The organism is Arthrobacter sp. TJ-178, from assembly GCF_058269275.1.
Genome location: NZ_JBZCNK010000004.1, coordinates 280,851 through 337,237, shown reverse-complemented (window position 1 = coordinate 337,237; position 56,387 = coordinate 280,851). Strand labels below are relative to the sequence as shown.

General features: G+C 64.9%; 49 protein-coding genes, 5 tRNA genes and 1 other RNA gene (2 of these 55 cut by a window edge). 28 read left to right on the top strand and 27 right to left on the bottom strand.

Going from position 1 to position 56,387, the window contains the following annotated elements:
* Positions 1–407, top strand: partial view of a FadR/GntR family transcriptional regulator gene (locus AC4D2Q_RS13205; RefSeq protein WP_490946901.1) — the 3' portion only. The gene continues 289 nt to the left of window position 1, outside the view; only the last 407 of its 696 coding nucleotides appear in the window; its start codon lies beyond the left edge, outside the window; its stop codon occupies positions 405–407.
* Between the two features lie 104 nt (positions 408–511).
* On the opposite strand, the gene aceE is transcribed toward AC4D2Q_RS13205, so the two are convergent.
* Positions 512–3,250, bottom strand: coding sequence for a pyruvate dehydrogenase (acetyl-transferring), homodimeric type (gene aceE, locus AC4D2Q_RS13200; protein ID WP_490946899.1), 2,739 nt, complete (start codon positions 3,248–3,250; stop codon positions 512–514).
* A gap of 368 nt (positions 3,251–3,618) precedes the next feature.
* Between aceE and AC4D2Q_RS13195 the strand changes: the two genes are divergently transcribed.
* From AC4D2Q_RS13195 to gnd, 6 genes are all read left to right on the top strand, one after another.
* The gene (locus AC4D2Q_RS13195) at positions 3,619–4,038 is read left to right on the top strand and encodes a DUF3052 domain-containing protein (protein ID WP_400927994.1); all 420 of its coding nucleotides are present in this window, start codon (positions 3,619–3,621) and stop codon (positions 4,036–4,038) included.
* Positions 4,039–4,043: 5 nt separating this feature from the next.
* Positions 4,044–4,526: a redoxin domain-containing protein gene (locus AC4D2Q_RS13190; protein ID WP_490946897.1), complete on the top strand. Its 483-nt coding sequence runs from the start codon at positions 4,044–4,046 to the stop codon at positions 4,524–4,526.
* Complete coding sequence (locus AC4D2Q_RS13185; RefSeq protein ID WP_490925901.1) at positions 4,523–5,476, top strand: NAD-dependent protein deacetylase; 954 nt, start codon at positions 4,523–4,525, stop codon at positions 5,474–5,476. The genes AC4D2Q_RS13190 and AC4D2Q_RS13185 overlap by 4 nt, the downstream gene beginning before the upstream one ends.
* 153 nt (positions 5,477–5,629) lie before the next feature.
* A tRNA-Val gene (locus AC4D2Q_RS13180) sits at positions 5,630–5,702 on the top strand.
* 304 nt (positions 5,703–6,006) lie between these two features.
* On the top strand, positions 6,007–6,897 hold the full coding sequence (locus AC4D2Q_RS13175; RefSeq protein WP_490946895.1) for a serine hydrolase: 891 nt from the start codon (positions 6,007–6,009) through the stop codon (positions 6,895–6,897).
* An 85-nt stretch (positions 6,898–6,982) separates the two neighbouring features.
* Entirely contained in the window at positions 6,983–8,419 is a 1,437-nt protein-coding gene (gene gnd, locus AC4D2Q_RS13170; RefSeq protein WP_490946890.1) for an NADP-dependent phosphogluconate dehydrogenase, read from the top strand.
* A 70-nt stretch (positions 8,420–8,489) separates the two neighbouring features.
* On the opposite strand, the gene epsC is transcribed toward gnd, so the two are convergent.
* The 3 genes from epsC to msrA all read right to left on the bottom strand — a co-directional run bounded on the left by epsC (position 8,490) and on the right by msrA (position 10,700).
* On the bottom strand, positions 8,490–9,074 hold the full coding sequence (gene epsC, locus AC4D2Q_RS13165) for a serine O-acetyltransferase EpsC (protein ID WP_490946888.1): 585 nt from the start codon (positions 9,072–9,074) through the stop codon (positions 8,490–8,492).
* A gap of 53 nt (positions 9,075–9,127) precedes the next feature.
* On the bottom strand, positions 9,128–10,063 hold the full coding sequence (gene cysK / locus AC4D2Q_RS13160; protein ID WP_490946886.1) for a cysteine synthase A: 936 nt from the start codon (positions 10,061–10,063) through the stop codon (positions 9,128–9,130).
* 112 nt (positions 10,064–10,175) lie between these two features.
* On the bottom strand, positions 10,176–10,700 hold the full coding sequence (gene msrA / locus AC4D2Q_RS13155) for a peptide-methionine (S)-S-oxide reductase MsrA (protein ID WP_490946883.1): 525 nt from the start codon (positions 10,698–10,700) through the stop codon (positions 10,176–10,178).
* Between the two features lie 133 nt (positions 10,701–10,833).
* Between msrA and AC4D2Q_RS13150 the strand changes: the two genes are divergently transcribed.
* The 3 genes from AC4D2Q_RS13150 (at position 10,834) to AC4D2Q_RS13140 (ending at position 13,559) form a co-directional block, all read left to right on the top strand.
* Positions 10,834–11,748, top strand: coding sequence for a Nif3-like dinuclear metal center hexameric protein (locus AC4D2Q_RS13150; RefSeq protein WP_490946880.1), 915 nt, complete (start codon positions 10,834–10,836; stop codon positions 11,746–11,748).
* A 71-nt stretch (positions 11,749–11,819) separates the two neighbouring features.
* On the top strand, positions 11,820–12,560 hold the full coding sequence (locus AC4D2Q_RS13145; protein ID WP_490946878.1) for a zinc ribbon domain-containing protein: 741 nt from the start codon (positions 11,820–11,822) through the stop codon (positions 12,558–12,560).
* Between the two features lie 3 nt (positions 12,561–12,563).
* Positions 12,564–13,559 (top strand): reverse transcriptase-like protein, encoded by a 996-nt coding sequence (locus tag AC4D2Q_RS13140; RefSeq protein ID WP_490946874.1) that lies wholly within the window; start codon positions 12,564–12,566, stop codon positions 13,557–13,559.
* Positions 13,560–13,589: 30 nt separating this feature from the next.
* Here AC4D2Q_RS13140 and AC4D2Q_RS13135 read toward each other — a convergent pair whose 3' ends face one another.
* Positions 13,590–14,372: a YaaA family protein gene (locus AC4D2Q_RS13135; RefSeq protein ID WP_490946872.1), complete on the bottom strand. Its 783-nt coding sequence runs from the start codon at positions 14,370–14,372 to the stop codon at positions 13,590–13,592.
* Positions 14,373–14,460: 88 nt separating this feature from the next.
* On the opposite strand from AC4D2Q_RS13135, the gene rnpB reads away from it, so the two are divergent.
* The 3 genes from rnpB (at position 14,461) to AC4D2Q_RS13120 (ending at position 17,892) form a co-directional block, all read left to right on the top strand.
* Positions 14,461–14,861, top strand: an RNA gene (gene rnpB, locus AC4D2Q_RS13130) — RNase P RNA component class A.
* Between the two features lie 146 nt (positions 14,862–15,007).
* Positions 15,008–16,291, top strand: a complete 1,284-nt coding sequence (locus AC4D2Q_RS13125) for an MFS transporter (RefSeq protein WP_490946870.1) — start codon at positions 15,008–15,010, stop codon at positions 16,289–16,291.
* Positions 16,292–16,425: 134 nt separating this feature from the next.
* The gene (locus AC4D2Q_RS13120) at positions 16,426–17,892 is read left to right on the top strand and encodes a glyceraldehyde-3-phosphate dehydrogenase (RefSeq protein ID WP_490946868.1); all 1,467 of its coding nucleotides are present in this window, start codon (positions 16,426–16,428) and stop codon (positions 17,890–17,892) included.
* A gap of 81 nt (positions 17,893–17,973) precedes the next feature.
* On the opposite strand, the gene AC4D2Q_RS13115 is transcribed toward AC4D2Q_RS13120, so the two are convergent.
* From AC4D2Q_RS13115 to orn, 4 genes are all read right to left on the bottom strand, one after another.
* Complete coding sequence (locus tag AC4D2Q_RS13115; protein ID WP_490946866.1) at positions 17,974–18,546, bottom strand: peptide deformylase; 573 nt, start codon at positions 18,544–18,546, stop codon at positions 17,974–17,976.
* A gap of 59 nt (positions 18,547–18,605) precedes the next feature.
* On the bottom strand, positions 18,606–19,760 hold the full coding sequence (locus AC4D2Q_RS13110; protein WP_490946863.1) for an acyl-CoA dehydrogenase family protein: 1,155 nt from the start codon (positions 19,758–19,760) through the stop codon (positions 18,606–18,608).
* A gap of 163 nt (positions 19,761–19,923) precedes the next feature.
* Positions 19,924–19,999, bottom strand: a tRNA-His gene (locus AC4D2Q_RS13105).
* A 142-nt stretch (positions 20,000–20,141) separates the two neighbouring features.
* Complete coding sequence (orn, locus tag AC4D2Q_RS13100) at positions 20,142–20,744, bottom strand: oligoribonuclease (RefSeq protein WP_490925886.1); 603 nt, start codon at positions 20,742–20,744, stop codon at positions 20,142–20,144.
* Between the two features lie 329 nt (positions 20,745–21,073).
* On the opposite strand from orn, the gene mptB reads away from it, so the two are divergent.
* Entirely contained in the window at positions 21,074–22,612 is a 1,539-nt protein-coding gene (gene mptB / locus AC4D2Q_RS13095; protein WP_490946861.1) for a polyprenol phosphomannose-dependent alpha 1,6 mannosyltransferase MptB, read from the top strand.
* On the opposite strand, the gene AC4D2Q_RS13090 is transcribed toward mptB, so the two are convergent.
* Positions 22,575–23,846 carry a glycosyltransferase 87 family protein gene (locus AC4D2Q_RS13090; RefSeq protein WP_490925884.1) on the bottom strand — a complete coding sequence of 424 codons (1,272 nt, stop codon included), beginning with the start codon at positions 23,844–23,846 and terminating at the stop codon, positions 22,575–22,577. The two genes, mptB and AC4D2Q_RS13090, sit on opposite strands and share 38 nt — an antisense overlap.
* 117 nt (positions 23,847–23,963) lie before the next feature.
* On the opposite strand from AC4D2Q_RS13090, the gene AC4D2Q_RS13085 reads away from it, so the two are divergent.
* Complete coding sequence (locus AC4D2Q_RS13085) at positions 23,964–24,380, top strand: DUF3224 domain-containing protein (RefSeq protein ID WP_490925883.1); 417 nt, start codon at positions 23,964–23,966, stop codon at positions 24,378–24,380.
* A 14-nt stretch (positions 24,381–24,394) separates the two neighbouring features.
* On the opposite strand, the gene AC4D2Q_RS13080 is transcribed toward AC4D2Q_RS13085, so the two are convergent.
* The 5 genes from AC4D2Q_RS13080 to AC4D2Q_RS13060 form a co-directional block, all read right to left on the bottom strand.
* Positions 24,395–25,144: a M50 family metallopeptidase gene (locus tag AC4D2Q_RS13080; protein WP_490946859.1), complete on the bottom strand. Its 750-nt coding sequence runs from the start codon at positions 25,142–25,144 to the stop codon at positions 24,395–24,397.
* Positions 25,145–25,205: 61 nt separating this feature from the next.
* Complete coding sequence (locus tag AC4D2Q_RS13075) at positions 25,206–25,967, bottom strand: anti-sigma factor (protein ID WP_490946857.1); 762 nt, start codon at positions 25,965–25,967, stop codon at positions 25,206–25,208.
* On the bottom strand, positions 25,948–26,520 hold the full coding sequence (locus AC4D2Q_RS13070) for an RNA polymerase sigma factor (protein ID WP_490925880.1): 573 nt from the start codon (positions 26,518–26,520) through the stop codon (positions 25,948–25,950). The genes AC4D2Q_RS13075 and AC4D2Q_RS13070 overlap by 20 nt, the downstream gene beginning before the upstream one ends.
* Positions 26,521–26,600: 80 nt before the next feature.
* Positions 26,601–27,317, bottom strand: a complete 717-nt coding sequence (locus AC4D2Q_RS13065) for a class F sortase (protein ID WP_490946854.1) — start codon at positions 27,315–27,317, stop codon at positions 26,601–26,603.
* Positions 27,318–27,436: 119 nt separating this feature from the next.
* Positions 27,437–28,258: a DUF4397 domain-containing protein gene (locus tag AC4D2Q_RS13060; RefSeq protein ID WP_490925878.1), complete on the bottom strand. Its 822-nt coding sequence runs from the start codon at positions 28,256–28,258 to the stop codon at positions 27,437–27,439.
* A 247-nt stretch (positions 28,259–28,505) separates the two neighbouring features.
* Here AC4D2Q_RS13060 and AC4D2Q_RS13055 point away from each other — a divergent pair.
* Positions 28,506–28,578 (top strand) — tRNA-Arg (locus tag AC4D2Q_RS13055).
* A gap of 81 nt (positions 28,579–28,659) precedes the next feature.
* Here the strand turns inward: AC4D2Q_RS13055 and yicI are convergent.
* Together yicI and AC4D2Q_RS13045 are read right to left on the bottom strand one after the other, a co-directional pair.
* Positions 28,660–30,837: an alpha-xylosidase gene (gene yicI / locus AC4D2Q_RS13050; protein ID WP_490946852.1), complete on the bottom strand. Its 2,178-nt coding sequence runs from the start codon at positions 30,835–30,837 to the stop codon at positions 28,660–28,662.
* On the bottom strand, positions 30,834–32,876 hold the full coding sequence (locus tag AC4D2Q_RS13045) for a beta-galactosidase (protein WP_490946850.1): 2,043 nt from the start codon (positions 32,874–32,876) through the stop codon (positions 30,834–30,836). The genes yicI and AC4D2Q_RS13045 overlap by 4 nt, the downstream gene beginning before the upstream one ends.
* 159 nt (positions 32,877–33,035) lie before the next feature.
* On the opposite strand from AC4D2Q_RS13045, the gene AC4D2Q_RS13040 reads away from it, so the two are divergent.
* The gene (locus AC4D2Q_RS13040; protein WP_490946848.1) at positions 33,036–34,052 is read left to right on the top strand and encodes a LacI family DNA-binding transcriptional regulator; all 1,017 of its coding nucleotides are present in this window, start codon (positions 33,036–33,038) and stop codon (positions 34,050–34,052) included.
* 47 nt (positions 34,053–34,099) lie between these two features.
* Here AC4D2Q_RS13040 and AC4D2Q_RS13035 read toward each other — a convergent pair whose 3' ends face one another.
* Genes AC4D2Q_RS13035 through AC4D2Q_RS13025 form a run of 3 tightly spaced genes read right to left on the bottom strand, consistent with a single transcriptional unit; the run spans position 34,100 to position 37,769 of the window.
* Positions 34,100–35,017, bottom strand: a complete 918-nt coding sequence (locus tag AC4D2Q_RS13035) for a carbohydrate ABC transporter permease (RefSeq protein ID WP_490925873.1) — start codon at positions 35,015–35,017, stop codon at positions 34,100–34,102.
* On the bottom strand, positions 35,014–36,054 hold the full coding sequence (locus tag AC4D2Q_RS13030; protein ID WP_490946846.1) for an ABC transporter permease: 1,041 nt from the start codon (positions 36,052–36,054) through the stop codon (positions 35,014–35,016). Before AC4D2Q_RS13030 ends, AC4D2Q_RS13035 begins: the two co-directional genes overlap by 4 nt.
* On the bottom strand, positions 36,054–37,769 hold the full coding sequence (locus AC4D2Q_RS13025) for an extracellular solute-binding protein (protein ID WP_490946844.1): 1,716 nt from the start codon (positions 37,767–37,769) through the stop codon (positions 36,054–36,056). Before AC4D2Q_RS13025 ends, AC4D2Q_RS13030 begins: the two co-directional genes overlap by 1 nt.
* Before the next feature lie 255 nt (positions 37,770–38,024).
* Between AC4D2Q_RS13025 and AC4D2Q_RS13020 the strand changes: the two genes are divergently transcribed.
* The 4 genes from AC4D2Q_RS13020 (at position 38,025) to ettA (ending at position 44,140) form a co-directional block, all read left to right on the top strand.
* Positions 38,025–40,904 (top strand): glycoside hydrolase family 3 C-terminal domain-containing protein, encoded by a 2,880-nt coding sequence (locus tag AC4D2Q_RS13020; protein WP_490946840.1) that lies wholly within the window; start codon positions 38,025–38,027, stop codon positions 40,902–40,904.
* 281 nt (positions 40,905–41,185) lie between these two features.
* Complete coding sequence (locus AC4D2Q_RS13015) at positions 41,186–41,863, top strand: single-stranded DNA-binding protein (protein WP_490946838.1); 678 nt, start codon at positions 41,186–41,188, stop codon at positions 41,861–41,863.
* The gene (locus AC4D2Q_RS13010; protein WP_490946836.1) at positions 41,860–42,369 is read left to right on the top strand and encodes a DUF6993 domain-containing protein; all 510 of its coding nucleotides are present in this window, start codon (positions 41,860–41,862) and stop codon (positions 42,367–42,369) included. The genes AC4D2Q_RS13015 and AC4D2Q_RS13010 overlap by 4 nt, the downstream gene beginning before the upstream one ends.
* A gap of 88 nt (positions 42,370–42,457) precedes the next feature.
* Positions 42,458–44,140, top strand: a complete 1,683-nt coding sequence (ettA, locus tag AC4D2Q_RS13005; RefSeq protein ID WP_490946834.1) for an energy-dependent translational throttle protein EttA — start codon at positions 42,458–42,460, stop codon at positions 44,138–44,140.
* A gap of 74 nt (positions 44,141–44,214) precedes the next feature.
* Here ettA and AC4D2Q_RS13000 read toward each other — a convergent pair whose 3' ends face one another.
* The gene (locus tag AC4D2Q_RS13000; RefSeq protein ID WP_490946832.1) at positions 44,215–45,099 is read right to left on the bottom strand and encodes an acyl-CoA thioesterase; all 885 of its coding nucleotides are present in this window, start codon (positions 45,097–45,099) and stop codon (positions 44,215–44,217) included.
* Between the two features lie 148 nt (positions 45,100–45,247).
* On the opposite strand from AC4D2Q_RS13000, the gene AC4D2Q_RS12995 reads away from it, so the two are divergent.
* Positions 45,248–45,727 carry an acyl-CoA thioesterase gene (locus tag AC4D2Q_RS12995; protein ID WP_490946830.1) on the top strand — a complete coding sequence of 160 codons (480 nt, stop codon included), beginning with the start codon at positions 45,248–45,250 and terminating at the stop codon, positions 45,725–45,727.
* Entirely contained in the window at positions 45,724–46,392 is a 669-nt protein-coding gene (locus AC4D2Q_RS12990; RefSeq protein ID WP_490946828.1) for a DUF8185 domain-containing protein, read from the top strand. Before AC4D2Q_RS12995 ends, AC4D2Q_RS12990 begins: the two co-directional genes overlap by 4 nt.
* A 40-nt stretch (positions 46,393–46,432) precedes the next feature.
* Here AC4D2Q_RS12990 and AC4D2Q_RS12985 read toward each other — a convergent pair whose 3' ends face one another.
* Together AC4D2Q_RS12985 and AC4D2Q_RS12980 are read right to left on the bottom strand one after the other, a co-directional pair.
* A complete protein-coding gene (locus tag AC4D2Q_RS12985; protein ID WP_490946827.1) occupies positions 46,433–46,876 on the bottom strand; it encodes a globin in 444 nt (147 codons plus the stop codon).
* A complete protein-coding gene (locus tag AC4D2Q_RS12980) occupies positions 46,876–47,562 on the bottom strand; it encodes a mechanosensitive ion channel family protein (protein ID WP_490946826.1) in 687 nt (228 codons plus the stop codon). Before AC4D2Q_RS12980 ends, AC4D2Q_RS12985 begins: the two co-directional genes overlap by 1 nt.
* 96 nt (positions 47,563–47,658) lie before the next feature.
* On the opposite strand from AC4D2Q_RS12980, the gene AC4D2Q_RS12975 reads away from it, so the two are divergent.
* The gene (locus tag AC4D2Q_RS12975; RefSeq protein ID WP_490946825.1) at positions 47,659–48,678 is read left to right on the top strand and encodes an NAD-dependent epimerase/dehydratase family protein; all 1,020 of its coding nucleotides are present in this window, start codon (positions 47,659–47,661) and stop codon (positions 48,676–48,678) included.
* On the opposite strand, the gene AC4D2Q_RS12970 is transcribed toward AC4D2Q_RS12975, so the two are convergent.
* Positions 48,675–49,151 (bottom strand): OsmC family protein, encoded by a 477-nt coding sequence (locus AC4D2Q_RS12970; RefSeq protein ID WP_490946824.1) that lies wholly within the window; start codon positions 49,149–49,151, stop codon positions 48,675–48,677. The genes AC4D2Q_RS12975 and AC4D2Q_RS12970 overlap by 4 nt on opposite strands.
* A 139-nt stretch (positions 49,152–49,290) precedes the next feature.
* Positions 49,291–51,843, bottom strand: coding sequence for an aminopeptidase N (gene pepN / locus AC4D2Q_RS12965; RefSeq protein ID WP_490946823.1), 2,553 nt, complete (start codon positions 51,841–51,843; stop codon positions 49,291–49,293).
* A 221-nt stretch (positions 51,844–52,064) separates the two neighbouring features.
* Here pepN and AC4D2Q_RS12960 point away from each other — a divergent pair, with 221 nt between their 5' ends.
* Both AC4D2Q_RS12960 and AC4D2Q_RS12955 read left to right on the top strand, forming a co-directional pair.
* Positions 52,065–52,541 carry a ribose-5-phosphate isomerase gene (locus tag AC4D2Q_RS12960; protein ID WP_490946821.1) on the top strand — a complete coding sequence of 159 codons (477 nt, stop codon included), beginning with the start codon at positions 52,065–52,067 and terminating at the stop codon, positions 52,539–52,541.
* Positions 52,541–53,428: an Fpg/Nei family DNA glycosylase gene (locus AC4D2Q_RS12955; protein ID WP_490946820.1), complete on the top strand. Its 888-nt coding sequence runs from the start codon at positions 52,541–52,543 to the stop codon at positions 53,426–53,428. The genes AC4D2Q_RS12960 and AC4D2Q_RS12955 overlap by 1 nt, the downstream gene beginning before the upstream one ends.
* A gap of 24 nt (positions 53,429–53,452) precedes the next feature.
* Here the strand turns inward: AC4D2Q_RS12955 and AC4D2Q_RS12950 are convergent, their stop codons facing one another.
* Both AC4D2Q_RS12950 and AC4D2Q_RS12945 read right to left on the bottom strand, forming a co-directional pair.
* Positions 53,453–55,234, bottom strand: a complete 1,782-nt coding sequence (locus AC4D2Q_RS12950) for an NTF2-like N-terminal transpeptidase domain-containing protein (protein WP_490946819.1) — start codon at positions 55,232–55,234, stop codon at positions 53,453–53,455.
* A 176-nt stretch (positions 55,235–55,410) separates the two neighbouring features.
* Positions 55,411–55,481 (bottom strand) — tRNA-Gly (locus tag AC4D2Q_RS12945).
* Positions 55,482–55,621: 140 nt separating this feature from the next.
* Between AC4D2Q_RS12945 and AC4D2Q_RS12940 the strand changes: the two genes are divergently transcribed.
* Positions 55,622–55,695 (top strand) — tRNA-Pro (locus tag AC4D2Q_RS12940).
* A gap of 55 nt (positions 55,696–55,750) precedes the next feature.
* Positions 55,751–56,387: the beginning of a trigger factor gene (gene tig / locus AC4D2Q_RS12935; RefSeq protein WP_490946817.1), read on the top strand. The gene runs 743 nt beyond the window's last position; 637 of the gene's 1,380 nt are visible here — the first part of the coding sequence; its start codon is at positions 55,751–55,753; the stop codon falls past the right edge of the window.

The following is a 56,387-nucleotide window of genomic DNA, read 5'->3' as shown; positions in this document are numbered from 1 at the left end:
ACCGGGACCGGATGCCGGAAATCGTGGAGGCCCGCAGCACCCTGGAGGTGAAGCTGGCCGCTTTCGCTGCCGAACGCCATACCCGTGCAGACCTGGCGGCCATGGACCTGGCCCTGGAGACGATGGCCGCTGAAATTGCCGGCGGGAGCCGCGGAACCGCCGGTGATGAGCAGTTCCACCGGGCCGTTGCCTCAGCTGCCCACTCCTCCATCCTGGCTTCCATGATGACTTTCATATCCGAGCTGGTGCGCGAGACCCGGCTGGCTTCCCTCGGGCAGCCCGGACGGCCGGAACAGTCGCTGGAATCGCACCGTGCCATAGTCAACGCCATCCGCACCGGCGACCCGCAGGCGGCAGCAGATGCCATGCAGGCACACATAGACCTGGTGGCTGCAACCGAGATCTAGCGGTCCATGGCCGTGGATAAAAGGCCGAAATTGGGTAAAAGAAAAGAACCGCCGCGGATGCGACGGTTCTTTTCTTGTCCTCCGGTGAGGAGGGTCCCGCTACGTTAGGCGTCGCCGCCGGCGTTGCCGGAGGTTCCTGCGTTGACGTTGAGCAGGTCGTACTTCTTGATCGCTTCGGTCGGCGCGCTGGCGTCAACCTCGCCGCGGCGGGCGAGCATTTCCAGGGTGCGGACCACCATGGAGTGCGAATCGATCTTGAAGTAACGCCGTGCTGCGGCACGGGTATCGGCGAAGCCGAAGTCGTCCGCACCCAGGGTGGCGAATTCGTTGGGAACGAACTGCCGGATCTGGTCCGGAACGGCCTTCATGTAATCCGTGGAAGCGATCACCGGACCGGTGGCACCGGCGAGCTGCTTGGTCACGAACGGAACGCGGGGCTCTGCCTCCGGGTGCAGGAAGGATTCTTCCTCGGCGGCCAGGCCGTCGCGGCGGAGTTCATTCCAGGACGTCACGGACCACACGTCGGCGGAAACGCCCCAGTCGTCGGCAAGGATCTGCTGGGCTTCCAGTGCCCACGGCACGGCTACGCCGGAGGCCAGGAGCTGGGCGCGGGGGCCGTCGATCTTGGCCGGAGCCAGCAGGTAGATGCCCTTGAGGATTCCTTCAACATCCAGGTCCTCCGGGGCCTTCGGCTGCCGGATCGGCTCGTTGTACACCATGATGTTGTAGATGACGTTCGGATCCTTGGAGTCCGGACCGTACATCTCTTCCAAGCCGTGGCGGACGATGTGCCCGATCTCGTACCCGTAGGCCGGGTCGTAGGTCTTCACTGCCGGGTTGGTGGAGGCCAGGATCGGGGAGTGGCCGTCAGCGTGCTGCAGGCCCTCACCGGTCAGGGTGGTCCGGCCGGCCGTGGCGGAGATCAGGAAGCCGCGGGCCATCTGGTCAGTGGCTGCCCAGATGTAGTCTGCGGTGCGCTGGAATCCGAACATCGAGTAGAACACGTAGACCGGAATCAGCGGTTCGCCGTGGGTGGCGTAGGAAGTTCCGGCTGCGGTGAAGGCCGCAATGGAGCCGCCCTCGTTGATGCCCACGTGCACAATCTGGCCCTGCGGGGACTCCTTGTAGGCGAGGACCAGGTCCCGGTCCACGGACAGGTAGTTCTGTCCCTTGGGGTTGTAGATCTTCGCCGTGGGGAAGAACGAGTCCATGCCGAAGGTGCGCGCTTCGTCAGGGATGATCGGCACAATGCGCTTGCCGAATTCCTTGTCCCGCATGAGGTCCTTGAGCAGGCGTACGAAGGCCATGGTGGTGGCCGCCATCTGCTTGCCGGAACCGCGGTTGGCTACCTCGTAGGCCTTTTCATCCGGCAGCTTCACGGGTGCGTGCTTGATCCGGCGCTCGGGAACGTTGCCGCCGAGTTCGCGCCGGCGCTCCAGCATGTACTTGATCTCCGGAGCGTCGGTGCCCGGGTGGTAGTACGGCGGCTGGTACGGGTCGGCTTCGAGCTGCTCGTCCGTGATCGGGATCCGCAGGTGGTCGCGGAAGGCCTTCAGGTCATCCAGGGTCAGCTTCTTCATCTGGTGGGTCGCGTTGCGGCCCTCGAAGTGCGTGCCCAGGCCGTAGCCCTTGACCGTGTGGGCCAGGATGACAGTCGGCTTGCCCTTGAACTCCATGGCGGCCTTATACGCTGCGTAGACCTTGCGGTAGTCATGTCCGCCGCGCTTGAGCTGCCAGATTTCCTCGTCGGTGAGGTTCGCGACCAGTTCCTTGGTCTCGGGGCTCTTGCCGAAGAAGTGCTCGCGGACAAAGCCGCCGGACTCGGCCTTGTAGGTCTGGTAGTCGCCGTCCGGGGTGGAGTTCATGATGTCCACCAGTGCGCCGTTCTTGTCCTTCTCCAGCAGCGAGTCCCACTCGCGGCCCCAAAGAACCTTGATGACGTTCCAGCCGGCACCGCGGAAGAAGGCTTCCAGTTCCTGCATGATCTTGCCGTTGCCGCGCACCGGTCCGTCCAGGCGCTGCAGGTTGCAGTTCACCACGAAGGTCAGGTTGTCCAGCTTGTCATTGGCTGCCAGCTGGAGCAGGCCGCGCGATTCGGGCTCGTCCATTTCGCCGTCGCCCAGGAACGCCCAGACATGCTGTTCCGAGGTGTCCTTGATGCCGCGGTTCTGCAGGTAGCGGTTGGACTGCGCCTGGTAGATGGCGTTCATGGGACCGATGCCCATGGACACGGTGGGGAATTCCCAGAAGTCCGGCATGGAGCGCGGGTGCGGGTAGGAGGACAGTGCGTGTCCCTCCCGGGACTTCTCCTGCCGGAAGCCGTCCATGTCCTCTTCGGACAGGCGGCCTTCCAGGAAGGCGCGTGCATACATGCCGGGGGAGGCGTGACCCTGGAAGTAAATCTGGTCTCCGCCGCCCGGATGGTCCTTGCCCCGGAAGAAGTGGTTCATGCCCACTTCGTACAGGGTTGCTGCACCTGCATAGGTGGAAATGTGTCCGCCGACGCCGATGCCCGGGCGCTGGGCGCGGTGCACCATGATGGCGGCGTTCCAGCGCAGCCAGGCGCGGTAGCGGCGTTCAACTTCTTCATCGCCGGGGAACTCGGGTTCCTGGTCCACCGGGATGGTGTTGACATAGTCGGTGGTGGTGACCATGGGCACGCCCACGGACTGCGCACCGGCGCGCTGGAGCAGCGAACGCATAATGTACTGGGCTCTTTCGGTGCCCTGGGAACGGATCAGTTCATCCAGTGACTGCATCCATTCCGCGGTCTCCTCGGGGTCACGGTCCGGGAGCTGGTTGGTCAACCCGCTCAGGATGTCCGTTGTGTCTTCTGCGGCCACGGCAAACCTCTCTCATGTACAGATTGTGTCTGCACCAATTACGTCTGTGGGGATCCGGTTCTTTCGCCGGACGATCACTGTGGCTGTGCGGATGCTGATTGCGTCCGTAGCCTCTCCGGTCCACTCTAGTCCCGACGGCCAACTCTTGCGTAGCCCGTTCGCTTGGGGCTGTGACGGGCAGCCCCCTGTTTCCCGCAACCGGTGTGCGCTCCCACCTGCGGATAGGTTCGCAGGCGCCCGGCGCGCCGGAGTGCGGCCCCGGAGCCTTGAAGGATCCGGGCAAAAGGTGTTGGCTTATGTCCCAGACACCGCATCTCGTCCAAATATGTGATTCCCTTGTATTTATGCAGTCAACCAGGAGGAGTGAAGTGAGCGAGGCCGAAGCCGTCACGGATAAGAACGTGGCGGGAAGATTGGGTTTCAAAGACCAAGACCTGATTCAGGAATTCGGTTACGACGAGGATGTCGATTTTGACCTCCGCGACGGCCTCGAGGATTTGGTGGGGAGCGAGCTTCTCACCGAAGAGGACCATGACGTTGTAGACGGAGTCATCCTCTGGTGGCGCGCCGACGACGGCGATCTGGTGGATGCCCTGGTGGACTCCATCACAACGCTCGACGACGGCGGCGTTGTTTGGGTGCTGACCCCCAAGTCCGGCCGGGAAGGGTACGTTCCCCCCGCCGACATTGAGGAAGCTGCTCCCACTGCGGGGCTGCACGTCACCACATCTCCCGCCGTGAGCAGCGACTGGGCCGCCACGCGCCTGGTTGCCCGCCGCAAGAAGTAGCAGGTTTGGAGCGGGCCACGGTTCCTGCAGTTCACGCACGGTACACCGCTCCGGACTTTGAGCTCCCCAACCAGTTCGGGGAGCCCGTCCGGCTGGCGGACCTGCGCGGAACGCCGGTGCTCCTGGTCTTTTATCCCTTTGCGTTCTCCGGCGTGTGTTCCGGAGAGCTGGATGAGCTTGAGGCTGCCCGGGCAGAGTTTGCCCGGGCAGGCATCCGCATTGTGGCAGTGTCCTGCGACTCCAAGTATTCCCTGCGGGCCTATGCGGAAAACCGCGGGTATTCGTTTGATCTGCTGGCCGACTTTTGGCCCCACGGCCGGGTCGCGGAGGCCTACGGGGCGTTCGACGCCGTGCAGGGCCGCCCGCGGCGCGCCTCCTTTATCATTGACGGGGCCGGGATGGTCCGTGCCGAGGTGCATTCCGATCCGGGATCGCCGCGTCCCCTGCAGGCTTACCGGGACGCCTTTAAGGAGCTGGCTGAACCATGACAAACCCACCTTCTGAATCAACCGATCCCCAGCCGCACCCGGCTCCCCGGCCGGGCCTGGGGTTGACCGGCTTTGTCCGGTCGGACCCGGAACCCTCGGCACCGCGGCCCACGGCGGAGGAGGAGCGGGAGCTCCGCCGCGCCGTCGAGCTGTTGTCCGGAAAACGCATTGCTGTCCTTACCGGTGCCGGCCTGAGCACTGACTCCGGGATTCCCGATTACCGAGGTCCGGAAGCGCCGCCGCGCAACCCGATGACGTATCAGGAGTTCGTGGGAGATCCCGAGCTGCGCCGCCGCTACTGGGCGCGGAACCATGTGGGCTGGCACCATCTGCGGCAGGCAGCGCCCAATGCCGGCCATGCCGCCGTCGCCCGTTTGGAGCGCCGGGGGCTGACCACCGGCCTGATTACGCAGAATGTGGACCGCCTGCACACCGATGCCGGCAGCGCACTGGCCGTGGACCTGCACGGGCGCTTTGACCGGGTGATCTGCCTGGACTGCCGCACCCGGTATTCGCGCCAGACGATTTCCAAGCTGCTGGAAGACCTCAATCCCGGTTTCCTGGAGCGCGCACGGCTCGACGGCGATATTGCCCCGGACGCGGATGCTGACGTGGCCGATACCGAAGATTTTGTTGTGGCGGACTGCCCGGTGTGCGGTGGAATGCTCAAGCCCGATTTTGTCTATTTCGGCGAAAACGTTCCCCGGGACCGCGTGGCGGCTGCCTTTGCCATGCTGAACGCCGCGGACGCGCTTCTGGTGGCGGGGTCCTCCCTGACGGTGATGAGCGGTCTGCGGTTCGTCAAGCATGCCCATAAGACGGGAAAACCGGTGGTTATTATCAATCGCGGGACCACGCGCGGAGATGACCTGGCGGACCTGAAAATTGATGCCGGCGTAGCTACCGCTTTGGAATATCTGGCCGCCGAGCTTCCTGATTTGCCGCGCTGATCCGCCGGGAACTGGCCGGGAAGCGGGATGGCACTGACTGTCCAATAACCGCCCTCTCGAGCCGATTAGGCAAACTCCCCAAACGTCGGGTAGAGTAATTCCTCGTGATGCGGCGCTGATCAGGGAAACCTGAAAGGCATAACGGTCACAAAAGGGTCTTTAGCTCAGCTGGTAGAGCGCCACGTTTACACCGTGGATGTCATCGGTTCGATCCCGGTAGGACCCACCGAAAAGTACAGCGAACCCGCCGTCCGGCACCGGACGGCGGGTTTTGTTTTGTCCGGATCCCACGGGCAGCGGAGCGTGTTTTTGGCCACCCGCCAAAGCGCCGACCGTTGAATTTTCGAGGGTGCACTTCCGCGCTCCCAGCCTTCCAACAGGGTCCACTGCTATCCCTGAAGAGTCAGGGGCACCTGCACTCGGCAGGGTACGGAAAACCTCCCGGGCAGGTGCAATTCGCCAGCAGATTGAAACGAACAGGGGGTGCAGGCATGCACAGTGCAATCAGACGTTCCTTGGCAGCAGCTGCCGTGCTGCTTCTCCCGCTCACCGCGGTTGGCTGTACAGAGGCGGCTGATCCGAATCCGGATCCCGCCCCCGGGGCGACGCAGGAAGCCCCCGACTCTCAGCCCTTCCCGTCCGAGCAGGCCGACCTGCTCTCGTCCGCTCTTGACGACTACGCGGCGGGGACGGACACCGAATTCTCTGCGGCTGTCTACGAATCCTCCACGGGCCAGGCCTGGCACTACAACCCGGATAACAGCTACCTCGAAGCCAGCCTGGTAAAAGTGCCCATCCTGCTCACGCTGCTGCGCCAGGCAACGGACGAGCAGCGGGAGCTGACCCCCGAGGAGGAAGAGCTCGCCGTGATGATGATCGAGTACAGCAACAACGACTCGACCACGGCGCTCTATGAGGCGGTGGGCGGAGCCGAGGAACTGGGCCGGACCTATGACCTGCTCGGCGTGACGCGGACGGAAGCCACTGATATCTGGGGCGCCAACGACACCGGCGTCGAAGACCAGCTCCGGATCGCCCGTGCCGTCCTGGACGGCGTGGACTGGATCAACGGCAGCCTGCACGGCTTCGCCGTGGAACTCATGGAAAACGTGGACGCCGGCCAGAGCTGGGGCATCGGTGCCGGGCTTCCCGCCTTCAGCGCGGAGATTGCCCTCAAGAACGGCTGGCTCCAGGATGACGACAACGTCTGGAACGTAGGCAGCATGGGATTTGTCCGGGCCGGTGACAACAACGACTATGCCGTGGTGGTCCTGACCTCAGGAACCTCCACCATGGAAGACGGGGTGGCCGTGGTGGAGGAGGTGGCCGGTGTGATCAACACGTTTGAATCCACCGGCACCACCGGAACCACCGGCACGGCCGACACGGAAGGCCCCGTGTGGCGGGTGAGCGGCCCGTAAGCATAGGCTGGAGGATAAAGACGGCGGGTGAGCGCCGATCGTTGTGCCCCCATTGCCGGGGCACCCGAAGAATCCTGGAGAGAACTTGAGCGCACAAATTGGCGTCACCGGCCTTGCTGTTATGGGTGCAAACCTGGCCCGCAACCTGGCCCGGAACGGCTACACCGTAGCCCTGCACAACCGGTCCATCGAAAAGACGGATGCACTGTTGTCCGCGCACGGCGATGAAGGCGACTTCATCCGCACGGAGTCCCTGCAGGAACTGGTGGACAACCTTGAAAAGCCCCGGCGGGTCCTGATTATGGTGAAGGCCGGTGCGCCGGTGGATTCCGTGATCAACCAGCTGGTGCCGCTGCTGGAGCCCGGTGACATTGTCATCGACGCCGGCAACTCACACTACGAGGACACCCGCCGCCGCGAGGCTGCTTTGGCCGAGAAGGACCTGCATTTTGTGGGCGTCGGCGTGTCCGGCGGAGAAGAAGGCGCGCTGCTGGGCCCGTCCATCATGCCCGGCGGCTCGCGCGAGTCCTATGACTCCCTCGGTCCCATGCTGGAAAAGATTTCCGCCAAGTATGACGGGCAGCCCTGCTGCAGCTGGATCGGCACCGACGGCGCCGGCCACTTCGTCAAGATGGTTCACAACGGCATTGAGTACGCGGACATGCAGGTTATCGGCGAGGCCTATGACCTGCTCCGTTCGGCAGCAGGCATTGAGCCGGCCGAACAGGCCAAGATCTTCACGGAATGGAACACCGGTCAGCTCAGCTCCTTCCTGATCGAAATCACCGCCGAGGTCCTGGCACACACAGACGCCAAGACCGGGAAGCCGTTCGTGGACGTCGTCGTGGATTCGGCCGGCCAGAAGGGCACCGGCCGCTGGACCGTGGTGTCCGGCCTGGACCTGGGTTCGCCGGTATCCGCCATCGCCGAGTCCGTCTTTGCCCGTGCACTGTCTTCGCAGCGCGGCCAGCGGGAGCAGGCACAGGAAATCCTCGCCGGCGGCGAAGCAGCCGTGGAACTCCCTGACACCTTCGTGGACGACGTCCGCCAGGCACTGTATGCCTCAAAGCTCGTCAGCTACGCACAGGGCATCGACATGCTCAACAGTGCAGCCAAGGAATACGGCTGGGACCTCAAGCTGGACCAGATCGCCTCCCTGTGGCGTGCCGGCTGCATCATCCGGGCCGAGCTGCTCGATGACATCATGAAGGCCTACGCAGGCGACCAGGCTCCGGCCAATCTGCTCCTGGCTCCGGCATTTGCCGAATCCATTGCTGCCGCTCTGCCGGCCTGGCGCCGCGTCGTGTCCGTGGCAGTCCAGCTGGGCATCCCCGTGCCCGTATTCAGCTCTTCCCTGGCTTACTACGACGGCCTGCGCCGCAAGCGCCTGCCCGCCGCACTGACCCAGGGCCTGCGCGATCTCTTCGGCGCGCACACGTACAACCGCGTGGACACGGACGGAACCTTCCACACGCTGTGGAGCGGGGACCATTCCGAGGTTGAGGCAGTGGACACCCACTAGCACCCGCCCGGAGCGCAGAAAGGCCGCCGGCACCAAGAGGTGCCGGCGGCCTTTCTGCGTCTAATCAGCGTTAGATGTAAATCGCGGGATCAATGTATTCGGCCGGATCCACGGCCGCCTGGGTTTCTTTCACCTGACGGTGGCGCCAGCGCGCCGGGATCCCGGTGATGATGGAATCGGCGGGAGCGTCCTTGACCACCACGGCGTTGGCGCCGACTGCACTGTTCTTGCCGATGACCACCGGACCCAGGATCTTGGCCCCCGCACCCACCGTGACGCCGTCGCAGAGGGTTGGGTGGCGCTTGATCCGCGCCAGGGAGCGCCCGCCCAGGGTCACCCCGTGATAAAGCATGACGTCGTTCCCGATTTCGGCGGTTTCACCGATCACCACGCCCATTCCGTGGTCGATGAAGAAACGCCGGCCGATTCTCGCCCCCGGGTGGATCTCGATGCCCGTGGCAAACCGGGTCAGCTGGGAGAGGATCCGGGCGGGGAACCGCAGCCCCGGCCGGGCCCACATCCGGTGGGTCAGCCGGTGCATCCAAATGGCGTGCAGCCCCGAGTAGACCACAAGGTTCTCGAAAGAACCGCGCGCGGCCGGGTCATGGGACGCGGCGGCGTCGAGGTCTTCACGCAGGCGTGCAAGGAAGCTCACAGGGGACTTTCTGGTCAGGCGGATCCGGGCGGGATCCGGAAACGGTGCGGGGATCAGCCCCGGATGTCGTCGTAAAGCACAGTGGAAATGTAACGCTCTCCAAAGTCGCAGACCACGGCGACAATCAGCTTACCGGCGTTTTCCGGGCGCTTGGCGAGTTCCAGTGCTGCCCACACGATGGATCCCGAGGAGATGCCGCCGAGGATTCCTTCCTTGGCGCCCAGGGCGCGGGCGGTGGCTACGGAGTCCTCGATGGACGCATCAATGACTTCGTCATAGATGGTGGTGTCCAGCACCTCGGGAACAAAGTTGGCACCCAGGCCCTGGATCTTGTGCGGGCCCGGGGAGCCGCCGTTGAGGATGGCCGAGTCCTTGGGCTCGACGGCAACAATCTGCACGCCGGGCTTGCGCTTCTTCAGGACCTGTCCGACGCCGGTGACGGTGCCGCCGGTGCCCACGCCGGCAACAAAGATGTCGACCTTGCCGTCGGTGTCTTCCCAGATTTCCTCGGCGGTCGTCCGGCGGTGGATCTCGGGGTTGGCAGCATTGGCAAACTGCTGGGCCCAGATGGCGTTCTCTGTGGTGGCCACGATTTCCTTGGCCTTGTCCACGGCGCCGCGCATGCCTTCGGAGCCGGGAGTCAGGACAATCTCGGCACCGTAGGCGCGGAGCATGACCCGGCGCTCGGTGGACATGGTCTCCGGCATGGTCAGGATGACTTTGTAGCCCCGGGCTGCACCCACCATGGCCAGGGCGATGCCTGTATTGCCGGAGGTGCCTTCGACGATCGTGCCGCCCGGCTTGAGCGCCCCGGCCTTTTCCGCTGCGTCAACAATCGCCACGCCAATGCGGTCCTTCACGCTGTTGGCGGGGTTGTAGAACTCGAGCTTGACCGCGACCTCGGCGTCGAGGCCTTCGGTCAGGCGGTTCAGCCGCACCAGCGGCGTACCGCCGACCAGCTGGGTGACGTCGTCGTAAATCCGTGCCATGGTATGTCCTCTATCCGTCGGAATGTCTGTTCGGAAGTCTGTTGGCTGTGGGGGCGCCGCCGGAAAGCCTGTAACGGGCCCGTTCAAGCCTACCCTCAAGCATGGGGATGGCTCAGTTGTCAAGCCATTCGGCGTAATATTTCCGGGCCTTGGCCAGCTTGGGATTGATGATCACCTGGCAGTACCCCTGTTCGGGGTGCTTGGCATAAAAATCCTGATGGTAGTCCTCCGCCACGTGGAACTGCGGCAGCGGCGAAATTTCCGTCACGATGGGGTTGTCCCAGTGCGACTGGGCCCGGTCCCGCGCCTTCTCGAATTCCTCGCGCTCGGTCTCGTTCGTATAGAACATGGAGGACCGGTACTGGGTTCCGACGTCGTAGCCCTGCCGGTTGAGCGTGGTGGGGTCGTGCGAGATGAAGAACATGTCCAGGATCACTTCGCCCGGAATGATGTCTTCGTCGAAAGTCACCGCCACAACCTCGGCATGCCCGGTGGTGCCGGAGCACACACTGTCATAGTCCGGATGGGCGGTGTGCCCGCCGGTGTAACCGGATACGACTTCGGTCACGCCGCGGGTCTTCTGATAAAGGGCGTCGAGGCACCAGAAGCAGCCTCCGCCAAGTACATAGGTCTTCATACCCTGTATCAATGCATGTGCGGCCGTATTGATTCCCGCTCTTGCGCGCGGCTCCGGGCAGAGCCGCCGGGAAAGCCGCCAGTGCGGCGCGCCCGAATTGAGCGGGGCAAACCCAGCGGGTAGAACTGGACCTATGCATACAGACCAGCCCGAGCACACAGGCCAGCCCAAGCGCACAAGCCAGCCCGAGCACGCAGGGCAGCCCGCCGTTCCCACCCTCGGCGACGTGCTCCGGATCGCAGAGGAACTGTGGCCCGAAGCCCTCGCGGAAGGATGGGACGCCGTTGGCCTCGTGGCCGGACAGCCCTCCCGGGAAGTTCAGCGGATCCTCTTTGCGGTGGACCCCACCTCGGCGGTCATCGATGAGGCCCTTGAATGGGGTGCAGACCTGCTGCTGACCCACCATCCGCTGTTCCTGAAGCCGGTCCATTCAGTGGCCGCCACCAGCTTCAAGGGCAACGCCGTGCACCGCCTGATCGAGGGCGGCTGCGCGCTGCTGGCAGTGCACACCAACGGCGACAGCGCCGTGGGCGGTGTCTCGGATGTGCTGGCTGATGCCTTTGGCCTGAAACATGTGGAGCCCCTGGTTCCGGCAGCGGACGGATTGCCGGAGGAAGGCATCGGGCGGGTGGGTGAACTGCCCGCGGCTGCCACGCTGGCCGATTTCGCGAAGCTGGTCTTCAGCATCCTCCCCGCGGTGGCCGGCGGTGTGCGCGTAGCAGGGGACCCGCACGGGCTGGTGCGCCGCGTAGCTGTCTGCGGGGGTGCCGGAGACAGCCTTTTCGACGCCGTCCGCCGGCACCGGGCTGACGTTTACGTCACAGCTGACCTTCGCCACCACCCGGCCTCCGAAGCCCGTGAGGCGGCGGTGAACGACCGCCCCTATCTGATTGATGTGTCCCATTTCGGCAGTGAATGGTTGTGGTTGACGCCTGCAGCCCGTGCATTGGAGAACGTTCTGAACGATCACGGGTTCAGTACGGAGATCCGGATCAGCACCACCAACACGGATCCGTGGGATTTTGTGCTGACACCCGGGCTGAACTGATCTGCGGCCTTGGCATAGGCTAGGGGGGAAGAACCGGGCCGGGTGGCCCGGTCATAGGTGGAGGTTTTTCGGTGGCAAAAGCATCGTCGGCGGAGCAGCTGCGGCTGCTCGATTTGCAGGCTCTGGACAGTACGGTCCGCAAACTTCGGAACCGGGCACGCAGCGTCAATGACAATTCCGCCATCGCGGACCTCGCCATGGAGCGGGCCGCAGCGCAGAGCCGGCTCGTTGCCGCTGCCACCGAGGCCGCGGACATCACGCGTGAACTGACCCGTGCCGAGGCCGACGTTGCCTCCGTGGCAGCCCGCGTGGAGCGCAACCAGAAGCATCTGGACAGCGGCAGCGGCACGTCCAAGGAGCTCACCTCACTGCAGAGCGAAATGGAGTCGCTGAAGCGGCGCCGTTCCGACCTGGAGGATGTGGAGCTGGAGGTCATGGAACGCCTGGAAGCTGCCAAGGCAGTGGAGGACCAGTCCCGCCGGGAAGCTGCCGACCTGGATGCCCGGATGGCCGCGCTGGAGGAAAAGCGCGACGCCGAGCTGGCCGAGATTGAATCGGAACGCCGCGCCGTCGTTGCTGACCGCGACGAACTCGCCGCTACCTTCGAGCCCGATTTGCTCGCCCTTTACGAAAAGACGCTGGCCAAGCACGGCATCGGTGCTGCGCGGCTGTACAACGGTACGTCGGAAGGCTCCGGCATGCAGCTGAGCCCCGGGGACCTCGCGGACATCCGCCGGGCCGCTGAGGACGACATTGTCTTCTGCCCCGACTCCGGCTGCATCCTGGTGCGCTCCGATGAGTGGAGCAGCTGAGAAGTGACCCTGTTTGACCCGTCTGACACCCCCGCCGAACCGTCCCGGAGTGCGGCCCCCTCCGCGTCCCGGCGCACGCTGATTGTGGAGGCCGACGGCGGGTCCCGCGGCAATCCCGGGCACGCCGGTTACGGTGCCCTGGTGCGGGATCCGGACACCGGGATGATCCTCGCCGAAAAGGCGCAGTACATCGGCAAGGCGTCCAACAACGTTGCCGAATATTCCGGTTTGGTGGCGGCGCTGGAAATGGCGCACGAGATTGATCCGGACTGTTGGATCCTCGCCAAGATGGACTCCAAGCTCGTGGTGGAGCAAATGAGCGGCCGCTGGAAGATCAAGCACGAGGACATGCAGAAACTGGCCGCGAAGGCCCGGGGAATAGTGAACCCGCGGCGCGTGAAGTACCAGTGGATTCCCCGTGAGCTGAATAAGGATGCCGACCGGCTCTCCAACGAAGCCATGGATGCCGGGATGGCCGGAGTTCCGTGGGTGCAGAAGGGCGGCGCCGCAAAAGATCCGATGCCGCAGGACGCACCCGAAGCAGAAGCGGTGCCTGCGGAGTCGGCACAAGCAGAGCCGGCAGCGGCTCCGGCGCCTTCCGGCCGGCTGCACCACACCGAGCTGTGGGTCCGCGACTTCGCCGCAGCGGAAACTTCGCTGGGCTGGCTCCTGGAGCGGCTGGGATACCGGCGTGCCGAGGGCTGGGACACCGGCGCCCGGTGGCAGGGAGCGGACAGTTATATTGTCATCGAGGCCGGGCCGGATGTGCTGGACGCGGACCATGAGCGGCGGCGGCCGGGGTTGAACCATCTGGCCTTTCATGCCGGCTCGCGCGCCGACGTGGACCTGCTCACCCGCCGGGCGGCCAGCCACGGCTGGACGCTGCTCTTCGCCGACCGGCATCCGCATGCAGGCGGGCAGGGCCACTACGCCGCGTATCTGGAAAACAGCGAGGGCTTCGAAGTGGAGCTGGTCGCGGAGGGTTCCCCCTCCGCTTAACTGGGCCCTCCGCTTAACTGGGCTTGCCGGTTAACTGGGTGAGGGGGCCTGACCCGGCAGGATGATGTTGAGCTGATACGGCTTGCGGGCCGTGGCCGGGACCAGTTCCGCTTCCCACTTCTCGGATGCAGCCGCTAGCAGCTGTTCGGGCGTCTGCGGGTCGGTTCCGGTGCGGCTCAGCAGATGCCGGGCGAGCTCTCCGCGGGTGTGCTTGGCAAAGTGGGACACCACTGTGCGCTTGCCGTTGCGTACCTGGAAAACGTTCACGGAGGCGGCTGCGGCCGGTTCCGGCGCCCAGGCGGCGGCGTACGTGCTGGAGCGGCAGTCCACCACCAGCTGCCCCCGGGCATGGTCCGCGAGGACCTCCGCCAGGTGCTTCTTCCAAAACGATGCCAGTTTGCCCGTTTCCGGGAGTTTTACCGCCATGGACAACCGGTAGGCGGGAATGGGGTCACCAAACCCCAGCGCGCCCCACAGTCCCGAGATGACGACGACGGCGTCGTCGGCCTTGCGCTGCTGGGCGGCGGTCAGGGAGGCATAGCCCAGAGCGTCGTAGAGGACACCGGTGTAGATGCGGTGAGCCGGGGCGCACGGTTGCTCAGCCAGCACAGTGTTCCGGCGCACCTCAGCTGCCAGTGATGAACCGACACCGAGGACAGTGTGCGCATCCTCCGCCGTGCTGGCTTCCGCCAGAGCAGCGAGGACCTGTTTGCGGGCATCGTTGAGTTCGGGGAAATGCAGCAGGTTCGGGTCAAAGACCGGACCGGTTGCGGCGGGCGTTTTCCCTTCGGAGGGCGGCAGCAGAATTAACACCAATTAATCGTACGCGAGCCGGATTGCTGGTCCCCGCGGCTGCCCGGGCAGCAGGGGCAGGGCGGAGACGGTAGCATTAGAGGCTGGACGGGTTGGCCAGGCGATCGCGTTGGTTCCTTTTTGCGAAGGACCGCCGAGGAAAGTCCGGGCTCCGCAGAGCAGGGTGGTGGGTAACGCCCACTCGGGGAAACCCGCAGGCCAGTGCCACAGAAAAGAAACCGCCGCGGACGGTGGTCCGTTTGGATCAGCGTCTTCGGTAAGGGTGAAAAGGTGGTGTAAGAGACCACCAGCGTTCCGGGTGACCGGTTCGGCTAGGTAAACCCCACCCGGAGCAAGGCCATACAGGACGCGTTTGAGGGCTGCTCGCCCGATGCGTCCGGGTAGGCCGCTTGAGGGCGCCGGCAACGGCGTTCCTAGATGGATGATTGCCGCCTCCGGTCCGGTAACGGTCCGGGGATACAAAACCCGGCTTATCGGCCAACCCGTCCCTTCACAGCATTCCTCCGCACACCGGACTCTTCTCCGGAACGCTTCGGCAATAGTGTTCCTGTTTTTTGGCACTGTTTTTTCGAAGGATTTGCCCAAGCGTGTTGTCTTAGCGCGTTCGCCGGGTGCCGCGGGGCTATTGTGTGGAAATGTCCAGGACTACTACCAAACCGCGGCCGCTGGTGCTCCGCAATGCCAACTTCCGCGCACTGTGGGTTTCCTCCACCGCAGGCATCTTCGGAACTTCCGTGGCGGCAGTGGCGCTTCCCCTGATTGCGGCCGTGGAACTGGATGCAACAGACTTCGCTGTGGCGGCGCTTTCCGGGGTGGGATTCCTGCCGTGGCTCCTGTTCGGGCTTCCGATCGGAGTCCTGGTGGACCGCTACCGCCGCAAGCCCGTGGTTCTGACGGCACTGGTGATGCGCATTGCGGTACTGATGTCCCTGCCCGTGGCCTTCTGGCTGGACCGCCTCACCGTGGCGCAGCTTTTCGTGGTCTCCTTCCTCTCCGGGCTGGCTGCGGTCTTCTCAATGCTCGCGGAATCCGCGCTGGTGCCCCGCGCCGTGAAACGGGAAGAACTGATTGAAGGCAACGGGCTGATGACCGGGTCGGCAGCCTCTGCGGATGCAGTGGGCAGGGGCCTGGGCGGCTGGCTCACCGGTGTCTGGGGCGCATCGAACTCGCTCCTGCTGCAGGTGGCGGCCTCCGCCGTATCCCTGGCGTCCGTGGCAACCCTCAAAGTGCAGGAATCCGTCAGCGACAACCCGGGATCGGTTCGGATCTTCCGGGAGATGGGCGAGGGGCTCCGGTACAGCTTCAGCACCGCGCCCCTGCGGGCCATCCTGCTGGTGGGAGCCCTGTGGAACCTGGGCGGCGCCATCGTTGTCTCGCTGATGGTCATCCTTGTGGTGCGCACGCTGGGGGAGTCCGGCGCAATGCTCGGATTCCTCACCGCAGCTACGGCACTGGGCGGAACCTTGGGCGGCCTGACGGTGAAACGGGTGACCCAGCGTCTGGGTTCAGGAACCGTGTGGCGTTTTTCCATGGTGCCGGCAGCGGCCGGGTACGGCAGCCTTCTCCTGATGAGCCCGGGGTGGGGAATGGCGCCCGGTTTCGCCGGGTTGTTCGTCGCCGGATACGGCATCTCCATGAACGTGGTGGTCTCCACCAGTTTCCGCCAGCGGGTGTGTCCTCCGCAGATGCTGGGCCGGCTGGGATCCGCCTCCCGGATGGTGACTTGGGGCATGCTGGCCATTGCCGGTGTCATCGGCGGCCTTTTGGTGGACGCCCTCGGCATCCGCGGCGCCATTCTCACCGGTTTGGCTGTCGCCTTCCTCGCGCCGGCCGTGGCAGCGTTCGGTCCGCTGAGGGGTATCCGGCACCTGGAGGACCTGGAACCCGAACGGGACCTGAGCCCTGCGGAAACCCCCTAAACGTCCTGCACGCGCTGCAGCAGATGTGACGGACATCTCGTCAATCCGGCGGAGGGGACCAATGTGTCCTAATACACTGGGGAGGACGACCAACCGGCACAAAGCGGTGCCGGCTGAAAAAAGGATGTGAACTCTTGAGCCAGATCTCCGACGCCTGCCTTGATACCTGGATGGACCGCGAGGCCCTCGCCGAGGCAATGATTCCGCTGATCGGGCGGCTGTACCGCGAAAACAGCGTGGTGACCTCGGTATACGGCCGTCCACTGGTCAACCGCTCCGTTATCGACATACTCAAGGCCCACCGCTTCGCCCGGCAGATCGATGAAGTGGAACTGCCTGTTTCCGACACGTTCCCGCTGTTGCAGGCACTTTCCGAGCTTGAGCTCGGCGCCGCGTCCATCGACCTTGCCCGCCTGAGCCTGAAGTACAAGGCGGAGGGCGCTGACCGGGACCTGGAAGATTTCCTGCGCGAAGAGCTGGCAGACGTAGCGGGCCGGCACGGGGCCGATAACCGCACCAGCACCGACGTCGTGCTCTACGGCTTTGGCCGCATTGGCCGGCTGCTGGCGCGCATCCTCATCGACCACGCCGGCGGCGGCCAGGGACTGCGGCTCCGGGCAATCGTTGTCCGGAAGGGGGCCGAGAACGACCTCGTGAAGCGGGCGTCACTGCTGCGCCGCGACTCGGTGCACGGTGCCTTCGACGGAACCATCACCGTAGACGAGCAGAACAACACCATCCTGGCCAACGGAACCCTGATCCAGGTCATCTACTCGAACGATCCGGCCACCGTGGACTACACGGCCTACGGCATCTCCAACGCAGTGGTGGTGGACAACACGGGCCGCTGGCGCGATGAAGAAGGCCTGTCCCAGCACCTGGCCGCCAAGGGCGTGTCCCGCGTCCTGCTGACCGCCCCGGGCAAGGGCAGCCTCAAAAACATCGTGCACGGCATCAACCACGATTCCATCACCGATGAGGACCGCATCGTCACTGCGGCTTCCTGCACCACCAACGCCATCACTCCGGTCCTGAAGGTGCTCAACGACAAGTTCGGCATTATCCACGGGCATGTGGAGACGGTGCACTCGTTCACCAATGACCAGAATCTGATCGACAACTTCCACAAGGGCGACCGCCGCGGGCGTTCCGCTGCCCTGAACATGGTGATCACCGAAACCGGTGCGGCCAAGGCCGTGGCGAAGGCGCTGCCGGAGCTGGCCGGGAAGCTCAGCGGCAACGCTATCCGGGTTCCCACCCCCGATGTGTCGATGGCGATCCTGAACCTGAACTTCGAGACCTCCACCACCAAGGAAGAGATCAACACCTTCCTGCGGGAGACCTCGCTGAATTCGGACCTGCACAAGCAGATCGACTACATCGATTCACCGGAAGTGGTCTCCACCGACTTTGTGGGTTCCAAGCGGGCCGGCATTGTGGACGGGCTGGCCACCATCTCCAACGGCAAGAACGCCGTCCTCTACGTCTGGTACGACAACGAGTTCGGCTACAGCTGCCAGGTGATCCGCGTGCTGGAGGAAATGGCGCATGTGAATCCGCCGGCTTATCCGCGCGTCGCGGAGCTCGCAGCGTCGATCTAAGCGGTTTCCACCCGCGAAACAGCAGAAGGTGCGCTTCCCAGGGCTGGGAAGCGCACCTTCTGCTGTTTCGGCGGCCGGGTTTTAGTGGCCGAACGGATCCGGATCGACGCCGGGCATCCAGGTCAGGCCAGGAACGTTCCAGCCGTGGGCCTTGATGGTCTTTCGGGCCTTGCGGCTCCACCGGTCGTTGAGCTTGTCCACGTACAGCTTGCCGTCCAAATGGTCGTACTCGTGCTGCAGGACGCGGGCAAACCAGCCGGTGGCTTCAAACTCCACGGCCGCCCCGTTTTCATCGAAGCCGGAAACCTTGGCCCACTCGGCGCGGTTGACCGGGAAGTTCTCTCCCGGCATGGACAGGCAGCCTTCGGCGTCCTCTTCCGGATCCGGTGCCGAGCCCGGGACCTTGGACGTGATCAGCACGGGATTGATGACGACGCCGCGGTCCGGGGCGTCGTCCTCGTTCGCGAAGTCAAAGGTGAACAGGCGCAGGCCCACGCCCACCTGGGTCGCTGCCAGCCCAACACCGTTGGCAACATCCATGGTCTCGTACATGTCCGCCACCAGGGTGCGCAGTTCATCATCGAACTTTTCCACCGGAGCGGCTCGGCGGTGCAGGACGGGTTCGCCGTGGATGACGATGGGACGGACGGTCATTGCTGGTCTTTCTGTTGAACGGATGGTTGTGGAAGGCCTTCGGAGGAGGACAGGTGCGGTTAGGCGGTGATCTTCCGGCCGATGACTTCGCGCATGATCTCGGAGGTGCCGCCGAAAATCGTCAGCAGCCGGGCGGCGAGGAAGGCCTGGGCAACGGGGTATTCCAGGATGTAGCCGTAGCCGCCGTGCAGCTGCAGGCAGCGGTCGGTGATGGACTTGACGCGCTCACTGGCCCAGAGCTTGGCTTTGGCCGCGGAGACGGCGTCCAGCTTCCCCTCGTTGAAGGCGACAATGGCCGCATCCACGTACGCCTCGGTGACCTCCACCTCGGTCTCGATGTCGGCCAGGGCAAACCGGGTGTTCTGGAAGTCGGCAATACGCTCGCCGAAGGCGCTGCGCTCCTTGGTGTACTGCACTGTGGCTTCGAAGATCTGCCGGGCCACGGCGGAGGATGCGACGGCGATGGCGAGCCGGCCCTGGGGGAGCTGGCCGGCGGCGTATTCCAAGCCGCGGCCCACCTCGCCCACCAGGTTGCCTTCGGGGACACGGACGTCGTCGAAGAACAGTTCGGCGGTGTCCGAGGCCTTCAGGCCCATCTTGTCCAGCTGGCCGCCGGTCTTGTAGCCCTCGGTCTTTTCGACCATGAACATGCTGAAGGAATCCCGGGCGCCGCGGCCGGTTCCGCCGTCGGTGCGGGCCAGGACCAGGGAGGCGTCACCGCTGATGCCGTTTCCGATGAACGTCTTCTGTCCGCTCAGGCGCCAGCCGCCGTCGTCGCGCACTGCCTTGGTGCGGATGCCGCGCAGGTCACTGCCGGCACCGGGCTCAGTCCAGGCGACGGAGGTGACGGTTTCGCCGCTGACCATGCCCGGCAGCCAGCGTTCCTTGAGGTCATCGGAGCCGTAGGCCAGCAGATGGGGGAGGACCATGTCATCGTGCAGGTGGAAGGCCAGGCCGACGGCGAGATGATTGGCCCTGGCGAACTCCTCGTCCAGCACGGCGCGGTAGCGGTAATCCGGCATGCCGGCGCCGCCGAATTCCTCCGGCACGGCAAGTCCCAGGAGGCCCTGTTCTCCGGCGGCCGTCCACAGCTTCCGCGGCATGATGTGCTCGGCATCCCACTGGGCGTACCCGGGAGCGACTTCGCGGGAGTTGAACTCCCGGGCGAGGTCGCGGAAAAGCTCATGGTCTTCTTCGAACAATCTGCGCTCCAAGCGGCGCCTCCTCAACGTTTGGCCGCAGTACGGTCCAGCGGCGGTGCTGCCGCGGCGCGGTCCGGGCAGTCTTTCCAATCAAGTCAAACACAAGTGCAAACACAACAAAGGCCGCCCCGATGAACCGGGACGGCCTTTGCGAAACTGGACCTGCCAGCTTCCTTGGGGTGAGTAACGGGGGTTGAACCCGCGACCTCCTGGACCACAACCAGGCGCTCTGCCAACTGAGCTATACCCACCATGTGCCTCGGATAACATATTCGCAAAGTCCAGGCGAGTGGTCTGTGCGAACTCATTTATCTGAGGCAGCGGAATCAAGCTTACACGGTTTTTGGAGTACTCCTGACCAAGTTGCCGCCGGGAGGCCCAAATGTGACCGAGCTAACTTTTGAAGCTCTCCGCAATCTTCTTGGCCGTTGCCGAATCCGGGCCCGGAGCGGGCACAAAAACGGCCTGCCGGTAATAGCGCAGCTCGTTGATCGAATCCACGATGTCCCCCAGTGCGCGGTGGTTGCCGGTCTTGGCCGGAGCCTGGAAGTAGGCACGCGGGTACCAGCGGCGGGCCAGTTCCTTGATCGTGGAGACATCGATGATGCGGTAGTGCAGGTAATCGATGACCGCGGGCATGTCCCGGGCGAGGAAGTTCCTGTCCGTGCCCACCGAGTTTCCGGCAAGCTGGGCCTTCTTCGGTTCCGGAACCCACTTGGTGATGTATTCGATGACCTGGGCTTCGGCCTCGGCCATGGTCATTCCGCCGGGCAGCTCATCCAGGAGCTTGGACGCGGTGTGCATGTTCCGGACAAAATCACCCATCTGGGCCAGCGCGGCGTCATCGGGCCGGATGACCACATCCACCCCGTCTCCCAGAATGTTCAACTCGGAATCGGTCACCAAGACCGCCACTTCAATGAGGGCGTCATTCTTGATGTCCAGGCCGGTCATTTCACAGTCGATCCAGACAATGCGTTCATTAGTAATTGGCACAGGACCAATGTACCGCGCAGCCGCCGGGGATGCGCCGGGCGGAAAGCGGTCAGCAACGTGATGGCTTCCGGCGTATGTGACGCATCCCTCACTCCGGCCGAACCGGTCCGCCGCGTCCGTGCATCCGGGCTTTGCACACTCTGCGGTGCTAATATCTTGGCTACTGACGGTCCTCGCCGCGGTGTGATCGGTGCCTGTCCTTCAGCTTCCGGAAACACCATTTACGCTGCTGAGTTCTTCCCGCGAAAACAGGTTTTGCCGCAGTCCCGGGCTTTGTGCCGGCGGGCCGTTGGGTAACTGTACAAACCCCAAAGATTGGAACCACGTAGATGACCGCCCAGGTCCCCGCGACCGAGCCTTCGTCTCCGGGCCCGGAGATAGCGAAAGCTCTCAACCCCAACGTCGCGATTATCCAGGGCCTCATCGGTTCCCTGCTGATGCTCGCGGGTTCACTCGGCGTCGGATGGCTCTCCCTCGCCTCGTATGACCTGCGCCGGAACCCGGTCATCATGTGGCTCCGCTTTGAGCCCGAGGGGGCAGTGCTCGCGGTGTTCATGCTGGCCGTGGGCGGGATGCTCCTGGTCCGTTCATGGTTGCGGCTGGGCCAGCGCATTACGTCCTGGGGGCCGGAAAGCCGGCCCGTGGTTCTCAAAGCCATAGTCGCTTGGGCGGCGCCCATGTGCGTGGCGCTGCCTCTCTTCAGCCGCGATGTCTTTGCCTACATCACCCAGGGGCTGGTGATGGTCAGCGGGCTGAATCCGTACAAGGACGGCTATTCGCAGATTTCCAACTACGTCCAGATCGGCGCCGACGACCTGTGGGCGCAGAGCCCCACCCCTTACGGCCCCGTCTTCCTGTGGCTGGAGGAAATCGTGGTCCGGGTAACCGGCGGCCAGCCGGAGTACTCCATTCTCCTTTTCCGGCTCATCTCGCTGATCGGCGTGGCCCTGTGCGTGTACTACGTGCCCAAGCTCGCCGAACTGCACAACATCAACCCGAACCGGGCATTGTGGCTTACCGCGGCCAATCCGCTGTTCCTGACCACCTTCATTGCCAGCGTGCACAATGACGCACTGATGATCGGGCTGGCCCTGGCCGGCCTGTACCTGGCTGCCACCAAGCAGGCCATTCCCGGCATTCTGCTGATCACCCTGTCCGTGGGCATCAAGCCGATCACGCTGATCCTGCTGCCCTTCGTGGGCCTGATGTGGGCAGGCAAGGGGGCGTCCTGGCCGCGCAAGTTCCTCTACTGGTTCATGACGGCCGGAATCTCGCTGGGACTGCTCTGGATCCTCGGCATCGTCAACGGCCTGGGGTTCGGCTGGGTGGGCGCCCTGAGCACCCCGGGCAGCGTGTGGATCTGGTACGCACCGGTGGGCTTCCTCGGCATGCTGGTTGCCACGCTGGGCAACGCGCTCGGTCTTCCGGGCTGGACCTTCGCGGACATCGTGCACACCGTTGGCCGGGTTGCTTCACTGCTGATCGTGTTCTGGCAGATGTTCGTGGGCGAGTACAGCCGGCTGGTGCGCCGCCTCACCCTGGCGTTTGCCGCCATCGTTCTGCTCGCGCCCATGATCCAGTCCTGGTACGTGGTGTGGCTGATCCCGCTGTTTGCCGTCACCGGCATCCGCAACGACTGGCAGGTCAAGACGCTGTACCTGGTGGTGTCCTTCTTCATGGTCTACGCGATCAGCGATCAGCTGGACATCTGGCCCTACTTCGACTTCAGCCTCACCGCCGCCCGGCAGATTGCTGCCGTGACGGCGCTGGGCTTCGCGCTCTACCTGATCTTCCTGGATCCCAAGACAAAGTCCCTGTTCCGGAAGAAGCTTACGGAGCCGTCTCCGGGCGAACTTCGGGTGCACTGACCCGGCTGCTGCCGCCGGCCTTCGTCAGCCGGACAATGCGCACCACTGACCAGCCGAACAGCACCAGCAGCAGGACGTTTCGCAGCGTCAGCAGCGCAGCGACCACCACGTTGAGGTCGTTGTACAGGGCGGCATAGAACATCGGATACACGAGCGTGGTCAGCGCCGCGATTGCCGGCATCAGGATCGCGGGCACCCGCCAGCTCCGGCCTTCCCAGGCCACGCCAACGGCAATAACCGCGCCCAGCCACAGCATGAACTGGGGCGAGCCCACCTTGTTGAACACGATGAACGCCGCCACAAGAGCCAGCGACCCGGCGATGAGCAGCTGTCCGGCGTCGGCCCCGCGGCGCAGCGCCCAGATCAGCAGGACGACGACGGCGAGGGCGGCCACCGCCAGGAGCGGCGTCATCAGTGCTGCCACCGGTTCACCCAGCGCGCCGCGCACCTCGCGCGTATTGATGATTTTGTCCTCGAAAATGTACGCCCCGGAACCGTTCCCCAGGATGGCCTGCCACAGGCCCGGCGTGGTGAACGGGGCTTCCATCTGCATGCCGCGGGCGCCCTGGGCTCCGACGAAGGAGAGCAGATGGCGGACACCTCCGCCTGCGATGACAATTCCGGCCATCACCACTGAGACTGCCGCTCCGGTCAGCACCAGGGTCAGGCGGCGGCGGGAGGCCACCAAAACGGCCAGAATGACAGCTGCGGGCCACACCTTCATCCAGGTGGCCACGGACAGCAGGGCGGAGGCAACCACCGGGCGGCTGGCGAGCAGCAGCAAACCGATGATCACCAGCGGGGCCGTGAGCCCGTCCACCCGGCCCACGGCCACCGGGCCCAGCAGTCCGGTGACTGCCAGCCACCAGTAGGAGGCTGCGTACCGGGCGGGGGTTGCCGGTTTGCTGATGACGGCCACGGCTGCAGCGTTCAGCGCCGTGAAAATCGCAAACCACGCCAGCTGGTAACCTCCCCAGCCGAAAACCGCGGCAAGGAGCATCGGCAGCAGCGCCCCGATCGGATAGACCCAATCCGCGCTGATGCCCTGCCAGACGCCGTCGTTAATTCCCTCAAAAGCCCACTGCCGGTACAGGTTGATGTCACTGAGGACTCCGCCGGAGAAGATCAGCGACGACAATGCCGCGAAGAACACCAAATGGACCAGCGTGAAGCAAATCCATAACGATTTGCGGCGCATGAAGCGCTCCTGAACAGAGGACTTATTCAGCGACATTCCGGGTGGTTCTCCTTAGGTGATGCAGGTGCTGTGCACTGTCCAGGCACAGCGATAAGGGTACCGGCGGCCGTGCCGCGGCATGCAATCCGTGCCCGGACACGGGATACTGGAAAGATGACCGACGGAATTGAACAGGTAATTACGGCCGATTTTGATGTCTCGCAGTGGGAGCCCACGCCTTATCAGGTGGAGGGCACCAACAGTGAACTTTCCACCGTTCGCGCGGTGAAGATTTTTGAAGGGGACATTGTCGGCACCAGCGTTGCGGACCTCATCATGGCAGGCAACGCCGTCGGCGCCGGTTATGTGTGTTCCGAGGTCTTCGCCGGATCGATTGCGGGCAGGGAAGGGACCATGGTGATCCAGCACTGGGGCGTGGCGGAGGGAACGGCGACGGCCAGCTCCGGCCACATCATTCCGGGCTCAGGCACTCACGGGCTGGCAGGAATTGCCGGCAAGGCTGTTTTCACCCAGGAACCAGACGGCCAGCACCGGCTGGAACTGCGGATCACGCTGCCCGAGCAGGCCTAAGCCGAATCCCTCCGCTACACGGACACCGGCCAGGCCCACCAGAAGACGGCTGCTGCTGACGCCGCAATGACTGCGGCAAAGGCCGTCAGCCACAGCCCCGACGGCAGCCCGGTGCGCTGGTACAGGATGAAGGCGTCAGAGCTTTGCAGGGACCTCCGGCGCCGGGTGTGGACGCTGAGCAGGTTCAGCCAGTCCCGCACCGCTCCCGCGAGCAGTGCCATGCCGATCCCCAGCGTGATGCACGAGACCGCAAACGGCGAAGAAAACCACACCAGCAGGACGGAAACGCCGGCGCAGCCGAACGCGATGAGCAGCCCCTGGGCATTGCGGATGAACACCAGTGCGGCCAGCAGGATCAATGCCCCCGCGGAGAGGGCAAAGCCCGCCCAGCCGGTGAACGCCGCCCAGATCAGGAGCGCACCCACTACGGCCGGGACGGGATAACCCCAGAACCCGGTCCACGCTGCTGCGAAACGGCTGCGCCCCATGCTGCGCATCTGGCCGGAATGGTCGAAGTGCAGCTGGATTCCCTTGACCACCTGGCCGGTCATCAGCGCGGCGAAGGCATGGCCGAGTTCGTGGACAAACGTGACGAAGAGCCCGAACCAGCGCCAAACACCCCGGGGGAGAGTCAGCAGGCCTGCGCCCGCGGCGATCAGCAGCAGAACCGGCAAGGACACTTCCAGCGGATCGCCGCGGGTAAAGCCTTCCGCGACCTTTGAAAACCACGCACCGATGACGGCCCCGGCAGTTCCGGCATCCACTAATACATTCTTTCCACTTAGAAACGGTTGCTGCAGATTCTTCCGCTGCGGATGACCTGCGCTACAGGTCCAGCTGTCCGCGCAGAATCGAATCGCCGGAGTGGGCGGGATTGCCGTCATCCGGTTCATCGGAGATGTCCACCACGGGATACTGCTTCAGGTCCAGGTCGGCAGGCAGCTCGAAGGTGCCTTCGGTGCCGTCCATGATTCCCACGCTGACCATCGATGACGCGTCCGGGGCCAGCAGCCACACCTCGCGGTAGCCCCGTGCCTCACTGCTGCTGGAGGTCACCACGAGTTCCCGCCTGCCGTCCGGAAGCTGGTCCACGACGGCGCTGCCGGTGTCGGAGTATGCGGCGAGGGGTGTCAGATCCACAGAGGCAACCACTTCCGGGCCCGGCTGGTTGACCTGGCGGACCGCGCCCCAAGTGCCCGCCGCGGCAACGACGACGGCGGCTGCAGCCGCTGCCAGCCAGGTACCCGTGCGGCGCCGCCGCGCGCCGGCAAGCGACGTCACGGGGGCGGTGGAACCGGCCGGCCGCGCTGCCGGCGGGGTCTGCTGGTGCGCCGGTGCCAGCGGATCTTCGCGAAGACTTTCATCGAGGTTCAGTTCACGGTGAATGTTCTCCCAGACGGAGGAATCGGGTGCCGTTTCGCCTTCATCCTGCGCGGTTCCCGCCAGCCGGGCGGCGGTGACCACGCGCTCGAAGGAACCCAGATCAGCCCGGCAGCGCGGGCAGGAGTCCAGATGGGCACGTTCTTCGTCGGTGGCCGGTTCACCCAACGCCAGGAGGGTGAGCGCGTCATCGTGCAGGTGCTGCATCACTGACCTCCAATCGTTGCCTCAGATGGACGAGGCTTCGGCGTATATGGGTTTTAACGGTTCCCAGCGGCATTTTGAGCCGGTCCGCAATTTGCTGGTGGGTCAGGTCTTCGTGGAAGGCCAGCCGAAGGATGGATCCCTGCGGTTCACCGAGCCGGTCCAGCTCCGCTTCGATCACCACCTTGTCCGCGACGCGGTCCGGGTTGCCGACTCCGTCGTCGGCCTCTTCCCGCCTTTGCGATGCCGCCACCTCCCACATGCTCTCTTCGCGGGTCCGTGAGGTTCCCACGCCCACCGCAAAGTTTCGGGTGATTCCCACCAGCCAGGCAAGGAGGGTGGACCGCTCGGGCGAGTAGCTGGCCCGGTATTTCCAAGCCCGGATGAAAACTTCCTGGACCACGTCATCGGCGGCCGCGGCGTCGGCGAGGCGCCGCAGGGCCAGGGACCGGACCAGGGGAGCAAACCGCCGGTACGCCTCGGCGAGGGCAGCCTCGCTGCCGGAAGCGAAGGCACGGTCCAGTGCGGCATCCTGCTCCGGGGAACCGGCTGGCATCGGGTGCGGACTCCTGATCTCGGGAAGCCGCTCCCGTGCTGCGGGGCCTGTTGGCCCGCCAGGGGGGTCGGCAGTTTTCCCTATGATACCGGTGCCGCTGTCAGGACCACGTTATCTTCGTAGTCGTCCTGCGCTTCGAGCCATTTACCGCCGCACGTCACCAGTTTAAGCCGGGGCTCGCCGGTGCGCTCGAAGAGGCGGTGGCCGTCCAGAGTTTTCTTGGCGATGTTCTCCACACCCTCGGTAGCGTACCGCTGGATGGAGCCGTCCTCCCTCGTGACATTGATGATGGTGCCGGGCGCAACGTCCTTGAGTCCGGCAATCGGCAGCTGCTCGGTGCGTGAATCGACGTGCGCTGCGAGAACCGCGGAACCGGCTGCAGCCCCGGGAGCCGGTCCGTACTTGTACCAGCCCGCCTGATAGTGGTTGTCGGGCAGTGTCATCGCTCCGTTGTCCTCGACTCCCACCGGAACCACCTCCAAATCAATCCCCGTCCCGTCCACCGTGACGCGTACCGGCTGCGGCACGCTGGCCTCGGCCTCCGGCACCGCGGGGCGGATGGGGATGGTGGAAGGATCGACGGCGACAGTCTGCGGGGCGGAAGCTCCCGGTGCCGGGGCGGAAGATGCCGGTGCTGAAGGGGCGGGGGACGAGGTTGCGGGGGAAGAGGTTTGGGCAGCGGGGAGCCGCTCAGTCTGCCCGCTGGTATCTCCGGAGCAGGCCGCAGAGCCGCCTGACAACGCAACCACTAGGGCTGCGCCGGCCCAAAATCTGCGCCCGGAGGCGGAATGCGGCATGGGGTGAAACGTCCTTTCCAGGGTGGGATCTGTTAATTCCAGCTCCGGGGAGGGGAGAGGGGGGCGAAACGGCGGCCGGAAGTGTGCTCCGGCCGCCGTTCCGCGGAAATCCCGGGTGCTTAGTTCCGGGCCCCTGCTGCCTTGTTGTTGCGGCGTGCCACTGCGGCTGCGCCGACGAGGAGCATCACTGCCACGGAGGCGCCTGCCGCAAGGGCTGCGCCGTTGCCGTCTTCAGAGGCTTCCAGCGCACTCGGAACGGCGTTCGGAGCCGATTCCATGCCGCCGATTGTCTGGGTGGCAAGGGCGAGGTTCCCGTCGGCCAGCGATCCCCACGCGTAGACGAAGGTGTGGGTTCCTTCGGGCAGCGTCAGATCGGCCGGGCCGATCACCGGAGCAGTGGTTCCTGCTGCGGCTACCGACGCGGAGATTGTTCCGGCGTCCACGGCCAGCGTCTTCTCTCCCGGGTTTTCCAGGTTGGTGATGACCGGGGCTCCGTTGGCCAGGACGTCCACGGCAGGTGCTGCGGCGTCGTGGCGCACCGTCAGGTGTGCCTTGCCCGGAGCCACCGTGGAAAGGTCGTTGGTGTAGAAGTTCGCCGTCGGTGCACCGGAGGCGTCGAGGTTGGCCACGGCGGTGTAGTTTCCGCCGGCAGCCAGGTTGACGTTTACCGGTCCAATGATCGGAGCCGAAGCATCTGCGGCGTCCGGCGCAGTGATGGCCAGCGCGTAGCTGCCGGCGGGCAGGTCAAGCGGTCCGGCAAGTGTCCCCGGGGTGAAGTCGTCCAGGGTGAGTGCACCGTTGACGTACACGTCCACGGTGGTGTCGGGGATCGCATGCAGGACAGAGAGCTCGGCGGTGTCCGCAGCTGCGGCAGGGGTCATAAAGCCCACTGCAGCAGTCAAACCTGCTGCTGCTGCGAGGGCGGTGGCGGTCTTACGCATGGTGTCTCCTTGATGTTGGCTTCTTCGCCGGCAGCGAAGGTGTGGTGATGCTTACACCTGCTTTACCTGCGGGGGGCCGGGTTTGGATTCAACTTCAGGAGAAATCTTTTTGAGGCGGGGAATGAGGCGGAAAAAAGGGGAGGAAAACAGGGGGAGTGAAGGACGGATGCCGCGCGGAGACAGGCGCGGCGTCAGGGCGCGGCGGTCCAAGGGCTCCTCCCCCAGCCGTAGTATCATCGTTTGGTTGCCCCCCGTAGCTCAATGGATAGAGCAACGGCCTTCTAATCCGTAGGTTGCGCGTTCGAGTCGCGCCGGGGGGACTCAAACGAACCGGACTCAAACGAACCGGGCTTCGCCGCCCGCCCGCCGTCGTCCCCCCCCCGCCAGTTCAGACCGCCGGGTCAGACCGCTTCCGCGGACACCGCACCCCCGCTGACCGTCACGGCGAAGCGGACACTGTTTCCGCTGGAACCGGGCAGCACCACGTCAGGGTGTTTTCCGTCCGGAACCTGGAAAGCCCGGAATTCCACCTCTCGGGCCCAGTCATACTCCGGCCGGTCTTCCACGGTTCCCATCGGAAGCACGGTTCCCGGGCGCACAAACAATGCGGCTTCCAGCACGGAGTAGGTCCGGGTGTGCCACCGCCCGCCCTGGAGCTGCTCACCGGATTCCAGATGGGTCCAGGTGCCTTCGGGAAGGTAGAAGGACACCGAACCCCCGGGGGTGAAGACGGGGGCCACCAGAAGGTCCGGCCCGAGCATGTACTGGCGGTCCAGCTGCGCACAGCCGGGGTCCTCCGGAAATTCAAGGAACATGGGGCGCATCAGAGGAGTTCCCTCGGAATGCGCCTGCTCCGCCGTCTTCAGCAAATACGGCATAAGCCGCATCTTCAGCATGGTGAAGTGGCGCAGGACGTCGCTGGACTCGTCGTCGACCAGCCAGGGGACCCGGTAGGAATTGGATCCGTGCAGCCGCGAGTGTGAGGACAGCAGTCCAAAGGCGATCCACCTCTTGAACAGCTCCGGTTCCGGCGTTCCCTCGAACCCGCCAATGTCGTGGCTCCAAAAGCCAAAGCCCGACGACGACAGCGACAGTCCGCCGCGCAGCGATTCGGACATGGCGGTGAAGGTGGACTCGCAGTCGCCGCCCCAGTGCACCGGCATCTTCTGTCCGCCCGCGGTGGCTGAGCGGGCGAAGAGTACGGCTTCGCCTTCCCCCCGCTCGGCGGTGAGCAGGTCAAAGACGCTCTGGTTGTACAGCTGCGCGTAATAGTTGTGCATCCGCTGCGGATCCGAACCGTCATGCCACACCACGTCCGTGGGGATGCGCTCGCCGAAGTCTGTCTTGAAGGAGTCCACTCCCTGCCCCAGCAGCACCTGCAGCTGGTCCTGGTACCACTGGACCGCCTCCGGATTGGTGAAGTCCACCAGTGCCATGCCGGCCTGCCACATATCCCACTGCCAGAGGGATCCGTCGGCCTGTTTGACCAGATACCCCTTGTCCCGGCCCTCGGCGAACAGATGCGACCGCTGCGCAATGTAGGGGTTGATCCAGACGCACACCTTGAGCCCCCGGGCATGGAGGCGCCGGATCATGCCTTCGGGATCCGGGAAGGTCTGCGGGTCCCACACGAAATCGCTCCAGTGGAAGGCCCGCATCCAGTGGCAGTCGAAATGGAACACGGACAGGGGGAGGCTGCGCTCTTCCATGCCGTCGATGAAGGACATGACGGTGTCCTCGTCGTAGTCCGTGGTGAAGGAGGTGGACAGCCACAGTCCGTAGGACCAGGCCGGCAGCCGGGAGGGACGGCCGGTGAGCTCGGTGTACCGGCGCAGGATGTCCTTTGGCGTGGGACCGTAGATCAGGAAATACTGCAGGCGCTGCCCCTCGACGCTGAACTGGGTCCGGGACACCACCTCGGAACCAATCTCGAAGGACACCCGCTCCGGCTGGTTCACGAAGACGCCGTAACCGTCATTGGTGAGGTAGAAGGGGACATTCTTGTAGGCCAGCTCGCTTGAGGTGCCGCCGTCCTCGTTCCAGATATCGATGGACTGCCCGTTTTTGGTGAAGGCGCCGAAACGCTCGCCCAGCCCGTAGACATTCGTTCCGACGCCCAGGCTCAGCTGTTCGTGGACAAAGGTCTTCCCCTCCCGGTCGGTGATGACTCCAATGCTGCGGGGCACCGAGGAAGTGAGTGTCCGGCCGTTTGCGGTGAAGTCCACCTGCCAGTCTCCGGCCGTGCTTATCCGTGCGCTGACATCGCCGGAAGTGAAGGTGACATGGGATTCGTCCTCCACGATCTTGACCGGCCCCGGCGACGGGTAAAGCTCAAAGTCCGGTCCCCGGTGCACTCCGCCCTGGAAATGCTCAATGGTCACGCCGATAACGTTGTCCAGGGGAGACTCGAAGGTGACGGTGATCTGCGGACAATTCAGTGCATCTCCGCGTCCGTTGATCTTCTGCGTGGGCGCATAGATCGCCAGCCGGTCGCCGTCGACCTCCACTGCGGAGATGTCCCGCGGGCGCAGAACGCTCATGCCCTGCTTGGGCAGCCAGTATCCATCAGTGAATTTCATTGCGTTCCTTCATCTCCGTCGTCGTCGTTCAAGAAGTAATCTGCTGCGTCAAGTACGCAGGCGCCGTAGGGCTGCAGCTCCAGGAGCGGGCCGGCCTCCCGGCCCGTGAGGAGGTCAACAGCCGGTCCCGGGAGCCGGAGGGTGTGCCCCAGCGGACCGTGGTTGAGCAGGAACAGCCACTGTCCGCGGACCACTGCCTCCACGTCCCCGGGCAGTGCCTCCGGAAATGCAGGCCGGATGCCGGCAGCGCGGAGCGCAGCCAGCAGCACCGCCGTCATGGCGGCGTCGTCCAGGTCCGCTCCCAGATACCAGCTCTGGCCCGCACCCCAGCGGTGGTGTGTCAGCGCGGGCTTGCCCTTGAGTGGTCCGCCGGCAAAAGATGCCACAGCGTGGGCACCGTCCAGACGCAGGTCCTCACCCCAAAACTGCGCCTCAGCGGGAGCATGGGCGCCCCCGGAAAAGGTGACGGGGCACGGCTCGGGAAGCGGAACCCACTCCTCGCCGCTGGCACCCAGGCACTTGTGCAGAACGGCCGGAAAGCGGCCGGTGGCCAGGCGTGCGTTTTCGTCCGCCACCGCGCTGAACGGCCCGACGAACAGGGCACCCCCGCCCTGGACATACTGATCCAGCGCCTGCGCATGGTCGTCCCGCAGGAGGAACAGGTTCGGCACCAGCACCAGGGCAAACCCGTCCAGGTCCGCGCCGGGATGCACTACCTCCACGGTGATGCCGTGCCTGCGCAGGGGCCGGTAGAAGGAGAGCATCTGGTCCATGACGCGCAGCCGTTCGGAGGGGCGGGCGCTCTCCTCGGCGGCCCACCAGCTCTCCCAGTCGAAGAGGACGGCGATGCGCGCCGGAACGGATGTTCCCGCGACCGGCGCCAGCCGCTGCAGTTCTGCCCCCAGGGCTGCGGCTTCGCGGTAAACCCGGGTGTCCGCGCCGGCCAGCGGCACCACTGCCGAATGGAACCTTTCCGCTCCTGCAGCCGATTGCCGGAACTGGAAGAAGCACACGGCGTCAGCGCCCCTCGCGACCGCCGACAGCGCATCCAGGCGAAGCGTCCCCGGCGCCTTGGGGACGTTGTGGCCGCGCCAGTTCACGGCCGACGTTGCGGATTCCATCAGAAGCCAGGGACGGCCGCCGCCGAGCCCGCGGCAGAGATCGTGGGTGAGCGAACCAAGCTCCCGGGAGCCCGTGTCGGCGGGATCCGTGTACCAGTCATTGGCCACCACATCGATGTCTGGTGCGAAGGAAAAATAGTCCGCACCGCGGAAGAAACCCATGAAGTTGGTGGTCACCGGATGGTGCGGGTCATGCCTGCGGATAATGTCCCGCTGCAGGCGGTAGAGGGAGAGCAGCTCGTTGGAGGTGAAGCGCTTGAAATCCAGGCTCTGTGCGGGATTGCCGATGTAGGGTGCCCGGCGCGGTGGAAGGATCTCCTCCCAGGCTGAATAGCGCTGGCTCCAGAAGGCGGTGCCCCAGGCCCGGTTGAGCTCCTCGAGGGTGCCGTAGCGTTCCTGCAGCCAGCGCCGGAAAGCGCCTGCGCTTTCATCGTCGAAGCTGACCTGCCCCAATTCGTTTCCGACGTGCCACATGGCGACGGCGGGATGGGAGGAGTACCTCGCGGCCAGGGCTTCGGTAACGGCAGCGGCCGCCTTCCGGTATTTGTCCGAGGAGGGGTTGAACTGGTTGCGGGAGCCGTACCAGAGGGTGTGGCCGTCGGCGTCCTGGGGGAGTGTTTCGGGGTACCGGTGGCCCAGCCAGGGCGGCGGGGACGCGGTGGGGGTCGCCAGATCCACCTGTATGCCGCCCTCATGCAGCAGATCCAGTACGCGGTCAAGCCAGCCGAAGTTCCACTGTCCCTCCACGGGTTCCAGCTGTGCCCAGCTGAAGACGCCCACGGTCACAAGATTGATGCCGGCATCCTGCATGAGGGCGATGTCTTCGGGCCACGTTTCTTCGGGCCATTGCTCCGGGTTGTAGTCGGCGCCGTAGCGCAGGCCGTCGGAGGGGCCGTTGATACCGGGAAGAGAGTTCATCGAATCATTTCGACTTTCTGTGTTGCAATTACGGGAAAAAGACCGGCAAGTGCCCTTGTGCGGCTAGGATTTTGGAGAAGAAGTTGTCGAAAGTTTCGACGGCTGACAGCACATCTGCCCCGCCTGACGGCGTCGGGCGGTGAAGGAGGAACTGCGCCGATGCCCACCATGAGTGATGTGGCCCGCGCTGCGGGCGTCTCCGCGAGCACCGTCTCCTACGTGCTCAGCGGCAAACGCAGCATCTCCGAGCAGACCCGCCGCCAGGTGCAGGAGGCAATCGACACGCTCGGCTACAGCCCGCATGCCGGCGCCCGTTCCCTGGCCTCCAACAGGTCCAATGTGCTGGGTCTGATGGCGCCGCTGCGCGCGGACGTCAACGTGAGCGTTGTGATGCAGTTTGTTGCCGCCGTCGTCTCTGCCGCCCGGGAGTTCAACCAGGATGTGCTGCTGCTGACCCAGGAAGACGCCGGCGGTATTGAGCGTGTGACCTCCCAGTCGATGGTGGACGGATTGATCATGATGGACATCGAGGCCGCCGACCCGCGGATCCCGCGGCTGGCCAAGCTGCGCAAACCCGCCGTGCTGATTGGTGTTCCCGACAACGCCCAGGGCCTGAGCTGCGTGGATTTCGATTTTGCCGCTGCGTCCCGGATTGCCGTGCAGCATCTGGCCGGCCTGGGCCACCGGCACATCGCTTTCATCGGATCCCCGCCGGCGTCCCTCGCCCGCCACGCCACCTATGCCGACCGCGCCGCTGCCGGCTTCGAGCAGGCCTGCCGCAGTTCGGACATCAGCTTCAGCCTCCATGCCTGCGGCGCCACCTCCGCAGACCTGTCCGGCGTTCTGGACGAGCTCTTTGGGGCCGGAGCGGCGGGCCCGGCGGTCACCGGACTCGTGGTGCACAACGAATGGCTGGTGCCGATGCTGCGTGAAGCCCTCGGCGGTTTGGGCCTGAGTATTCCGAAGGACGTTTCGGTGGTGGCCGTAGCTCCCTCGGATGTGGCCACGGCATCTCTGCACCCCTGGACGGCTGTCAGTATCCCGGCAACGGACATCGGACGTGCCGCGGTGGAAATGGTGATGCACCGGCTGAATGCGGACAAACCCGTGGAAATGCGGCTGATCGTTCCGGCCCTCGATATCCGGGGAACGACGGCGGCCCCGCCTGTGCGCTGATCGCGCAGCTTCCGCACGGGGGACCGCCGCGGCTTTGCTCCGGATCCTCAACCCTTGACCGCACCGATCATGACGCCCTTGGTGAAGTGCTTCTGGACAAAGGGATAGACGAAGAGGATGGGAATCATCGCAATCACGATCACGGCCATCTGCAGCGCCAGCGACGCTGCGACACCCTGCCCCACGTCAATCTGGCCCGGCACCGACACGCCCTGGAGCACGTAGGAGCGGAGCACCACCTGAAGCGGGTTCTTGGAGCTGTCGTTGATGTAGAGGATGGCGTTGAAGAACGCGTTCCAGTAGCCCACCCCGTAGAACAGGGCAATCACGGCGGTAACCGCCTTGGACATGGGCAGCACAATCTGGGCCAGGATCCGCCATTCGCTGGCACCGTCTATGCGCGCACTGTCCAGGATTCCCTGGTCAATTCCCATGAAGAATCCGCGCAGGATGATGATGTTGAAGACGGAAACGGCACCGGGAAGGATGAGCGCCCAGTAGGAGTTGATCAGCCCCAGCCCCGATACCAGCAGGTAGGTCGGAATCATCCCGGCTCCGAAGAACATGGTGATCAGCAGAGTGAACAGGATGGGGGTGTGGGCGAAGGTTCCCGGCCGTGACAGGCCATAGGCGCAGAGGACGGAAACAACCATGCTCAGCACCGTTCCCACTGTTGTGACGCCCACGCTCACCGCCACCGCCCGGGTCACCACTCCGCCGTCGAGGATCTGGCGGTAGGCATCAAACGTGATCCCGTCCGGAATAAGGACCAGCCCGCCGGCCCCGGTGATGGTGGCCTGTGATGACAGGCTCGTCAGCACAATGGTGTAGAGCGGACCGAGGACTGCCAGGACCACGGCAACCAGTACTGCGGCTTTGGTGATCTTGCCGGCAGTGGAAGGTTCCTCCTCCCAGGCCGGCCTGGTGGAGCGCCCGCGGGCCTTGTCTTCCATGAGAACTGTCATGACTTTGAATACACCCCGTTTTCGCCCATCAGATGGGCAATCTTGTTAGCCCCGAGGATCAGTCCCAGGGACACCAGGCCCTTGATCAGCCCGGCAGCTGCCGCGTAGCTCCAGTCGCCGTTTTGCACACCCGTATAGTAGACAAAGGTGTCCAGTACCTCCGAGGCGCCGGAACCCACCGCATCGCGCTGAAGTATGAGCTGCTCAAAGCCCACTGACAGGGCATCGCCCAGCCTCAGGATCAGCAGCAGGATGATCACCGGCCGCAGTCCGGGCAGGGTGATGTGCCACAGCCGCTGCCGGCGGTTGGCGCCGTCCACGGCCGCCGCTTCATACTGCGCCGGATCAATGGCGTTCAGTGCTGCGAGGAATACGATGATGCCCCAGCCGGCGTCCTTCCAAATGGCCTGTGACGTAATGAGGAAGAGGAAGGTGTCCGGGTTGGTCATGATGTCCATGCCGCCCCAGCCCCTGGATCCGAGCAGCTGGTTGAGCAGTCCGGCGCCGCCGAAGATCTGCTGGAAGATCGAAACCACAAGCACCCAGGAGAAGAAGTGGGGCAGGTAGACAACGGCCTGGATGGTGGCGCGCAGGCCCGGGCGCACCAGCGAATTCAGCAGCAGCGCCAGGGCAATCGGCACGGGGAAGAAGAACACCAGCTGGAAGGCAGTAATCACCAGGGTGTTCTTTACCGCCAGATAAAAGCCCGGATCGGTGAACACCCGGGCAAAGTTCTGCAGGCCCACCCAGGGGCTGTTACCTATTCCAATGAACGGTGAGTAGTCCTTAAAGGCAACAATGTTGCCCAGGATCGGGATATAGGCGAAAACCACCAGCAGTGCGACGGCGGGAAGCGTCATCAGCAGCATCGAACGGTCCCGCCGCAGCCTGGTTCCGAGGCTCAGCCTTCGGGCGGGCGGGACCTTGCCGGGTTTCCGGGGTGCGTCCTTAATATGTGCCGGGGCGGGCGCACCTGGCGCACCGGCCGTCACGCTGCGCACGGCCGGATCCACGGAGGTGGGAGCACTGTCGCTCATCAGGCGCTGAGGAAGCCGGCGTAGAAGTCGCGCAGTTCATCGCCGCCGGACTTCTTCCACGTTGCCAGCGCGGAGTCGAGGTCGGACATCTTTTTGCGGCCGCGGACGATGTCCTTCGCCAGGTCGTCAAAGGGCGCGCCCAGGGACGCATACTTGGTGTCTTCCTGGATCTGCATGCCGAAGAACAGGCCTTCCTGCACGTTGGGGGCCTGCCGCGCTTCCCATTCGCTGCGCTCCTGGACGTACCCGGGGTACTGCACCATGGAGTTCACCACCGGCGGGCTGACCAGGAAGGCGTAGGTGCTGGTGACCTCGTTGCGCCCCTTGTCCGTGGCCTGTGGAATGTTCCGGTCATCCAGTTCATAGTGGACCCCCTCGACGCCGTTGACGATGAGCTGGTTTTCCACCGTGCCGAAGGGTGCGGCCATGTAATCGGCCAGGGCCAGGATTTCTTCGATTTTCGCCGGGTCGTCGGTTTTCTTGATGAAGCTGAAGATGCTGGCGGGGGAGGCCTTGAACAGGGCCGGCTTGCCGCCGTCGGGCGCAAAATAGTCCATGGCCTGCATCCGGAAGTTGGGGTTGGTGGGCAGCACCCGGGCTAGGGCCTCATGCCAGCTGCCCAGGCCGTCGCCGGCCATCAGCGTGGCGCCGGACTCAAAGCGGGACTTTGCCATCTGGGTGTTTCCGGCCACGGCATCCGGGTGGACGGCTCCCGAAGCGAAGAGCTGGGCGGTCCATTCCAGGGCGGCGCGGTACTCGTCGCTTTCCAGCTTGTGCTGGAGTTTCCCGTCCACTTCCTTCCACATCGGCACTACGCCGTGCATGATCTGCGCCAGGTTCCAGACGTCTTCCGATCCCCACCGGTTCTTGGACGCATCGGTGGCTTCCTTGGCGACCTCCAGATATTCAGCCGCTGAGGTGGGCTGCTCCAGCCCCAGTTCTTCGAACAGATCAGCCCGGAAGAAGAGGGCGTCGTTGAGCAGGGTGCCGGGGTAGGGCAAGCCGTAGAGCCCGCCGCTGAAGACACTGTATTTCCAGGCATCGGTGGGAAGGTTCGCAAGGTTGGGGTATTTCTTGACCTTGTCTCCTGCGAGGTATTCGGACAGGTCTGCGAACAGGTTTTCGGCCGCCTGCCCAAACCGGGGCGGCAGGTTCCAGGAGGGAATGACCACCCAGTCCGGAACATCCTTGGGCGAGGCCAGCACGGTCTGGATCTTGTCGCCGTAAGTGTTGCCGTCATTGACTTGAAAGTTGATGGTGGCGCCCAGTTCCTTGTTCACCGCTGCGTAGTAACTGTTGCCCGGGGCCGCGGGTGGAACCGACCACCAGGCGGGTGACATGGCCGTGTAGGTTCCGCCCTTACCCGGAGTGGAGGCAACTGACTTTGTCAGCTGAGCCGGGACGGTGGTGAAACCGGGAGTGGAGCCGTTGACGCCGGCAATGTCCGGCGTGACGAGGTCAATCGGATAGTAGTTGGGGATGAGCTTGGCGATGCTCTCGCCCAATCCCGAGGAGGAAGTGATCTGGGTGGTCGAGCTTCCGCTGCCGCAGGCTGTCAGCGCGGCGGGGATGCTGGCTGCCACCGCGACGCCGCCCAGGAGTCCCAGAAAGGAGCGGCGGTTCACCGGGCGCTGGCCAAGCTGGCCCAGGAGGAACGCTGCGGTGCCCGGCTGCGTGGTTTGCGGATGATTGCGCGTGGATCTGTTGAGCGGCATGGTCCACTCCTTTGTGGTCAGAAGGCGGGGCGGGTGATCGGCGTGATCACGACCGTGAATAGTATCGAAGCGATTCGATTGAGTTGACCATAAAGCAGGCATGGGTCGGATGCAAGCATCTCGTGTGATTTGTGACACGCCGTAGGATGGCAGTACTTCAGCGCACCACCGGCACTTTTCAACGCTGCAGAAGCGGAAAAGCGGGTGCTCCATCCGGAGAAGCGGTTCGACAAATACCAATGATTGGAAGACCACATGGCAACACCCCCGGCACCCCGTACGCCCGAATCGCTCCTCGCGGCACTGACGGTGAGCCAAAAGGCCGCACTGCTCCACCAACACTCGCCTCAGCTGGACGATCCGGAGCTGGCCGAGTTCCGCACCGGCACGGAAGCTGCCCACGGTGTGGCCTGGCTCGGAACGGCCACGGTGTTTCCCCAGACCGTCGGATTGGCTGCCACCTGGGACGAAGATCTGATTCGGCGGGTGGGACGCGTTGTGGCAGCTGAAGTGCGCACCAAAAAGATGCTCGATCCCACCGTGAGCCTCAACGTGTGGGCGCCGGTGGTCAACCCGCTGCGGCATCCGCTCTGGGGCCGCAATGAGGAAGGATTTTCCGAGGACCCGCGGCTCACCGGCCTGCTTGCCGCCGCGTACTGCAGCGGCCTGCGCGGAGAGGGGAACCGGTGGGAGACGGTTCCCACCCTGAAACACTTCCTGGGCTACAACAATGAAACGGACCGGAGCGTTTCTTCCACCCAGCTGCGGCTGCGGGTGCTGCACGAGTATGAGCTCCCGGCTTTCCGCATTCCCGTGGAGGGCGGGGACGTGGGAGCGGTCATGCTCTCCTACAACCTGGTCAACGGGCGCCCGGCCCATGTCAGTGACCTGGTCCGGGACCATCTGCGCCGGTGGACCGGGGGCGAGGACCTGGTGGTGGTCACTGATGCGGGGGCGCCCACCAGCCTGTACACCGCGGAGAAATACTTTCCCGACGCCGTGGCAGCCCACGCCGCCGCCGTCCTGGCCGGGGTCGACAACTTCACCGACGACGGCGAGAACTCCGCGCCGACCGTGGGCTATCTGCTGGCGGCCCTCGAAAGCGGGCAGCTTTCGGAGGCTGATATCGACCGCAGCGTACTGCGCCTGCTGCTGCTGCGCGCACGGACGGGGGAGTTCAGCGGCCAGAAGAAGGCTGTATCTGCAGCATCTGCTGCAACCACCACACCTGCCACCCCCGAATCCGCGGGAATCTCCGCGCGTGCCCTCGCCGCTGAGGCTGCGGCAAAGTCGGTGGTTCTGCTGCGCAACGAACCCGCGGCCGCACGGACGGCAGAAGGTTCCGCCCCTGCGGGACAGGCTGAGCCTGCGGCTCCCCTCCTGCCGCTTTCAGCGGTCGGCGGACGTGTGGCGGTGATCGGCACGCTGGGCACAAGGGTCCTGACTGACTGGTACAGCGGAACACCCGAATACACGGTCAGCCCCGGAGCCGCCCTTGCGGAACGCTTCGACCACGTCAGCATCCTGGAGGGAACGGACACCATTGCCCTGAGGAGTGTGCGCACCGGCAGGTATCTGGGATCAGCCGATGCCCGCACCTCCCTCACAGCCTCCGCGGACGCGCCAGGTGAGCCGGAGTGCTTCAGCCTTAAAGACTGGGGCAACGGAGACCTGACCCTGCGCAGTGCAGCCAACGGGCTGCTGCTGAGCGGGGCCGGCGGCTCCTACCTGTATCCGTCGGCGGAACGGGTGGGCGGCTGGGAGGTGCAGGAAACTTTCCGCTTCCACCGGGCACCGGACGCAACCGTGGCCATCCAGCACATTGGCACCGGAAAATGGATCCGCGTCGAGGCCCATACCGGCAGCGCCGTACTGATCCGGGGAACCGAAGCGGATGCGGACCGGTTCATCCTGCGCACCGTGCAGGCCGGGATCCCCGCGGCGTCAGGGGCGGCAGCGGCGGCGGACGTCGCCGTCGTCGTCGTGGGAAACGATCCGCACCTGGGCGGCCGGGAGACACTGGACCGGACGACCCTGGAGCTTTCCCCTGCGGATGCCGAACTGGTCCGCGCCGTCCGCGAAGCCAACCCGCGCACCGTGCTGGTCATCGTCTCCTCCTATCCGTATGCGCTCGGCGCGCTCGCCGACCTGCCCGCCGTGGTGTGGTCCTCGCACGGCGGGCAGGAGCTGGGCCGCGGGCTGGCCGCCGTCCTGGCCGGGGACCTTGAACCCTCCGGGCGCCTGCCGCAGACCTGGTATGCCTCGGACGCGGACCTGCCGGACATCCTGGATTACGACATCATCGCGTCAGCAGGCACCTATCAATACAGCGAAGCGGAGCCGCTGTTTCCGTTTGGCCATGGGCTCTCCTACGGCTGCGTGCATTACGACGGCGTGCGCGTCCTGTCGGAGCCGGGTGCGGCCATGCCCGCAGGCGCGGCACTGGACGTAGACGTCACAGTGTCCAATGACGGACCGCGACCGGCCTCCGAGGTAATCCAGCTCTATGTTGCTGCTCCGGGCCACCGCTTCGACTTTCCGCGCCGCCGCCTGGCGGCCTATGCCCGCGTATTGCTGCAGCCGGGGGAGCGGCGGACCGAGAGGATCAGCGTCAGCAGCGATGCCTTCGAGACATACAGCGTGAGCGCGGGCCGGATGCTGGTGGAACCGGGCAGGTATCTCCTGTTGGCGGGATCCTCCGCGGGAAACCTGCCGCAGCAGGCAGTGGTCGACGTCGGCGGGGAGGGAAGCCCGATGCGCACCAGCGGCAAGCCGGTACGGGCTGAGAGTTTTGACGCCTGCGGCAACCTCGAGCTGGTGCCCGAGACCCGCGACGCCGGCACGGCGGTGGCACCGGCGGATCCCTTCCGCCCGGCCTGGGCCGTGTATCGGGGCTGGGCGGACACCGGAGCCTCCGCCGCGGAACTTCACGTCGCCCGATCAGCCGGGGGCAGCGTGGAAATCCAGGCGATGGACGGGGCCGGAGGATGGATTCCGGCCGGACACGGCGGTGCATCCGCTGCCGTGCCTGACGGTTTCCGCGGGGATGTGGTCCTGGAGCTGCCCAAGGGCGGGGAGGAATTCCGGGTGGTGCTTCGCGGACCCGTCACGCTGTCATCACTGCGCCTGGTTTGATGCCCGAGTTGTTTGATGCCCCGTTGTTGGATGCCCGCATCGTTTGATGTCCCCGTCCTTATTGTCTGACTCTCTTCCTCCTGCACAGATTGTTCCTAAGGGCGGCGGGGCGCCTGTTGTCCACAGCCGCGGAGGGAGGGGAGCTCGGAGGGCAAGCCGGGGCTGAGACTGGGGGCATGCCGTTGGATTTCCCCCGCCGGCACCCGACATCTTGTGCGGCCCGGGAAGTTCCGGGCCGCACTCCGGGCCCAGATGTAGAGACCCAGACAGGCAGGAAGCACATGAACGACACCATCACCATCCGGGGATACGTTGCCACTGACGTTCGAAGCACCACTGCGGACAGCGGACTCGCGATAGCCGGATTCCGGATGTGCACCACTGAAAGGCGGTATGACAGGGACACCGGCAGCTGGGCGGACGGCCAGACCAACTGGTATTCCGTTTCCCTCTTTCGCCAGCTGGCCACCAATGCGGCCTTCAGCATTCACAAAGGGGACCGGGTGATCGTGACCGGCAGGCTCAAGGTCCGGCAGTGGGCCACGGATGACGGCAGGAGCGGCACCTCGGTGGATATCGACGCCGAGAGCGTCGGCCACGACCTCATGTGGGGGACCGCCAATTACCGGCGCAACGTCCAGGACCGAACCGCAACCGGCACCGCGGAGGAAAATTCGGGTTCGGGGGCTGGGGAAACCGAAACCGATGACCTGCCGGCGGATCTGGATTTGGAGACCGGGGAACTGGCCGGAACGGACTCCGGCGAGCCCCTGCACAGCATTGCCGGCATCGGCGGGGACGCCGCTGATGCCACTGCTGCCGGGAGTGGATCTGAGGCTGTGAGTGCCTCGGGCACCGGGGCTGCCGCTGCCGAAGACGGGCCGGATGATCCGTTCGTGATGCCCGGGACGCCGGTTGCGGCGGCTGGGGGACGGGGGCGTGGCAGAATGGGCGGATGATTCGCGTACGCCGCAACAGCAGGCTTCCCGGAGTTGTCCTTTCGGTACTGGTGCTCAGCTCCGTGGGCCTGCTTGCTCCCGCCGCGGCCCCGGCATCGCCTTCCACCCCGCCCGTCGCATCATCCCTGGACTCGGCATCAGCCGTGACCTCCGCGTCTGCCTCGGCCCGCGGAGTTCAGATAGAGGGGGTTCAGCAGACGGTACCTCCGGCCACTGGGGACAAAACGGCCCGAAGCCTGACCGAGGCCCTGGAAGCGCTCGCAGCCGCGGAGCCCAGCCCTAACCGGGCGATGATTCGGGACGCTTTTATCGCAGCCGGGTTTGCCGGCGATTCGGTGGAAGTGTCGCTGGACGTGACGCCCACCGGCCTCGCCGTGGATTCCATTCGGGGAGCCGCGGCGGACCAGGGGTCGTGCACCTTCGGCGAGGTGCGGGAGGGCCAGGTGTCGGTCAGCGTGCTCCCGGGGCTCGACAGCGGATTCTGTTTCGTGGGCGACCAGCGGTAGTTCCTTGGGCGCCGGCCAGCTGTACCCCGTGAAGGGACGCCTGCGGTCAAATGGCACTTATCGCCGTTGACCCACTAGCCTTGAACGTATGGCGGAATTTATCTACACGATGACCAAGGCCCGCAAGGCTGTTGGCGACAAAGTTATCCTCGACGACGTAAGCATGTCCTTTTTCCCAGGTGCCAAGATCGGCGTGGTGGGTCCCAACGGTGCGGGTAAGTCCACCATCCTCAAGATCATGGCCGGCCTGGACACCCCCTCCAACGGCGAGGCCCGGCTCAGCGCCGGCTACTCCGTGGGCATCCTGCTCCAGGAACCGCCGTTGAATGAGGAAAAGACCGTACTCGGCAACGTCCAGGAGGGCGTTGGCGAGATCTATGCCAAGATTCAGCGGTTCAACGAAATCTCTGAGGCAATGTCGGAGCCCGATGCGGACTTCGACAGCCTGCTGGATGAAATGGGCAAGCTGCAGGAAGCCATCGACGCTGCCGACGCCTGGGACATCGATTCCCAGCTCGAGCAGGCCATGGATGCCCTCCGGTGCCCGCCGGCCGATGCCGACGTCACCCTGCTCTCCGGCGGTGAGCGCCGCCGGGTGGCACTGTGCAAGCTGCTGCTGCAGAAGCCGGACCTGCTGCTCCTCGATGAGCCCACCAACCACCTGGACGCCGAAAGCGTGCTCTGGCTTGAGCAGCACCTTTCCGCCTACCACGGTGCTGTTCTGGCCGTGACCCACGACCGGTACTTCCTGGACCACGTGGCCCAGTGGATTGCTGAAGTGGACCGCGGTCACCTGTACCCGTACGAGGGCAACTACTCCACGTACCTGGAGAAGAAGCGCGCCCGTCTGGAAGTCCAGGGCAAGAAAGACCAGAAGCTGGCCAAGCGCCTCACCGAGGAACTGGACTGGGTCCGTTCCAACGCGAAGGGCCGCCAGACCAAGTCCAAGGCGCGCCTTGCCCGCTATGAGGAAATGGCAGCCGAGGCAGACCGCACCCGCAAGCTGGACTTCGAAGAAATCCAGATCCCGCCGGGACCGCGCCTGGGTTCGCTGGTGCTGGAGGCCAAGGACCTGCAGAAGGGCTTCGGCGACCGCCAGCTCATTGACGGCCTGTCCTTCTCGCTGCCGCGCAACGGCATCGTCGGCGTGATCGGCCCCAACGGTGTGGGTAAGTCCACGCTGTTCAAGACCATCGTTGGCCTGGAAGAGCTCGACGGCGGTGAACTGAAGATCGGTGACTCCGTCAAGATCTCCTACGTTGACCAGTCCCGCGGCGGCATCGACCCGGAGAAGAGCCTGTGGGAGGTTGTGTCCGAAGGCCACGACTGGATCCAGGTCGGCCAGGTGGAAATGCCTTCCCGCGCCTACGTCTCCGCCTTCGGGTTCAAGGGCCCGGACCAGCAGAAGAAGGCCGGGGTGCTCTCCGGTGGTGAGCGCAACCGCCTGAACCTGGCGATGACCCTGAAGCAGGGCGGAAACCTGCTCCTGCTCGATGAGCCCACTAACGACCTGGACGTGGAAACCCTCTCCAGCCTGGAAAACGCCCTGCTGGAATTCCCGGGCTGCGCCGTGGTTGTCTCTCACGACCGGTGGTTCCTGGACCGGGTGTCCACCCACATCCTGGCCTACGAAGGCACCGAGGAAAACCCGGCGAACTGGTACTGGTTCGAGGGTAACTTCGAGGCCTACGAGCAGAACAAGATTGAGCGGCTGGGCCCGGATGCGGCAACACCGCACCGCGTGACCCACCGCCGTCTGACCCGCGACTAGTCAGACCCGCTGGACAAAAAGAACCCGCCCCGTGTACGCACGGGGCGGGTTCTTTTTGGTTCAGGTCCGGGATGTTACTGCTTTTCCGGAACGCGGAGCATGCCTTCCTGGGCAACCGTGGCAACGAGTTCTCCGGCGCGGTTGAAGATTCGCCCGCTGGCCAGGCCCCGGGCTCCGGAAGCGCTCGGCGATTCCTGGACGTACAGCAGCCAGTCGTCCATGCGCAGGGGCCGGTGCCACCACATGGCATGGTCCAGGCTGGCAATGGACATGCCCGGGGTGGACCAGGGCAGGCCGTGCCGCCGCAGGATGGATTCCAGCAGCGTGTAGTCACTGGCATAGGCGAGAGCGGCGCGGTGCAGATTCTGGTCATCGGGCATGGGGCCGAACGTCTTCATCCATACGGCGTTGCGGGCCACCCGTTCCGGTGCGGCTTCAAAGTACACGGACTTTTCCACGTGGCGGATGTCCATGGGCCGCTGATGGGACCAGGCCTTGGCTACGGGGTGGTCGATGCCTTCGAGCAGCTCCGCCGTGGTGGGCAGGGACTCCGGCTCCGGAATGCCTTCCGGCATCTCAACCTGATGGTCCAGGCCCTCATCGGGTTCCTGGAAGGATGCAATCAGGGACAGGATGGGCTTGCCGTTCTGGTAGGCATGCGTCCGGCGGGCTGAAAAGGACCGCCCGTCCCGCAGGCGCTGCACGCCAAAAGTGATGGGAATCTCAGTGTCTCCCGGGCGCAGGAAGTAGCCGTGCATGGAGTGCATCAGGCGGCCGGGTTCCACGGTGCGTGCCGCGGCAATGAGTGACTGGCCCAGCACCTGTCCGCCGAAGACGCGTTTGCGCGGCTCCGGTTGGGATCCGCCCACAAAGATGTCTTCGTCGGTCTGCGCGCCGTCGGCAGGGCTGAGGTTCAGCAGGCTCAGCAGGGAAGCAGTGGGATCGGCGGTGTCAGCCATGGGTGGTTAGTCTCCTAGGACAAATTTCATGCGGTGGTGAAGGCCCCGGAAAGCGCCCGGGCCCTCTTCGAGGTTAGACGTTCCCGCCGGTTCGGCCCAAGCCGGACAGGAATGCACTGCAGCCTGCAGGGTTTGAGAGGATAGGTGAATGCCTATCAACCGTTTCCCCCTCCAATTGCGCTTTGGCGACGAGGATTCCAACGGGCACGTGAACAACGTGCGCTTTGTCCAATTCCTGGAAGAGGCGCGGGTGCGCCTGGGTCTGCTGCCGCTGGGTGCGGATTTGTCGCCGGATAATCCGGCTGAGAGCTTCCGTTCGGTGACGTCCCGCACCGGGATGACGCTGGTGGCCCGCCAGGAAATCGAATACCGCGCCCCGCTGGTTTACCGGCCGGAACCTGTCTGGGTTGAAGTGTGGGTGACGGGCATCGGTGCTTCCAGCCTGACGTACGGGTTCCGGATTGCCGACGACGACGGCGGCAGGGTCTATGCCTACGCCGAGTGCACGCTGGTGATGGCTGATGCGGACACGGGGCGTCCGACAGCCCTGTCCGATATGCAGATCCGGGTGTTGGAGGGCTGGCGCGGGGAACCTGTTCCGTTCCGGGCGAGCGAGGTTAACCGATGACGGCGTCAACCGAGCTGGTCCTGGCGGATCCCCAGGTCGCAGCCGATCTGCGGACCTTCGTGGTCCGCGCGCGTGCCGCCGATGACGGTGCCGTGCGCCTTCAGGCCGTGGGCTCGGTGCTCGCTGCCTATGTGTGCACCCTGCGCCCGCGGGTACTGGGGGAGGATGTGCCCACCGTGCTGGGGATGCGGACCATGCCCCTGGCGTCGCCGGCGCAGCTCGACACCGCGGTGTCCCTGGCTTCCGTTGCGGACCGGCTGGCCCGCATGGGGGAGTCCGACACCGTGCTTCCGGTCCCGCCCATGACCGTCACCGAAAGCTGGACCGGGGTGGGTGCGCCCCGCAGCGGATGGGAGCGCGGGGAGGATGTTCCCCACAAGTTGCTGGAACAGGCTGCCCACCGCGGGATCAGGGAAGTGGCGGCGCTGGTTCCGGCCAGCTCCGGAGCGCCGGTGGTCAACACTGCCCGCGGCGCCGTGTGGGGCCAGCGTTTGCCGGAAGTCAGCGCGTCCATTCCGGCCGGGGCCGCGTTTGCGGCACTGACGCTGGGCTTCCTGCCTGCCAACACCGAGGGACAGGCTGCCGTCTTCCACTGCGGCCGCTGGACACGCCTGAGCATGCCGCGCGGCCATGTCCTGATCCGTTCGGCCTCCGTCCTCGGCTGACCGGGCTGACTGACCGGGCTGACGGGCGGTTTCGGGCCGGCTAGGCGGAATTGACCATGGAGTGCGCGGCTCGCTCCAGGTAATCCCAGAGCGTTGCTTCGTGCAGCGGGGAGAGCTCCAGAGTGTCGACGGCGTCGCGCATGTGCTTCAGCCACGCGTCACGGGCCTGGGGCGTGACGGCGAAGGGCATGTGCCGCATCCGCAGCCGGGGGTGTCCGCGTTCCTCGGAATACGTCTTGGGCCCGCCCCAATACTGCTCGAGGAAGCCCCGCAGACGATCCTTGGCGGCGGTCAGGTCCTCTTCCGGATACATGGGCCGCATCAGCGGATCATCGGCCACGCCGGAGTAAAAGACGTCCACGAGTTTTACGAAGGTGGCGTGTCCGCCCACGGCATCGTAGAAATTCTCCGTGTAGGCCGGCTGCGAGAACGCCGGCTGCACGGACAGCGGCATGGCGGGCCGGTTTTCGGAAGGTGTGCTCATTATGAATCTCCCTTAGCAGAGGCAGCGGCAGAGGTGGGGGCAGCGGCGGGACCGGTGTGCTCGGCGGGAGCTGCCTCCGGCTCGCGGTAGCTGCCCTGGGAACGGTTGCCGACCTTGGCCAGCTCCCCGTTGCGGATGTACCAGATGACGCCGCGCTCATCGACGATGCGGGTGATGCGGATGCCCACAGACTGCACGGTGCCGATCGTGTCGCCCACCTCAATCACGTCACCGATGCCGTACTGGTCCTCGATGGTGATGAAGAATCCGGCCAGGGCGTCGCGGATCAGTTCGCGGGCGCCGAAACCAAGGGTGATGCCCACAATTCCCACGCTCGCGATCAGCGGAGCGATGTTGATGCCGACGGCGCCGAGCACCATGATGATCACCACGGTCCAAATGCACAGGCTCACCGCACTGCGCAGGAGCGCACCGATGGTGTCCGCACGCTGGGCGCGGCGCTTCTTGTCCAGGTTCCGCATCACCGGCTGCGCCCATTTCAGCTTGGACGAGCTGAAGAGCGCGTACCCCTTCTGGGCACGCTCGACAACGCGGTTGATCAGGAACCTCGCTGCCGTCCAGACCAGCAGCCCGATCACGATAATGACTCCGGCCTCGATCAGGCCGGACCAGTCAAAGTCCTGAATGGTGATGGAAGAGGTGTCGATTTCTGCGGCGGTCAGCAACGGACGGTTACCGTCCCTTTCATTCGGGGTCGCTTGTCTGCCGTGTTGGCAAGCAAGCTGCGGGCACAGACAAGGCTACCGGGATAGGCTCCCAACATGCGCATCCTCATTCTTGGTGGAACCCGGTTTTTGTCCCGTGAAGTTGCCCGGCAGGCAGTGGCCCGCGGCCATGACGTCACATGCCTCGCCCGCGGAGAGTCGGGGCCGCCCGTCACCGGTGCGGCCTTTGTCTCCGCGGACCGGGAGGACGGCGCCGCCGCCTATGACGGGCTCGACGGAGGCTGGGACGCAGTGATCGACGTCGCCCGCAAGCCGGCGCAGGTTCAGGACGCGCTGCAGGCGCTGGCCGGACGCAGCAGCCATTGGTCCTTTGTCTCCACGTCCTCGGTGTACGCGTCCAACAGCACTCCGGGCGAGGACGAAAGTGCCGACCTGGTTCCTGCGCTGGAAGCAGTTGACGGAGTGTTTTCGGATCCGGCGGACAACGAATACGGCCGGGCCAAGGTTGCCTGCGAACTCCTGGTGCGGGATCTGGGCCCGGCGAATGTCCTTATCACCCGGCCCGGGCTGATCGCCGGGCCGGAAGATGAAAGCGACCGGTTTGGTTACTGGCCGGCACGCGTGGCGCAGGAACGCAGCCCTGTCCTGATGCCGCCCATGGCCGAGGCCATGACCCAGACCGTGGATGTGCGTGACCTGGCGCTGTGGCTGATCACCGGAGCCGAGGATGCGAGGTCGGGCACGTTCAACGTCATGGGGCCCTCTGTGCCCTTCGGCGAACTGCTGTCCCTGGCTACCGACGCCGCGGAGTTTCACGGGAGCTTCCGCACTGCGGACCCGCAGTGGCTGCATGAGCAGGGTGTTGCCTACTGGGCGGGCAGCGAATCACTGCCGCTGTGGCTGCCGCCGGAGTATGACGGTTTTTCCTCCCGTTCCAATGCCGCTGCACTGGAGGCGGGTCTTAGCCTGCGCCCCGTTGAGCACACGGTCCGCGACGTCCTGGCCGATGAGCAGGCCCGGGGGCTGCACCGGGAACGGAAGTCGGGACTGTCCGCTGCCCGGGAAACGGCGTTGCTTGCTGCGCTGGGGGAAACCGGCAACACCGGCCTGGTCTAGCCGGCCACAAGTATTTCGGGTTGGTGCAGCACCGGAAAGTTCACGCTGCGGGCAATGAAACACAGCCGGTTGGCTTCCGCGTGCAGTTCCGCGGCGGCCGCAGCTGAGCTGTCTGCTGTCACGGTGACCCGCGGCCGCAGCACCGCACCCGTGAACTCGCCGCTGCCGTCCCGGTTCAGGCGCAGGGTGCCTTCGGCGTCGTCGGAGTAGGCCACCACGGTGATGCCGTGCTTCACGGCAACGTGCAGGTAGGACAGCATGTGGCACTGCGAGAGTGCCGTGAGCAGCAGCTGTTCCGGATTCCAGCGGTGCCGGTCGCCGTGAAAGGTGGGATCGGCGGTGCCGGCCAGATCAGGCAGGCCGGCAGCGCGGATGACGTGATCGCGGCCGTAGCCCCGGTACGTCTTGGTGCCCTCGCCGCGGTTCCCCGTCCATTCCAGGGAAATTGCGTACCGGTGTTCGGAAAGATCCATGGCTCCTGGCATTTCTCGTGTGTATGAATTCGTCTGGGACAGGCCGACGGCGGTGCGCTGCAGAACAGTCCTGCGCGCACCGCCGTCGGCTTTACTTACCTGATTCTCTTACGTACCGGCTTCTGCTGCTTCCGGTCTCCTACTTGTCCGCGGCCTGGGCCTTCAAGGCACGGACCACGCCGTCGCGGCTCTCCAGCAGCAGCCGGCGCAGCGAGGGAGCCTCGTCGCCGAGGGATTCCAGGAACGCGTCAGTGGCGTCCACGGTGGCCTGCGTGGTCAACCGGGAGGGGTACAGGCCGGTGACAATCTGCTGGGCAATTTCGTGGGTCCGCGTGTTCCAGACCTCGCGCACGGACGCGAAATACTTCTCCGCGTAGGGCTCCAGCAGTGCCGTGTCATGGACGCGGCTGAAGCCGACAATGGCTGAACGCTGGGCGGCGTTGGGCATGTCCGTGCGGTCAACGATGGCCTCCCACGCGGCAGCCTTGGCCTCGGCCGTGGGCACCGCGGCGCGGGCCATGGCAGCGGCCAGCTGGCCGGTGGCCGTGGCGTCCTGCTCCAGCTCAGCGGCAATGTCCGCTTCGCCCAGACGGCCGCCGGCAACCAGTCCGGTCAGCAGTTCCCAGCGCAGGTCCGCGTCAATGTTCAGGCCTTCCAGCGTCCGGTCACCGTTGAGCAGGCCCCAGAGCGTATCCAGGTGTCCGTCCGTCACCGCGTGGCCCGCGAAGGACTTCAGGAACTGCAGCTGGGAATCGGAGCCCGGAGCCGCGGCAGCGGCCAGTTCCCACAGGCTGTCGGCGGCTGCGGCGGTCATTGCTTCCTGCTCCGACGGGGCAACGTAGAATGCCAGCGTGGTGGCGAGCTGGCGCAGCAGCACCTGGACCACTGAGGAATCGGACTCGGAACCAATGTTCTGCAGGACCAGTTCCACATAGTCGCGGGCGGGAGTCTCGCCGTCACGCGCAGCGTCCCAGGCCGAAGCCCAGACCAAGGTGCGGGGGAGTGATTCCGCGATATCCCGCAGGTGCCGGACAGCGGTGTGCAGGGACTGCTCATCCAGCCGGATCTTGGCGTAGGCCAGGTCATCGTCGTTCAGCAGCACCAGGTCCGGACGTGCCCGTCCAACGAGCTCCGGAACGTTAGTGCGTTCGCCGTCGATATCCAGCTCCACGCGGTGGGTGCGGTGCAGCTGGCCGTCCTCGCCGGTCTCGTAGAAACCGATGGCCAGCCGGTGCGGCCGCAGGGTCGGGTACTCGGCCACAGCGCTCTGGAGGACAGCGAACGAGGTGATGACGCCGTCGTCGTCCACGTCCAGTTCCGGGCGCAGGGTGTTGACGCCGGCGGTCTCCAGCCACAGCTCGGACCATTCCTTCAGATCGCGGCCGCTGGCGGTTTCCAGTTCCGAAAGGAGGTCCTTCAGCTCGGTGTTGCCCCAGGCATGCTTGCCGAAGTACTCGCGGACACCGGCCATGAACTGGTCCTGGCCCACCCAGGCCACCAGCTGCTTGAGCACTGAGGCGCCCTTGGCATAGGTGATGCCGTCGAAGTTCACCTGCACGTCTTCCAGGTCGCGGATTTCGGCGACGATCGGGTGCGTGGTGGGCAGCTGGTCCTGGCGGTAGGCCCAGGCCTTCTCCATGGACGCGAACGTGGTCCAGGACTGCTTGAACTCGGTTGCATCCGCTGCGGCAAGAGTGGACATGAACTCGGCGAAGGACTCGTTCAGCCACAGGTCGTTCCACCAGCGCATGGTGACCAGGTCGCCGAACCACATGTGCGCCAGCTCATGCAGGATGGTCACGGCCCGGCGTTCCACGGTGGCCTCGGGGACGCGGGAACGGAAGACATAGCTTTCCAGGAAAGTCACGGCTCCGGCATTTTCCATGGCACCGGCGTTGAATTCCGGAACAAACAGCTGATCGTACTTGGCAAACGGGTACGGCGTGCCGAACTGCTTTTCGTAGAACTCGAAGCCCTGCCGGGTCAGTTCAAAGACGTTTTCAGCATCCAGGTGCTGCATGAGCGACTTGCGGGCAAAGACGCCCAGCGGAATCACTCGGCCGTCGGAGCTGGTGAGCTCGCTGCGCACCGACTGGTACGGTCCGGCGATCAGTGCAGTGATGTAGGAGGAAATGCGCGGAGTCGGCTCGAAGGACCAGGTGGCGTTCTTGCCGTCCTCCTGCAGGGAACCTGCCGCAACCGGCTCCGGAGTGGCGGAGTTGGAGATGACATCCCAGTGCGACGGCGCCGTGACGGTAAAGCGGAATGTTGCCTTCAGGTCGGGCTGCTCAAAGACGGTGAACATCCGGCGGGAGTCGGGAACCTCAAACTGGGAGTAGAGGTACACCTCGTTGTCCACCGGATCCACGAACCGGTGCAGGCCTTCGCCGGTGTTCATGTAGAAGGCATCGGCTTCAACCACGAGTTCATTGGATGCGGCGAGGTTCGGCAGGGAGATGCGGACGCCGTCGGAGACCTCGGCGGGATCCAGGTCCACGCCGTTCAGGGTGACCCGGTGGACGGCTGAAGTCACGGCGTCAATGAACGTGGACGCGCCCTGCTGTGCGGAGAACCGCACCACGGTGGTGCTGCCAAAGACTTCATCCCCGCGGGTGAGGTCAAGGTTCACGTCATAGGATTCGACGCTGATCAGTTCTGCTCGTTCACGGGCTTCTGAGCGCGTGAGATTCATACCTGGCAAGGTGATGCCTTTCCAATATGCGAAATGGTGTCCGTCGTCCCTTGAACCCCGCCTGAGGGAACCGGGCCTGACGGCTTGTGACAATTGCAACATTGTCTCACTGGTTCCCGCTCAGGAAAGAAAGGAACGCGGAAATGTTGCCGGGCGGCAGAAGTCCGGCCACCGGCTAGGCTGGAATCGCACGATTTTCCCAGACATGAAACGGATGGAACATGCGCGTCCACATTGCAACCGACCACGCGGGCATGGAACTCAGTGCCCACCTCCTGGCGCACCTTCGGGACAAGGGCTACGAGATGGTGGATCACGGCCCGCAGGTTTATGACGCCGAGGATGATTACCCGGCGTTCTGCATCGCGGCTGCCGAAGCCGTGGTGGTTGACCAGCAGAGCGGCGTTGATGCTCTGGGCATCGTGCTGGGCGGCTCCGGAAACGGCGAGCAGATTGCAGCCAACAAGGTCCGCGGCATCCGCGCCGCCCTCGCCTGGAACCTTTCCACCGCCAAGCTGGCCCGCGAGCACAATGATGCGAACGTCATTGCGGTGGGCGGCCGCCAGCACACGGTGGAGGAAGCTACCGAAATTATCGAGGCCTTCCTTGCCGAGCCCTACAGCAACGCCGAGCGCCACAACCGCCGCATCGCGAAGATTGCCGAGTACGAGACCACCGGTACCATCGCGGCGCCCTGATGCCTGAGGGGCATTCCATCCACCGGCTTGCCCGGCAGTTCACTTCAGTGTTTGCCGGGCACCGGCTGGCAGTATCCAGTCCGCAGGGGCGTTTCGCCGCCGGTGCCGAGCGTCTTGACGGCCACGTCCTGGTTGACGCATGGGCCCACGGGAAACAGCTCTTCCTGGGTTTCGACAACGACCTGTACCTGCGCATCCACCTCGGTTTGTACGGCGCCTTTGATTTCGGCGGCGACTCCACCTTTCTGGGTGCCTCCAGCATCGGTGCCCCGCGCAAGGTGGGGGAGCGGGAGATAGCCTCCGACGACGACGGCGGTGCCTACGCCGGCCCGCCCGCGCCCAAAGGGGCGGTGCGTGTGCGCCTCGTCTCGGAACACGGCTGGGCTGACCTTCGCGGGCCCACGGCGTGCGAAGTGATTACCGAGTCCGAACGTGCCGCCGTAGTTGCCCGGCTCGGGCCGGATCCGCTGCAGGACGGTTCCGACGGCGGGGACTTCGCTGCCCGGGTGCGTCGCCGGGCGTCTCCCGTGGGCCTGCTGCTGATGAACCAGGAGGTGCTGGCGGGTGTGGGGAACGTCTACCGTGCCGAGGTGCTTTTCCGGCAGCGGCTTTCCCCGTGGCGGCTGGGCAAGGATGTGCGGGAAGACGAGGCAGCGGCCCTCTGGGCTGATACAGCTGCCCTCATGCGCAACGGAGTGGCCGAAGGCCGGATCATCACCACCGCTCCTGAGGACCGTGACAGTGCGGCCGAACCGGTGCCGGTGGCAGACGCCCATTACGTTTACAAGCGCACGGGCCTGCCGTGCCGCCGCTGCGGAACGGCCGTTGCCGGCACTGAGATGGGTGCCCGGAAGCTGTACTGGTGCCCGAGTTGCCAGGAACGCTGAAGCTAAGCTCCTCCCGTCCTGCCGCTATCCCGCCAGGGCCTCAAGGAACGCCGCTGCCACGGCCACTGCGTCAGCGGAGCTTCCGGGCAGGAAGACGGCGACGGCGAGATCGCCCTGGATGGCCGCCACCCAGGCGTGGTCGGGCTTCTCCCCGCCGGTCCCAGCCGTGCCTGCCGCGGCCATGACAGGTTTGCCGGAGACGTATCCCAGGACCTCCAACTCCTCCGAGGCACCCCCGCCGGCCACATTGGCGCGCAGAATCGACTGCAGCTGTTCCGCCTCGTCGGCGGACAGTGCCGGGGTGTCGTCGGCGGACGCTGCGGGCTCAGTCTCTCCGTCCCCGGAGTCCTGCCGAGCCTCAGGGTTAAGGACCAGCACGGGAGAGACCCTGGCACCCCTGCCCACCGAGGCCGCCACGGCTGCCACGGCGAAAGGTGACGCGAGTGCCGTTCCCGGAACATCCGCGGCCGCTCTCTGCCCGGCTCCGCCGTCGGGCACTCCGCCGTAGAAGGCCGGTGTCCCCAGACCCTCTGCTGTACCCAGCCCCAGGCTCCGAGCCGCTGCCGCCAGCTCCGCATCAGCGGGAATATCAGGTTCTTCGGTTCCTCCCGCTCCGCCTGCACGGAGCCGGGCCAGCTCGGTAACCGGGAGGAGCGAACTCCCCAGGGAGTATTCGCCCAGCAAGGCAGCCTGGGTCCCCTTGCCTCCGGATGAATTGGCGACGGCCAGGACATTGCCGGTGGAGGGCTGGACTGCCACCAGTGAAGCACCGGGTGTGTCGGAAAGGAGGGCATCTGCCTGGGACTGGATCCCCAGGTCAAGGGTGGTCTCCAGGGCCACGCCGGGTTCCGCCGGTGCTTCAAAAAGAGGCGGAGAAGGAGTGTTGTCCGCGTTCAGGACACGAACGGTCACCGCGTCTGAGCCCCTGAGCTGGGGATCGTATTCACGCTGGAGTCCGGAGAGCCCGGTAAGGTCCCCCGGAGCCAGCAGACTGTCAGCGGCCATCTCATCTGTTGCGGGCCCCACCGTCCCCAACAGGTCTGCCGCAAAGCCGGGGCTGGGGCCCAGTACCTGCCTTTCCGGAAGCGCATCGGCGCCGGGAATGGTTGCGATCTCTGAATCGAAGGACGGTGACACCTTGTCCTGGCGCACGGTAGTGACTTCAACGAACTCATCGGGCCCGGCAGCCTGGACTTTTGCCGTGAGTGCGTCCGCATCCAGCCCCAGGAAGAGGGAAAGGTAAAAGACCGAAGCGGCGTACTCATGTCCGCCCAGCACCGACTTGTCCAGGCCTACCCGCCAAACCGGCCAGTCTCGCACCAGCACGGATCCGCCGGCGCCCAGAATGTCCGCACGCGTGGGCGGGGATGCCGTGCGCACCAGCCTCTGCCACGGACCAAGGTCCGGATGCACCGTGGTGGAACGGAAACGGGTTTGCCAGCCGGTGTCCCTTCCGCGTTCCAAGGTCACCGTGGTCTCGTAGCTGTAGTCCTCCGTTGACGCGTTGACGTCCCATACGTATTTCAAGGTGGCTACGGCCTCGTCGGCTGAGACTTCGTCGATTTTTGACACTGTGACGGAGGGTTTTATCTTCATGCCGGAGACCACGTACTCCAGCATGCCGTTCACGGCCTCGACGGTTGAACCGGCAAACTCGTTTCCGGTGACGTCCACGCGGGAGAGCCCGTCCGCCAGCGAGGCGACGGCTTCTTCCGGTCCGGGGTGCTCTTCAGTGGAACATCCGGCCAGCGGAAGGCCCAGGAATGAGAAGGCAAGGATGGCGGCTGTCAGGCGGTTCTTCCCCATGCGGGAAGAATAGCTGCGCGCAGGGAAAAAGGGACGGGGAAAGCCTCGAATTGCTCTGTCGGGGACCTTATTGGCCGCTTCGGGCCTGCCTGCGGTTCGTGAAGGCAAACAAAAAGGGCCCCGCACGTAAGTGCAGGACCCTTTCGAAGCCGACAATTGCCGGTTATATTTTGCTGAGGGGATGACGGGAATCGAACCCGCGTGATCAGTTTGGAAAACTGAGGCTCTACCATTGAGCTACATCCCCGGCGCCTTGAGGCAGGTTTTACCTTAGCACGGTATTTCAGCGGTTCGGAAATCCCTTCCCGAATCGGCCTCCGGGGAGGGCCGGGCCACATCAAATTGTGCACAGGGCGCTTTCTGCCGGTAGGCTGTCAGGTGCACTGACGGGGTGTAGCTCAGCTTGGAAGAGCGCCTGCTTTGGGAGCAGGAAGTCGCAGGTTCAAATCCTGTCACCCCGACTCTGTAGTACACATGGTGCAGACCCAATCCCAGAACCCTCAGGAGAACTACGCTGTGAAGAGCGCTGTAGAAAACCTCACACCCACGCGGGTAAAGCTCGTTGTGGAAGTTCCGTTTGAGGAACTGAAGCCGAGCATTGACGAGGCCTACAAGACCGTCGCCACCCAGGTGCAGGTACCCGGCTTCCGCAAGGGCAAGGTCCCCAACAGGCTCATCGACCAGCGCGTCGGCCGCGGCTACGTCCTGGAAACCGCCATCAACGACGGCCTGAACGGCTTCTACCAGGAAGCTGTGCAGGAAACGGGCATCCGTCCGCTGAGCCGCCCCGAGGTGGAAATCAGTGAAGTTCCGGACCCCGCCACCGACGAAGGCCAGCTGGTTTTCAACGTTGAGCTGGACATCCGCCCCGAAATCGAGCTCCCGGATTACTCCGGCCTCGAGGTCACCGTTGAGCCGGCTGAAGCTTCCGACGACGACGTCACCAAGGCCCTGGACGAACTCCGCGGCCGCTTCGGCACCCTGAAGTCCGTTGACCGTCCCGCCGCCGAGGGCGACTTCCTCACCATGGATCTCGTAGCCAAGGTGGGCGACGAGGAGGTCGACTCCGCTGCGGACCTGTCCTACCAGGTAGGCGCCGGCACCATGCTTGAGGGCATGGACGAAGCAGTCACCGGCCTGTCCGCCGAGGAAT

Excerpts from the sequence above, each read along its gene's own strand:
- AC4D2Q_RS12985 (WP_490946827.1), bottom strand. The coding sequence starts at position 46,876 with ATGAGCACACCTTCCGAAAACCGGCCCGCCATGCCGCTGTCCGTGCAG.
- AC4D2Q_RS12950 (WP_490946819.1), bottom strand. The coding sequence starts at position 55,234 with ATGGGGAAGAACCGCCTGACAGCCGCCATCCTTGCCTTCTCATTCCTG.
- AC4D2Q_RS13075 (WP_490946857.1), bottom strand. The coding sequence starts at position 25,967 with ATGCAGCACCTGCACGATGACGCGCTCACCCTCCTGGCGTTGGGTGAA.
- AC4D2Q_RS13040 (WP_490946848.1), top strand. The coding sequence starts at position 33,036 with ATGCCCACCATGAGTGATGTGGCCCGCGCTGCGGGCGTCTCCGCGAGC.
- msrA (WP_490946883.1), bottom strand. The coding sequence starts at position 10,700 with ATGAAGACCTATGTACTTGGCGGAGGCTGCTTCTGGTGCCTCGACGCC.
- AC4D2Q_RS13010 (WP_490946836.1), top strand. The coding sequence starts at position 41,860 with ATGATTCGCGTACGCCGCAACAGCAGGCTTCCCGGAGTTGTCCTTTCG.
- AC4D2Q_RS13150 (WP_490946880.1), top strand. The coding sequence starts at position 10,834 with ATGCATACAGACCAGCCCGAGCACACAGGCCAGCCCAAGCGCACAAGC.
- AC4D2Q_RS13060 (WP_490925878.1), bottom strand. The coding sequence starts at position 28,258 with ATGCGTAAGACCGCCACCGCCCTCGCAGCAGCAGCAGGTTTGACTGCT.
- AC4D2Q_RS13090 (WP_490925884.1), bottom strand. The coding sequence starts at position 23,846 with ATGTCGCTGAATAAGTCCTCTGTTCAGGAGCGCTTCATGCGCCGCAAA.
- AC4D2Q_RS13065 (WP_490946854.1), bottom strand. The coding sequence starts at position 27,317 with ATGCCGCATTCCGCCTCCGGGCGCAGATTTTGGGCCGGCGCAGCCCTA.
- AC4D2Q_RS12975 (WP_490946825.1), top strand. The coding sequence starts at position 47,659 with ATGCGCATCCTCATTCTTGGTGGAACCCGGTTTTTGTCCCGTGAAGTT.
- pepN (WP_490946823.1), bottom strand. The coding sequence starts at position 51,843 with ATGAATCTCACGCGCTCAGAAGCCCGTGAACGAGCAGAACTGATCAGC.
- AC4D2Q_RS13115 (WP_490946866.1), bottom strand. The coding sequence starts at position 18,546 with ATGACCGTCCGTCCCATCGTCATCCACGGCGAACCCGTCCTGCACCGC.
- AC4D2Q_RS12960 (WP_490946821.1), top strand. The coding sequence starts at position 52,065 with ATGCGCGTCCACATTGCAACCGACCACGCGGGCATGGAACTCAGTGCC.
- AC4D2Q_RS13000 (WP_490946832.1), bottom strand. The coding sequence starts at position 45,099 with ATGGCTGACACCGCCGATCCCACTGCTTCCCTGCTGAGCCTGCTGAAC.
- AC4D2Q_RS13185 (WP_490925901.1), top strand. The coding sequence starts at position 4,523 with ATGACAAACCCACCTTCTGAATCAACCGATCCCCAGCCGCACCCGGCT.
- cysK (WP_490946886.1), bottom strand. The coding sequence starts at position 10,063 with ATGGCACGGATTTACGACGACGTCACCCAGCTGGTCGGCGGTACGCCG.
- AC4D2Q_RS12990 (WP_490946828.1), top strand. The coding sequence starts at position 45,724 with ATGACGGCGTCAACCGAGCTGGTCCTGGCGGATCCCCAGGTCGCAGCC.
- AC4D2Q_RS13125 (WP_490946870.1), top strand. The coding sequence starts at position 15,008 with ATGTCCAGGACTACTACCAAACCGCGGCCGCTGGTGCTCCGCAATGCC.
- AC4D2Q_RS13035 (WP_490925873.1), bottom strand. The coding sequence starts at position 35,017 with ATGACAGTTCTCATGGAAGACAAGGCCCGCGGGCGCTCCACCAGGCCG.
- ettA (WP_490946834.1), top strand. The coding sequence starts at position 42,458 with ATGGCGGAATTTATCTACACGATGACCAAGGCCCGCAAGGCTGTTGGC.
- AC4D2Q_RS13020 (WP_490946840.1), top strand. The coding sequence starts at position 38,025 with ATGGCAACACCCCCGGCACCCCGTACGCCCGAATCGCTCCTCGCGGCA.
- AC4D2Q_RS13015 (WP_490946838.1), top strand. The coding sequence starts at position 41,186 with ATGAACGACACCATCACCATCCGGGGATACGTTGCCACTGACGTTCGA.
- AC4D2Q_RS13030 (WP_490946846.1), bottom strand. The coding sequence starts at position 36,054 with ATGAGCGACAGTGCTCCCACCTCCGTGGATCCGGCCGTGCGCAGCGTG.
- mptB (WP_490946861.1), top strand. The coding sequence starts at position 21,074 with ATGACCGCCCAGGTCCCCGCGACCGAGCCTTCGTCTCCGGGCCCGGAG.
- AC4D2Q_RS13025 (WP_490946844.1), bottom strand. The coding sequence starts at position 37,769 with ATGCCGCTCAACAGATCCACGCGCAATCATCCGCAAACCACGCAGCCG.
- AC4D2Q_RS12995 (WP_490946830.1), top strand. The coding sequence starts at position 45,248 with ATGCCTATCAACCGTTTCCCCCTCCAATTGCGCTTTGGCGACGAGGAT.
- AC4D2Q_RS12955 (WP_490946820.1), top strand. The coding sequence starts at position 52,541 with ATGCCTGAGGGGCATTCCATCCACCGGCTTGCCCGGCAGTTCACTTCA.
- yicI (WP_490946852.1), bottom strand. The coding sequence starts at position 30,837 with ATGAAATTCACTGATGGATACTGGCTGCCCAAGCAGGGCATGAGCGTT.
- AC4D2Q_RS13045 (WP_490946850.1), bottom strand. The coding sequence starts at position 32,876 with ATGAACTCTCTTCCCGGTATCAACGGCCCCTCCGACGGCCTGCGCTAC.
- AC4D2Q_RS13085 (WP_490925883.1), top strand. The coding sequence starts at position 23,964 with ATGACCGACGGAATTGAACAGGTAATTACGGCCGATTTTGATGTCTCG.
- AC4D2Q_RS13070 (WP_490925880.1), bottom strand. The coding sequence starts at position 26,520 with ATGCCAGCCGGTTCCCCGGAGCAGGATGCCGCACTGGACCGTGCCTTC.
- AC4D2Q_RS12970 (WP_490946824.1), bottom strand. The coding sequence starts at position 49,151 with ATGGATCTTTCCGAACACCGGTACGCAATTTCCCTGGAATGGACGGGG.